Here is a 55,721-nt window from a genome sequence, read left to right as displayed (position 1 = left end):
AATCGGGTCGTATACTATATGGGGGTGAAGTGCCTGATTTCAAGGTCCTGGGATCAATGGCCCTTGTGATTGCAGATTCATCCCAGAAGCTCGTGATGAGAACAGGGCAGGGGGAATTTGAGTCCTCTGTTATAGAGTTTTCACGGGGTAAGATGATTATCATCAACGACAGGGTCCAGTTACTTGTCCTTGCTGGTGAAGATTCCAATCTCGGGAAGATACTTCTCTTTGCAAGAAGGGTCCTCAGGAACCTGCTTTCACATCCAGAGGTTCTCCAGTCCGGCCCAGAAATGGAAACCATGGTAACCGATTCCAGAAGTTCCTCAGATGATGTTCAGATAGAAGCTGGAGGTGAAAAATTAGGGGAAACTGCCGCTAAACCTGGAACAGGCACCTCCAAAGATGAAATAACTTCTATGGAAGCTCCCACCAAAACAAGGAAAGAAACTGTAATAAAATACTCAGAAACGACTCCAGAAACCATGGAAACAGATTCAGCTGAATCTAATAAAGTTTCAGCTCCATCAATACCGGAAGTCAAACCACCCCTGTCCTTCCCTGAACTTGAACCCGTTGAGGTCCCCGATGACCGTGAAGGCATGAAAGAAGCCGCCCTCCAGATATATGAACACATCCTCCTTGCCATGTCAATAGGGGCAAGCAAGATAATGGGTGTGGCACCGGCCGGTGGAATGCTCAGGAAATCCCTCCCCTACAGTGAGTGTCCGGTAATCCTCAGGGACGTTGGAATCAGGAGCAATGCATCCCTTGATTTTGAAAAACTTAGGGACAATGTTATGAAAGCAGACTACGATCTTGAAAATATAATAGAGGACCTCAGCAAGATAATATGGTCGATCACAGAAAATTATGGGCGTATAATGGGATATGATGCGTTCAGGGGTATGGTAAGACCCGAGTTCACTGAAATTGACCGTGCCTATTCAGGTGCCATGAAGGCCCTTGGGATAAGGGAAAGGATACACCCTGAACTTCAGAAGATTTGGGATGAATGATCTTCTCATCCCTTAACCTCATTTACTGGATCATCAGAACCGTAAAGGGTAGAAATATTTATAAAACATGACCCACCACTATATTAAATAGTCTTAATTCTTGATTTTACTTCACAATAACTTTTCAGTAGGGAATCTCATGTTAAATCAACTGCAAAGGGAGATCTTGGAGTTAAAGAAGGATAAGAATGCCATCATACTTGCACATAATTATCAGAGAAAGGAGATTCAGGAAATTGCAGATTTCATAGGTGACTCCCTGGAGCTCTGTATAAAGGCATCTGAACTTGATGATGTGGATCTGGTTGTTTTCTGCGGGGTTGACTTCATGGCAGAGACAGCCTACATTCTGAACCCCGATAAAAAGATACTAATACCCGACAGGGGTGCTGAGTGTCCGATGGCCCACATGCTCAGTGCCGATGATGTCAGGGCCGCCAGGAAGAGATACCCTGATGCGGCAGTTGTACTCTACGTTAATACCCTTGCAGAGGCAAAGGCTGAGGCGGACATCCTCTGCACCTCTGCTAATGCTGTTAAGGTTGTTGAGAGCCTTGATGAAGAATTGGTGCTCTTTGGACCCGACAGGAACCTTGCATGGTACGTCCAGCAGCACACCGACAAAAGGATAATCCCAATACCAGAAAACGGTTACTGTTATGTCCACAAGATGTTCACACCTGGAGACGTTATGGCAAGGAAGGAGGAGTACCCTGATGCCGAGGTCCTTATACACCCCGAGTGTGACCCTGAAGTCCAGGAGATGGCGGACCATATACTGAGTACCGGCGGGATACTTCGGAGGGTCCTTGAATCAGAGAGTGAAAGCTTCATAATAGGGACAGAGGTTGACATGACAACCCGCCTCGGCCTTGAATCAGACAAGGAGACAATACCCCTCCTCTCTGAGGCCATATGTGAGAACATGAAACTCCACACACTGGAGAAAGTTAAGAACTCCCTTATAAATGAGGAGTTCGCCGTCACAGTCCCTGATGATATTGCAGAAAGGGCCATCAGGGCTGTTAAGAGGATGATTGAGGTTTCCTGAAAACTTTTTTATGTTATTGCACGTGGATCAGACTGTAATCCATCACACCAAGACCCTGACCAGGGAAAAACTACACACGAATCAACCCGTAATCCATCACACCAAGACCCAGCCCCTCAGCATACCTCAGCTGAAGGGTTCCATCAACATCACCCCAGACACCCCTGAACTTGTCCTCACCCACACCATGGTTCTTCTCAAGGAGCGAGTTCCTGTGACCTGGCTGCTGATTCACCAGGTTATAGCTTGCCGTGTCAATGGCTACAGGGTCCCTTGATGCCAGTATACCGATATCCGGGACTATGCTCTGGTCGCTCCAGGGTACGCAGTCGCAGTCTGGTGTTATGTTCATGAGGAAGTTCATATAACATATCCTGTCCCCCTTAAGGGCTGCTGCACCCATGGCATACTCCATCATCCGTTCAATGAACTCTGGTATATCCTTTTCCCAGTCAAGGTCAAATACCTGGTTTTCACAGGTGTCAAGGCAGTTCATGCATGCTATGCACCTTTCATAGTCTATCCTGACGCCATCCTCAAGGCACACTGCATCCACCGGACACTCCATGATGCAGGCCCCGCAGGAGGTGCAGTCACCCCTAATGATGGGCTTTGCACATTCATGCTGTTCCATCTTCCCCTCAATGGTGGCGCAGCCCATTGCAAGGTTCTTCAGTGCCCCTCCAAAGCCACTCATCCCGTGACCCTTGAAGTGGGAGACCACCACCATCCCAGAAGCATCATGTATGTCACCTGCAATCTTAACCTCACTGAAGTGTTTTCCATCCACCCTGACTGTTCTCTGGTTTTTCCCGTGCAGTCCATCTGCTATTATGATCGGTGCACCGGAAACAGCATAATCAAAGCCGTTTAGTATCGCTGTTTCAAGGTGATGGACCGAGTTGTGTCTGGATCCATAGTAGAGAGTGTTGGTGTCGGTTAAAAAAACACTGGCCCCTGACTCCCTGATCTTCTCAACAATGTATCTTACAAGGACCGGGCTCACAAAGGAATCATTACCCCTTTCACCGAAGTGCACCTTAACCGCAACCACATCATCCTCTGAGAATACATCACCGAAGGCCGTATCAAAGAGTCTCTGTATCTTCATCCCCCTGTTCTCATCCCGTGACCTTGCCCTGAAATCAGAAAAATAAACATCTGCTGTCATCCAACCACCTTTAAATCTTCTTTTTTCATGGATTAATATGTTTTCTCTGAAATTATAAATATCGAAAGCAGCAAAGTTATTATGGTGATGTATCATGGACCCGGAAGAAATAATAGAACTTCTGAATAGGGACTTCAGGCACGAACTTGAAGCTACAATGCTCTACACCTACAATTCCTTTGTCATTGAGGACTGTGATATAAGCCGTCTCACAGAGGCCATCGCGGTTGATGAGATGAGGCACATGTGGTGGCTTGCGGATCTCATAACAAAGAGGGGTGGCAGACCCTCAATGGAGACTGGTGAGATAGAGTACATAGGTGAAGACATAAAGGCAGGCCTTGAAAAACAGATAGAGAAGGAAACTGAGGGGATTGAAGAATACGAGAGGCAGATAGCCATAATAGATGATGAAGAGGTTGTGGGTGTGCTGAAGCACATTGTTGATGAGGAGAAAAGGCACAGGAAGGAGTTCAGGGAAAGAATAGCAAAACTATGAAGTCCCTGCCATGGTGGCTTCAGCCAACACAAATCTATCCCTTTTTTTATACCTATTCCACCTTTATGTGCTTAAGGATCCTTGACTTTATCTCCTCACGTGTCTCATCAGAGACATTCCTGGGGGGCCTCGGCCTCATATACCCGAAGAATGGGTCGTCAAAGGTTTCACCGTTCACGACGACCTCCCTCCTGTAGCGGGGTATGAAGTGCCAGTGGAGGTGGGGTGGGGGTGTGTTCTCACGGTAGAAGGTGTTAAGGAGAACGCCCCAGTTGAACATTGTGGCCCCAAATTCCCTTCTGACTGCATATTCAAGTTCAGATATTATTTCAAGCATCTCATCCCATTCTGGTTTCCCCAGGTTTCCAAGGAACCTTTCATTTCTTTTAAGGGCAACCACGCATGTCCCGAGGTTGCTCTGGTTAGGTGCAAGGAATATTATCCAGTGCCTCCTCTGGTAGATGATGTCTCCGAATTCATATTCCTCAAAAACCATCCAGGACCCGCCCCCTGATGAAATCTGATAATTCAAGACGGATGGACTCTCCCAGCTCATCCACGGTTTCATCCTCCCATGGCTCCATGATCCTGAAGGAAGCTTTAACCGTTATCCTATCCTTGGAAAAGGAAAATGAGTAATCCTTAAACCGTTCTCTCAGTAAATTATAAATCTTCAGGGTTTCAGGGCCTGTTAGAAGGGTTAATACGATTTTACACCGGTCACCGGACCTCTCTGTTTTCATTGATTCAATCTTCATACCAACACAACCCGGGGGCTCCCTCCCAGTCACCGGTGATTCAATCCTCACACCATAAAACCATGCCGGCCTCCACCGGCACGCCTCAACCCCATATACCGGATTCAGTCCTCAAGGAGGCTTGAGAGGAAAACCGTCATCTCAATCTCCTCCCTGGCAATGAAATCATCCATACGGACCTTTGCCTCCTCAGAGCCGAAGGGGAAGTATTCCTTCTGGTAGAACACCGTTACCATGAGGTCGCCATCATCAATTTCAGTGTCCTCTTCAAGTCTTTCAATGAGTTTCTCCATGAGTTCATCGTCAAGCCCAGATACACGGTACCTCACGTAATTCATGCATGCACCTTCATCGAAGCCAAAATCCTCAACCTTAACCTTCAAAACCTAACACCACCTATGATTATATGAGACTCACCACTGCCCGGCATACTGGTTGCATCCGAACTGTCCAGTGAAACCTCCCATTAGGGAATCACGGGATCCTCAGAAAATTATTCGCTTCCTATAAATTCCCTTATAACCTCCCCGTACTTCCATATCTCATTTATTCCAAGATGGCCATATTCTGAATCGAATATAACCAGTTCTGAGTCGGGTATGAGTTCTGCCATTGGAACCGTTTCAAGTTCCGGTGGGAAGTACTGGTCCTGTCTGATCCCGAATATCAGGGTTTTCGCCCTTATCCTGTGGAGCTGTCCCGTAAGGTCATGGCCCATGGCGGCCCTGTTCCTCCATACAACATCATATGGGTCCATCTGCAGCCCTTCAAGGCCCATATCATCCATTGCATGATCTATCTCCCTGTTTTCAAGGCCCTGATAGTATTCCCTTGAGAGGCCATAGAGATACATGAACATGGATGCAAGTGAAAGGGCCCTCTCGGGTTTCTCACCCGCCATATACACTGGGTCCTCCTCAATGATGCGGTTCATGTAGCTGAAGACTGCGTAGTTGATCCCCCTCACCCTGTAAGATGTTACAAGGGGTATGAGGAACTCCATCTCATCGGGGTATGAAACGGCCCACTGGAGGGCCTGGAAACCACCCATCGATGTCCCTATGATCCCCTTAAGCCTTTTTATTCCAAATTTATCCCTTATGAACTTTCTCTGAAAATTCACCATGTCGAGGATGGTGTAATCAGGGAATTTATCCCCCAGTGAAGTTGTGGATGGGGATGCCGAACCCGGGGAGCCCAGGGAGCTCGCCGATATTATGAAATAATCTTCAAGGACGCCTCCATGTTCAATGAGTCCTTCAATCCTCCTTACAGATGCAAAGTCGCCGCTCCATCCATGAATGTAGATTAAAGCATTATTTATGGAGCCATCATCATCAAATGAGGGTTCTCCTATTGTTTTATATTCAAAAACAGCGTCAGTGATCCTTTTTCCTGATTCAAACCTGAATTCATCCATTGAGAAGTATGATGGCTGAGTTTCTTCCATTCTATCATCCATTGTTCAGTTTTTAAGAATATTATGATAACGTCATGGGCAGGGCCGCATGCGCTTTGAACGCAATGTAAAACTGTTTTAAGCATATTATGATAACGTCAGAGAGGGTGCACGGGGATGATGCAGGGCCCTGGGGCTCCATCATACAAGCTCCTCACCATCCCTGTATAATTTTATACACATAACAGGACAGTTACTGGCTGCTTTTTCACTGCAGAGGGGATCCTCCAGTTCCCTTATCTGAGTATCGGAGGCTTCAGCCCCGATGATTGATGAGATTCCATCATAACCGAACTCAAAGAGTTCAGGGCAGCTGTCAATACAGTTACCGCAGGATATACACATTGTCCTATCAAGTTCGAGCCTGTACATGCTGTCACCCCAAGCTTCAGTAATTGATTATATGGGGGAGCGGTAGTAAATACTTAATCTATAAGATGATTTATCATGTGAAAGGAGGATCTTATATTTTATCGAGAAATGAAGCCCTGGAGCTGCAGGATAAACTGGTGATAATCTACAAGGCTATGCAGCAGATGAAGTCCTTTGAAAAATTTTTTGGATCATATGAAGGTCAGAAGAATGAATTTATCCAGGAACTGATGAAGCATGAAGGGATAAATGACCTGCTGAGGGAATCCATCCTTGAACTCGAAAAGATCATAAGACTGGATGACCCTGCAGCCGAAGAGTACCGGAGCCTCTTTGATTACATTTTAAACCGGGAATCAGTTGAGTTCAAGTGCATGAGGTACGGGATAAAGGGCCCTGAGGATATAGGCCTCCGTGACATCGAAGCGGTGATCTCAAGGGTGAAGTAGGTGTTGCTGAGACCGCCGCACCGGTGGGGCCTATAAAAACATCCACCTGATGGAGTCCCTGAATCCCCTTATAACATCTCCTGCGGACCTCAGAAGGGGGCTTTTAATATCGGTGCAGTCCCTGAGGTTCTCCAGCCTCTTTATCCGGAAGTATATCGGAGGGTGAGGGTCCCAGGCGGTCCAGCCCCTTATTCTCTGGGAGCCCATCCTCTCCATCACAAGTTTCTGGTATCCTATCTTCCTGAGGGCCCCTGCAAGTACTTCAGGTCTGCCTATAACCATTGCCGAGAGCAGATCAGCCCTTGCCTCAAAGAACTTTGCCACGAAGAATATGAGGCCCATTGCAAAGATGATGTAGATGATGGGTGATATGATAACCAGTGGAAGAAGTACGGTGAGTCTCAGTATGAACTCAAGAGACACTATGCTAAAGAGTATGAGCGAGTCACGCCCCTTAAGGTGTCCCATTTCATGGCCGATGACTGCAAGTATTTCCTCATCATCCAGCTGGACTATAAGCCCAGTTGTTACAAGTACAAGGCCCCTACCAGGGCTTGGGCCCGTGGCTGCGGCGTTGGGTACCATGGTGTTAGATACAACTATCCTGGGTGTGGGTATCCTGAATTTTCTGGCTGCTTCATCAACAATACCGTAGAGGTTCACGGTCCTTGACCTCTCCTGGAGGGGGTTGCATCTGAAACCATGTTTTCCCAGCACATCCCTTGCAACATCACAGGTTGGTGGCTTCTTATATGCCAGTGACCTGCTGTAGATTTTCCTCTTTATCTGCACGATGGCATCCTCACCCATGGTCTTTATGAAGAATCTGAACTCATCCTCTGGTAGCTGGAACTGGATGACATGCACGTAGGGGTTTTCACGTGTAACCGTCCATTCACCCATCCTTGCATATAATTTATCTGATGAGAGTATGATCCCCAGCTGCAGGAGTAGTATGGCGATTACAGCGTATATCCCCAGCAGCAGGAAAAGGAATATGTTGATGCCGAAGAACATTATGTAAAGAAGGAGGAGGCTGCTCCCGAATATGCTCTTTGACGCCATCCTCCTGGTTGAGGGTGGCTTTTCAGGGATTATCTCCTCCCCCTCAACCCAGGCAAAGTATATGGTGTGCTGGCGCATGTTTTCCTCAAAGACCTGGATTGATGTGAATATATCCTCATATATCCCCTCTGCTTCAGCCTCAAGGTCCGGGGGGTACTCGAGTACAAGCCTGAAGTTTTCGCCCGGGATTATCTCACCCCGCACCCCTTTCCCCTTAATCAGGGCACTGAATACTATCCGGTCCCCGGATCTCCGGGTTTCCAGGAAATCCCCTGGAAGAAAATAGTACCTGTATATGAAATCAAGGAGGTCAGTGTAATATGCCGGGGAGAGCTCTGTCCCTATAACAAACTCCTTTATCATGATAACCCTATCTCCCGAGGAATGGAATGGCACAGTATCTCATAGGGTCTATGAGCATTCTGAATCCCTCCTATGAGACCATAATATAGGTTATCCCTTGAAGTACTAATAGTTTTAGAAGATCTAGAAGAAAATATAATCCCGAAGCCATAAACTTCTCCCTCCAAAAATCTAATAAAAGAAAGTCAAAATGAAAACCATAAAGACCCCCACCTAATAAAATAAAGTCAAAATGAAAAAAGAGAAGACGTAACCCCAGAAGAAGTGAATCCTATGAAGTGTCAGGTTTTTGAAAATCCATCCCCCAAGAAGGCCTACAGGGTTATTGAGGAAGGCATAAGGAAGAGGGTGCTTATCGTGATACTTGCATGCTGCAGTGCATCCTATGAGGGCCGTGCCAGGAGCCGGCTTGAACCTGGAGAGCGTTTGATCGTCATAAAACCGGATGGGACCTTCATGATACACCAGGACCGTAAGGTGGACCCGGTGAACTGGCAGCCCCCCAGATCAAGATGCAGGAGCTACATGAAGGGGGGGAAGCTATACCTTGAAAGTATAAGGAGGTCCCCTGAGGAGCGCCTTGAAGTCGAGATCCATGAAGCCCACCTGGTATCCTGCTACACTGCAAGGGACCGGCATGAACTTGAGGTGGCTGGACATGAAAGGGATATGGGTGATATGATAATGGAGCATCCCCACCTGATTGAGAAGGGTTTCAGGCCGGTTGCCAGGGAATACTCCACGGATGCCGGTTTTATAGATATCCTCGGGAAGGATGAGAATGGTTCCCTGGTCATAATTGAACTTAAAAGCAGGAAAGCCGGTGTGAGTGCGGTTAAACAGCTCAAAAGGTACCTTGATGAATTCCGGGATGACAGGAGGGGTGTCAGGGGCATGCTTGTAGCACCATCAATAACCCATGATGCTATGGAGATGCTGGAGGATGAGGGCCTGGAGTTCAGGTCCCTTGAACCCCTCAGGGAGCTCCGTTCAGCCAGGGGAGTCACCCTGGATAACTTCAGCTGATCCATCATATGCCTATAGTTTCTCTATGGCCTCTGCAAGCTGCCTGAGTGTCCTGACCTCCTTTATGGTTGCCCCGGCATCCCTGTAAAGGGATACGCAGCTATCAACAGCATCCCACTTTTTTGAGGGTTCAGGGTTGAGTATAAGCACCCTTCTGGCCCCTTCAGCCATCTCAGAAATTAACCCCTGGCTTTCAGGGACACCATTCCTTTTTGGGCCGGCCCAGTCACGGCAGTCAGAGAGTATCACTATATATGATCTCCCTGTGAAGCTGACGTTCTCAAGGAACTCCCTGAAGGCCGTGTACATGTTTGATGTGCCGTGGAGCATCAGGTTCCTGGCCCTTGATTCCCTGAGGTTCCTGAAGGCATCGTAAAGGTCTTCTTCGTCAAGGAGGTGGGTTGTCTCAACGATCTTGCTGTCAAAGTCAAAGAATCTTGACCTGTAGAAGGTTTTCTGTGCAGCATAGACTATGCAGAAGAACCAGTTACTTATCCAGTCGCATGAACCGCTAACATCACTGAGGAATATGTGCTGACTTTTCCTCTCCCTTGGCTCTGACCTTAGGAGCTCGATGAGGGTGCCTCCATGCTTCAGGTTCCTGCGTATGCTCCTCCTGATATCCGGCCGCGTCCTCTTTGACTGTCTGAGCCTCCTTGACCTTCGGTTTGCGATTTTAATCCCTAATCTGCGGCAGAGTTCAAATATTTCAGGGTCAAATGCGTCCAGGGTGGACATATCCCTGTCGATTATGTTCCTCTCATCACCCCTGAGGTCAATTATTTCCTCAATCTCGGGTTTAAGTTCATTAAAATCATCAAGGATTAGGGATTCCCCTTCCTTTCCATTGATATCGCCGTCGGGTGCCTGGATAATCTCAGTGGAATCCTCCCCTGATTCCAGGGGTTCATCCTTCCCTGCTGTCCCGAACACCTCCCCATATGCTTCCATGAATGCATCGGCGTGCCTCATATCCTTAACATAAACAGAGAAGAGGGCCTCCCTGAGTTCATCACGCCCCCGGAACATCCTGTATGCCATGAAAGCATCTTTAGTGCTTCTTATACTGACAGGGACGTTTTTATCCCTTAGTATATTTGAAAAACGGATTATTTCATTCATTTTTCTTTTATTCCTGATTTTAAGAGGTCCCTTACCTTATCTCCATCGGATCTGTTCTTCACGATCACACCAAGGGTTTCCTCAAGGGTCTCATCATCGATATGCTCCCTTCCGAGTGACATGAGGGTTTTAACCCAGTCAACAGTAGCCCTGATGGACGGCTTCTTTATGATGCTGAGCCTTCTAACCCTGTTTATAAAGTAAACTGCCTCCTCAAGTATTCCCATGGGCACTGATGGAACATGGGCCTTCACTATCTCCATCTCCCTCTCAGGGGACGGGTAGTCTATGTAGAGGTAGAGGCATCTGTCCCTTGTTTCATCAAGGAGGTTCCTCTGGGAGTTGGATGTTAAAAACACCATTATATCATTTTTAAGGTCAAAGGTTCCAAGGTCATTGACCGTTATCTGCTTTTCACCCAGTGCCTGGAGCAGGAAACTCTCAACCTCCTCATCGGCCTTGTCTATCTCATCTATCAGTATCAGTGAGGGTTTATCATTGATGAAAGCCGAGAGAAGTGGTCTCTTTATGAAGTACTCCTCACCAAAAACATCCTCCTCATAGCCACCCAGACGTGACTTCTCAAGGCTCAGGAGCTGTTTCTGATAGTTCCACTCCCCAACGATCTGCTCAAAGGTTATCCCCTCATAGCACTGTATCCTGAAAAAGTCCCTTCCAAGGGCCTCTGCCGTTTTTCTGGCAAGAAGTGTTTTACCTGTCCCTGGAGGACCCTCCACAAGTACCGGTTTTTTAAGTTCCAGTGAGAGGAATAGTGTTATAAGTATTTCCCTGTCAGGTATGTATCCTGAGTTTCTGAGGGCTGATTCAAGTTCTTTTATTCTTCCTGATGGATCCATTTTCATCACACATCTATCCTCAGACTAATTCTTTGTTTGAAGGTCTAATAAACATTGATGAAGAGTTTCCTTCAGGGTATGGTGAGAGGGGAAGCCCGGATTCTTCTCTCCTCTGGAACCTTCAGCGCCTGGAAAGAGTATCCTGATTCCACTAAAGCTGAGGAATAGGTTATTAAGACAGTATATCCTATAAGGATACATGCCCATAAGATGTGTATATGTGGCCTTGTCCTAGCACCTATGGGATTCTCATGAAGTGAATGTAAAACTTTCTTCAAATATGGAATCTCATTAAAAGTAAATATTCGTTCACAGAATTAAAGCAGTGATAGAATGGACATCCTGTCAATGGTATTTCTTGGAATTGGACTTGGAATGGATGTATTCAGTGTCTCGGTAAGCAGGGGAGTCATCACCCATGAATCAGGAGTCAACTATACCCTGATATCCGCACTATCCTTTGGCATATTCCAGGCCGGTATGCCTGTCCTTGGATGGTTATCAGGACTTGAAATCCAGGCCATTGTATCAGCATTCGCACCATGGATTGCGTTCCTTCTGCTCCTCATAATCGGTTTGAAGATGATATACGAAAGCTTCATGCTTGAGGAGGATGAATTCGAGTTCAATTACCGTGAACTCTTCATTCTGTCCATTGCAACAAGTATAGATGCCTTTGCTGTTGGTGTGAGCTTCGCGCTCCTCGACCTCTCCATATGGCTCCCTGTCCTGATAATAGGGGTCCTGAGCTTCATCATGTCCATTGGGGGGAGTTATCTGGGTGAGAGGATAGGGCATATCTTTGAGAACCGGACCGAGGCCCTTGGAGGCGTCATCCTCATAATCATAGGTTTGAAGATACTTCTTGAGAACACCGCGCTCTGATAATCATGAAAGCTACGGGGAGGTGTTTGATATTAAAATCGGGATCTGCCAGATGCTTGTAACTGAAGATAAGTATGGGAACATTGAAAGGGCATCTTCAATGGTGCGGGAAGCCGCCGGTATGGGGGCTGACCTTGTGGTGCTCCCTGAAATGTTCATATGCCCCTATGACACCATGAGGTTTGCCGTGTATGCTGAAGATGAAAATGGACCCGCCGTAGGTGCCATGGGGGTCCTTGCAGAGGAACTCGGTGTTTACATAGTGGCGGGTTCAATTCCTGAAAAGACACCCGAGGGAGTGTACAACACATCATTCATCATTGATGATGCTGGAAATATCGCCGGGAGGCACAGGAAGGTTCATCTCTTTGATATCGATGTTCCAGGAGAGATAACCTTCAGGGAGTCAGAGAGCCTCCTTGCCGGTGACGGTGCAACCGTGATAGACACCCCCCACGGTAGGGTGGGGGTCGGTATATGCTATGATATCCGTTTCCCGGAACTTTCAAGGATGATGGTCCTTGAAGGAGCAGAGATACTCATATTCCCCGGGGCCTTCAATATGACAACGGGCCCGGCCCACTGGGAACTCCTTATAAGGTCGAGGGCCCTTGACAACCAGTGCTACTGTGTTGGGGTCTCTCAGGCAAGGAACCCTGATGCATGTTATGTCGCCTATGGCCACTCAATGGTGGCCGACCCCTGGGGAGGTGTTGTCCTTGAGGCCGATGAAGGGGAGGGTGTTTTCACCCTTGACCTGGAAATGGAACTCATTGATAAAACAAGGAGGGAGCTTCCCATTCTAAGGAACCGCAGACCTGAAATCTACAGGGGTGATTCTGCTGCCAGGAAAACTGAATCTTAAATCGGCCGTTATCCTCTTTACAGGGTTAATCCTTGCCACAGTATCCTACTTTGTTGTTAATGTTAACATCTCAGGGTATTCCATCATATCGGTTCTTTTTATCATGGCCCTTGCAGTTCCATCCTTCCTTGCCATCATCAGGGGGATGGATGGTCGTGGCGTCATTCTGATACTTATACTCGGGGTTTATGCAATTGTACTTGAAACTATCGCCATAATAACGGGTTTTCCATACTCAGGGTTCCATTATACTGGCATTATAGGTTTAAAGTTATTGGGGTACACGCCCTTCACGGTCCCCTTTGCATGGCTTCCAATCTTCCTTGGCTGCGCATACCTTGCAAAGGAATCTGTTGATGGGCTCCCAGGATTCCTTCTTCTGACGGCCGTCCTTGCTGTTCTCTGTGACATGGTGATAGACCCCATGGCGGTGGCCCTCCGTTTCTGGGTCTGGGACAATCCCGGTATATTCTACGGGGTGCCCCTGCAGAACTTTGCAGGGTGGCTCCTGACCGGATTCCTGGCGGCTTTAATACTCCTGGCCGTGCTCAGGGATGGTTTCAGGGAAATGCCAGAGGGTTCTGTTTCAAGCCTCTACCTCATAATGTGTTTCTGGACAGCCGCATCCCTCTTCACCGGCCTTGAAGTCCCCTTCATAACCGGAACCGTCATCATCACCCTCATACTCTACAGGACGGGGCTCAGACTATGGTAGTCATATGGGGACCCTGCTGATGTTCCTGATACCCTATATCCAGTGGAAGACCCTATTATTTATAAGTGCCAGGAATAGGAGGCCTCCGAGTGAAGTGTTGATGTAGGGGAGGTACCAGTAAATCCTTTCAATCCTTATCCTCTCAGATAGAAGGACTGAAAGAGGGAACAGTGGATACAGGAATACCAGGAAACTTAAGGGATGGAAATCCGTGAGGTGTACCGTCAGAAGGGATAGTATAATCCAGAAGAATGCTGAGAGTCCAAGGGCCTTCCTCCTCCCTATGAAGACAGGTGTGGTTATGATGCCGGCTTCAGAATCATATTCTGTGTCAGGGACTGCAGAGAAGATGTGCATCGCAGCTATATGGCAGAACCCTGCAACTAACAGATTTAAATCGGGTAATGATCCTGTCACCAGGTTATAACCGAATATCCCTGGCATTATGTAGAGGTAATTGGATGAGAAGTCAAGGAAAGGCTTCTCCTTGAACCTCAGGGGCGGTGCACTGTAGAAGTAGGAGAGGAAAAGGAAGCCCAGGAATATCAGTGCCTCCTCGGGTGTCTGGGATAACATGAGAACCGCGCTGAGGACCGCCACGGCTGCCAGTGAGATGAGCAGTTTCCTTCTCTCAAAGGACTCGAGCATGTGCTCCATGGTTCCCTTCTTTGGATTCAGGCAGTCTGTCTCCTCATCCCAGCAGTCATTCACACCGTAGATGAAGATGTTCGCCGGCAGGAAGAAATAAATGAGGTATACATAGTAAGAGGGGGCCAGGAAATCCATGAACCCGTATGCACCCAGCGTGTACCCTATAACATATGTTCCACCGGTGTAAATCCAGAAACGCGGCCTTGATACTCTTAAGATGAATTTGAAGGTGTCAGTGACACCTCCATGCCCTTGAGACCCTTGGATGACCATTTGATCACTTCAGCCCCTGTGGGTCACGGGTATGATGCGGAACATGTTGGTGATCGCCCCCGAGACTATCCTTCCCTTTGATGGCTTGACCTTCCTTTCATAGACCGTTAGGGGTTCATTTCTATGACACGGGCCGTCCAGAGGTACATGTCCGCTGCGGTCTTTATCGGCAGAAGATAACGGTAGGGTATGTATGAATAGCCCTTCTCTGCGGTGCTCTGCCACTCCCTGTATATCCCTATCTGGGCCCTGAGGAATGATATGAAGTTATCCTTCTTTCCCATCACCTCCCCGTACTCCAGGCTTTCAAGGTCAAATCTTTCAAGTTCCTCCCTGGGGAAATAAAGTCTTCCAAGCTGGAGGTCCTCTGAAATATCCCTTATGAAGTTAACATACTGCATGGCCCTTCCAAGGTACCTTGCATAGGGATAGGAATCTTCATCCAGTCCCATTATCCGGGCCATAAAAAGCCCGACAACCTCGGATGATCCGAAGAGATACTCATCAAGGTCCTTCATTGTACCGTAGTCCGAAACGGTTATATCCATCTCCATGGACTTGAGGAATGCGTCTGTCCATTCCCTCCTGAATGATTTCCTTGCTGATAGCTCTGAAAATGAGTCAACAACTATGTCCCCTGTCCTCTCACCTGACATGGCCGTCCTGTATCGTTCAACAAAGGAATAGAACCCCTCGGTATCCTGGGGTATGGCATCAACGTAGTCATCAGCTTTCTTAAAAAACTGTAGAGGATGAAGACATCCCTTCTAACATCCCCCGGGAAGAAAAGGGTGCTGTAGAAGTATGTTTTACTTCCCCTCTTGAATATCGAATAAATCCTGTCATCAACCAATTTTCCATCACCTGCATCATGGCATGATTCTTTATTTGGCCTTAATATCCTCCAGTTCATCCTGGATCTCCCTGCACACTATCTGGGAGGATATGAGTGTCATCGGGACCCCTATACCTGGATGGGTGTACTGTCCTGTGTAGTAGAGGTTCTTAACCTTCCTGCTCTTATGTGAAGGCCTCCAGAGTGCTGTCTGTCTAAGTGTATGTGACAGGCCAAGGGCTGTGCCTCTGTATGCGTTGTAGCGCTCCCTGAAGTCATTTATGGCGAATATTCTCTTAACAACCACGTGTTCCCTTATATTTTCACCTATCTTCTCCTCAAGGTCGTCCATTATGTTACTGTAGAGCCTCTCCCTGAGTTCTGGTGTGTCCTCCATTCCAGGGGCAAGGGGGACCAGTATAAAGAGGGTGTCAGAGCCTTCAGGTGCTGCCGTTGTGTCGGTCCTTGAGGGTACATTGACATAGTATGATGGTTTCTCTGGCCAGGCAGCCTTTTCTGGATCAAAGACCTGCTGAAACTTCTCTGCCCAGTCCTTCTCAAGGAAGAGGTTATGGTGCTCCAGGCTGTCAAAGACACGATCAACACCGAGATAAGCCACAAAGGCGGATGGTGCGGGGACCCTTGATTTCCAGTAATCCTCATCATAGGTGCGGTGGGGTTTATCAAGGAGTTCAAGTTCACTGTGGGGGTAATCGGCGTTCACAACTACAGCATCTGCTTCATAGATGTTTTTATCGGTTATAACCGAGATTGCCCTTCCATCGGTGACCTCTATCCGTTTAACTTCCTCGTTGAAATGGAATCTGGCGCCATGTGCAAGGGCCAGTTCATATATGGAAGCCGCAACCCGTCTTATACCGCCTTCAGGGTAGAAGACCCCCATTGTCATGTCGATGTGTGACATTATATGGTACATGGATGGTGTGTTCTGGGGGGCGCTTCCAAGGAACCCTATGGAGTACTGGAGGATCTTACGGGCCTCCTCACTTTCAAAGCGGCGGCTGACGAAGTGTTCAAGGGACTCCAGTATGTTGAGCCTCAGGCCCTGCAGGAGAAGTTTTCCGTTGAGTAAATCAAGGATTGACCTGTAATCCCTGTACAGCATCTTCTTTACAACGGATTCATAGAGTTTCCCTGCTGATTCCAGGTAATCCCTGAGTTTTTCAGCCCCCCTCTCCTCAAAGCTATCGAAGAGCTCATAATTTTTTTCAATATCGGCTGATATGCTGACGGTCTTCTCATTATCAAAGAACACCTTATAGGAGGGATCCAGCCTTTTAAGTTCAAAGAAGTCCTCCGGCTTCTTTCCGAACTCCTCAAAGAAGCTCTGGAATATATCTGGCATGAGGTACCATGATGGACCCATATCAAATGTGAAGCCGCCTTCACTGTATACGCTTGCACGGCCCCCGGGACCCTCATTCTTTTCTATAACCGTGACACTGAAATCCTTCTTTGCAAGGAGGGCTGCTGCAGATAACCCTCCAAATCCGGATCCTACAATTATGGCTTCCATGATAACCCCCCATTCATAAGTCTACTGTTAATATATTATCCTTAAAAATTATGAACTTTTATACTTTATGGAAATGTTCGAAGCCGTCAATTTCCATGAGCTCTGCCGATCCCTATGAGGGATTATCATGAAAAAATCAGTTATTGAGGAAAATTAATTGAAAACAGTCCATTCAGGACTGTATCTTTTTAAGGGATTTATTGGCGGCCTTCTTAAAGTCATTATCCCCCTTTCTCCGGGCCTTTTTAATGGGTTCTATTGCCCTTTCATCCCCTAGATCGCCGAGGGAGCGGACAGCTGCCAGTTTAACGCCCCAGTCCTCATCCTCAAGGGCCCTTATAAGGGGTTCGACGGCCCTTTTATCTCCGAGTTCGCCGAGGGACCTTGCAGCGACCTTCCTCACACCCCAGTCCTCATCCTCAAGGGCCTCTATGAAGTGGTCGGTTACACGGGGGTCGCCTATCCTTTTAAGGGCGAATGTGGCGTATCTCCTCACATCACCTTCACGGGTGTCCATCACATCGATAAGTCTCTGCAGGGCTATCTCCCCAAATCCTCCGAGTCTTTCAGCCGCCCTGAACCTCACAGGATGGCTTTCATCATCAAGAAGGTCTACAAGTAGCTCCACTGATTCTTCAGAGGGTTTGAGTTCATCGATGAATCTGATCTTTTCCCCTGAATCCATTGAGTTCAGTTTCTCCTTCATCTTCTCATAATCCATTGGACCACCTGACTTCATCCGGTTAAATGGGTCGAACCGTTACCTGTGTTACCATCATGTGGTAATCTTTTATTCCACAAGGAATATAAAAATCATGTATGGGTCAGGTAGCCGAGGTAATAAAACTTGGAAGGTTTCCATTCCTTGGGGCCGGTTTAATCCTCTACGCGGCAGGAGGGCTCCTTGCAGGTGTCCAGACAGGTCAGTTTTCCATTGAAAGGTTTATTATGGGCTATGCAATTGTGATGCCCGCCCACCTCTCTGTATCCTACAGTAACGATTACTATGACTTTGAAAATGATAATCCAGATGCTGTTACATCCTACACAGGTGGTAGCGGTGTCCTGCAGAGGCACCCTGAGCTCAGGGGCTTTGCAAGGAATTTTGCAGTCACCCTCATAATGCTCTCAGTTTCCATATCGGTCCTCTACGCCTCAGTTTATGGTAATGCTATTGTAGTCCTCCTGGCGGTTCTTGGAAACCTCCTGGGATGGTTTTACAGTGCCCCGCCAATTAAACTTTCATACAGGGGGCTCGGGGAGATTGCGACCTCACTTACAGGATTCATATTCCCGGGTATGGGCTATGCTGTAATATCAGGGGGCCTGGATACTTCCCTCCTTCTCTTCTCCATATCATTGATGCTCCTTCAGATGGTGTTCATAGTAAACGTTGAGATCCCTGATCTACGGGAGGACCTTGAAGGTGGTAAAAGGACCCTTCCTGTGAGGATCGGTGTGGATGGTTCAAGGAGGATCATGGTGCTCTCTGCATCTGCAGCAACCCTTCTCTTCGGACTCCTTGAGTTTTCACCCAGATTCGCTGAGAGCATCAATTTTCTCATAATGGCACTCCTCTCACTTATGGTTACCGTCCCCTGCCTCCACGCCTTCCTTTCAGGGTCAGATACAAGGGATGATATTGTCAGGAAATCTGAAATCGTTATGAATTCACTTGTGGCCTTCGGAATCCTCAACACCCTCTATCTCATCTCCATAATGGCTGGTGTGATTCAATGAAGGGCTTCCCCCTCGATGACGGACTTGAAATATTTGACCTTTCACTCCTCATCGATGACACCATGGTCATCGCTGACCTTCACCTTGGCTATGAACAGTACCTTAACCAGCAGGGAGTCATGGTTCCCTCATTCCAGTTCAGGAAGATAATTGAACGGATAGACCTTATACAGGACATCTCAGGGGCCGCTGAGATTGTTATAAACGGTGACCTCAAGCATGAATTCGGTAAGCTCAGCCGGCAGGAAAACCGTGAAATAGCCAGGACCCTCGACCACCTCCAGGGAAACTTCAGGAAGATAACGCTCATAAAGGGGAACCATGACCCCCTGATACCCCACATACCCCACACCAGCAACATCAGGATCCTTGAAACCCTTGAAATTTCGGGTTTCCTTTTAACCCACGGCCATATAATACCCGAACCTGTAGGAGGGGATACCGTGATAATTGGACATGAGCATCCATGTGTGGGTCTCAGGAGCGGTGAGAGGATTGAGAAGATCAAGTGCTTCCTCAAGGGCCCCTTCAGGGACAAGGGGCTTGTTGTCATGCCATCATTCAATTTTGTGACCGAGGGCTCGGATATACTCCATGAAGCAATCCTTTCACCATTCCTGAGGGAAGCCGGTATCCAGGACTTTCTTGTGTACGGTGTGGAGGACTTTGAGGTCTTTGAGTTTGGAACCGTCAGAGATCTCATGGAGTTCACAGCATCCGAAAACAGGCCCTCTCTCTGATTGAAGGACTCCTGAAAACTTCATGCACATGAGAACATGGTGATCCCTTGATAGAGAAACAGAAGAAAAAATACAGTTCAGAGGAGATTCATTCCATACTGCACCCATGGGTGAGTGAATGGTTCAGGAGGAGCTTCAAAGACTTTACAGAGGCCCAGAAGTACGCTATAATGGACATACACAGGGGCAGGAATGTCCTTGTATCATCTCCGACGGGTTCAGGGAAGACACTGACCGCTTTCCTTTCAATAATCAGTGAGCTCACATCCCTTGCAGAATCAGGAGAACTTGAGGACAGCGTCTACTGCATATACATTTCACCCCTCAAGGCCCTTGACAATGATATTGAGAGGAACCTTGAGGAGCCCCTCAGGGCAATCAGGGAGATTGCAGAGGAGAATGGGAAAAGCCTTGATATCAGGAAGGCGGTGAGGACCGGGGATACCAGGCCCTATGAACGTTCAAGGATGCTTGCAAAGCCGCCCCACATCCTCATAACAACGCCGGAGACCCTCTCAATACTTCTCGTTGCTCCAAGATTCCGTGAAAAACTCTCAACTGTCCGTTATGTTATTGTGGATGAGATACATGCCCTTGCAGACAATAAGAGGGGTGTTCATCTATCACTTAGCCTTGAAAGGCTCCAGCACCTTGTGGGGGACTTCACCAGGATAGGTCTCTCCGCAACCGTCCATCCCCTTGAAAGGGTTGCAGGGTTCCTTGTGGGTTACAGCTATGGTAGGGAGAGGGACTGCCTCATAGTCGACGTTAACTACCTCAAGGAACTGGACATTGAACTCATATGCCCCGTTGATGACATGGTTGCAGCAGACCCTGAGGAGATAGGTAACGGCCTCTACGACATACTCCACGACCTCATAATGGAGCACAGGACAACCCTGATATTCACAAACACAAGGAGCGGTACCGAAAGCGTTGTCTATAACCTTAAGAGCCGCTTCCCCGACACCTACAATGATGAGAATGTCATGGCCCACCATTCATCCCTTTCAAGGGAACACCGTCTTGAAACCGAGGAGAAACTCAAGAAGGGCCAGTTAAGGGCGGTTGTGTCCTCAACATCCCTTGAACTCGGGATAGACATAGGATACATTGACCTTGTGGTGCTTCTGAGTTCACCCAAGTCTGTTTCAAGGGCCCTTCAGAGGATAGGCAGGAGCGGTCACCAGCTCCATGAAAAATCAAAGGGGCGTATAGTGGTTGTGGACAGGGACGATCTTGTTGAATGTTCACTCATACTCAAAAACGCCATTGAGGGGAAAATTGACTCCATAAGGATCCCTGAGAACTGCCTGGATGTCCTCTCCCAGCATATATACGGTATGGCCATTGAAAACCCCTGGGACATTGACCACGCCCTTGATGTTATAAGGAACAGTTACTGCTACCGCAACCTTGATAGGGATGACTATCTCTCTGTCCTGAGTTACCTTGCAGGGGAGTACGTTGAGCTTGAGGAACGCTACGTCTATGCCAAGATATGGATTGACCGTGAGAAGAACCAGTTCGGTAAACGCGGTAAGCTTGCAAGGATGCTCTACTCAACCAACATTGGAACCATACCTGACCGGAGCTCCGCTGTTGTCAAGTGCGGGGGAAGGGTTGTTGGGAGGATTGAAGAGGAGTTCATGGAGAAGCTCAGGAAGGGCGATACCTTCGTCCTTGGGGGTAAAATCTACAGGTTCAACTATGCAAGGGGTATGACCGTGAATGTAACCCCCGCGTCGGGTCCTCCAACGATACCATCCTGGTTCTCTGAGCAGCTACCCCTATCCTTTGACCTTGCGGTTGATATTCAGAGGTTCAGGGATATAATGGATGGTAAGTTCCAGTATGGCCACTCAAGGAGTGAGATAATCGAGTTTATAAGGGGTTACCTCCACGTGGATGAGACTGCCGCAGGGGCCATCTACCAGTACTTCCATGAGCAGTACCACTATGCCGGGATACCCAGCATCAGGAAGCTGCTCGTTGAATACTACACCGGCTTTGGTGGCAGGAAGTTCCTTGTATTCCACAGCCTCTTCGGCAGGAGGGTGAACGATGCACTCTCAAGGGCCGTCGCATACCTCATTGCGGAACGCTACCGGAGGGATGTTATGATATCCATATCAGACAATGGATTCTATCTCAGCTCCGAGGGTAAGATGGGTGGGCTTGAATCCTTCATGGACCTTGAACCTGAAAACCTTAGGGATGTCCTTAAAAAGGCCCTGGACAGGACAGAAACCCTTGCAAGCAGGTTCAGGCACTGCGCTGGCCGGGCCCTCATGATACTCCGGAGGTACAAGGGTGAGGAGAAATCCGTTGGAAGGCAGCAGGTGCGGGGGAAGATCCTTCTGAAATTCGTGAGTGAACTTGATGACAGGTTCCCCATACTTGAGGAGGCCCGGCGGGAGGTTATGGAGGATTATATGGACCTTGAGAATGCCATGAAGGTCCTTGAATGGATTAAAAATGGTGAAATGGAGATTAAACAGATAAACACAAGGATACCCTCTCCCTTTGCCTTCAATCTTGTTGCCCAGGGTTACCTTGATGTGCTCAAGTACGAGGACCGTATCGAATTCATAAGGAGAATGCATCAGGCCATAAGGGATGAGATAAAGAAGTAACCCCCTGATCCCTCGGATGAAAGGCCAGTGAGGGGCTCTGAAAGCATCATGAAACCCGATAACCATGAGGTTTATGGGAGTTCATGAGGAATCCCTCCAAAACCCCTCACATCAAATTCAGGGCCTCCTTATAATGAGCATTAGATTGCCGTTCCTTCTGAACTCGTAATCAACGGTGACTATCCTTGCTTCAACATCATCCCTCTCCCTGATGAACCTTTCAACGTATCCTGATAGTTCACCGTTCTCCTTTACAAGGGGGTATACCCTGACCTCCCCTGAGCTTACGCGTATCAGCTCATCAAGGGCCCTCCTGTGGAATCCCCAGTCAAGCCTGTGATCATATATGAAGAGCAGGTGTGATGATAGTACAAGGTCGAAGCTTTCATCATCAAAGGGCAGCTTCATTATATCACCCTGCACGTAGGCCTCGGGGTGTTTTTTATAGCTATCAGTAAAGCATCTGCAGGCCTCGAGGCGCTTCTCAAACATTTCATCGGGTGAACTGTAAAATTCCCAGTTAAAGTTATCCTTGACTCTTCTTAGGGCCTCTGTGAGAAACTCAAGGTGTTCCCGGCATTTTTCAGATAATGTTTCTGGTTTTTCTTTGTACATGATGTCACAGGCCGTCACATCAGCTCCCCCTGATATCATGAAGGGTGTGAATGAACTGCTTCCTGCGGGGCAGTCCAGTATCCTGAGGCTTCTTATATCCTCGGTGTCAAGGTCAAACATCTTCATGTACTCCCTCCATGTACGGCCTGTGAAGAGGGGTCCCTCCATAATCACCACCGAAAAGTTTATATGTGAGATCTCTGACATATAGTTTTGTGTGTCTCATACACACATCACCCCCCTATTGTTGCTTTCAACATCCCGAACTTAATTCTGTTGAAAGCAAGAAAATTATAAGCTTCCAGAGATTAAAAAAATTGAAAAAGCACCTCCCCGTTTTTTCACTCCTAACAACCCCCCTTTAAAATCTCTGGAAGCTACCCCCCATATAATGAAAGTTACAGCCACTACTTTTCAGAATATTGAGGGTTCCGCTTAATATTAAAGCTGGATTCATTAATTTTAATGAATATATCAAATCGCATCAAGAGTCCGCTACAGTTCGAAATATATGATCCCTGCTTTGCAAAAAAAATTGTACTGCCAGTCCTCAACTACAGTGATTCCGTGAAATATAAATGATCCCGGCTACAGATAAATCCCCATGAAAACACTTCTGGTATACTATTCAAGAACAGGCAACACAAGGGATGTTGCATCTAAAATTGCCGGTGAAATGGAGTGCGATGTTGAGGAGATACGTGATACACAGAAACGTTCAGGGATTATCGGGACTTTAAAATCACTTTATCAGGCCCTGAGGGAAACCGACACCGTACTGGAACCCTACAGCAGGGACCCTGCAGACTACGACCTTGTGATCATAGGGACACCTGTATGGGCAGGTAAACCCTCTGTCCCCGTGAGCACATACCTCAAGGAAAACCGTTCAAAGATAAAGAAGGCCGCATTCTTCTGCACCTACGGGGGTACCGGTGAAGAAGGGACCTTCAGGCGTATGGCCGAGATACTTGAAAGTGAACCCCTCCAGACCATGGCCATAACTGAAAAGGAAATGAAGGAAGGCACCTGCGACTGCAAGATAGAACCCTTTGTAAGAGAGCTGACATCATAGAGGCTCAGCCTGAATGTTCAGGCAGGCCACGGGACCCGGAAGAGTTTCACCATGGAGAATCAATATCCTTATAGTAGGGTTTTATATCAATAACCGGTGAACCATCAAGGGCATCAAGGCCCTGGACGGTTAGAACATCATCCACATCAAGCAGTTTCACAAGGCACAGTCCCAGGGGGTTTGGCCTTGAAGGAGCCCTTGTTGAGAAAACACCTCTTTTATTCCTTTTTCCGCGGGGAACAACCTTCAGGACGTCCCTCTCAGCAAGGTGCTGCCAGTAGATGACGAACACGTGCTCAAAAAGCTCAAGGCCCTCTGCAGCCTTCCTGTATTCAGGGAATATGTGTATCTCGCTCTTCTCATCGGAGAATCTCCCCTGGGGAGGTGCATCACCCCTCACCCTGAAGGGTGATCTTATCACCCCCACCGGCCTTATAACTATATCCATTTCAAGGCCCCCTCATCTCTGCTATAACCGTGCATGGGGCACTATCAACCGATTCAACCATCCAGGGGACAACAAGGACCCTTTCAATCTCCCCTGTAACTCCATCAAGTTTCATGTCCTCTATGATAAGAAGGGGATCCCCATAATCATCCCCCTCAACGAAGGCATTCAGATGGGCCATTTTCCCCTCATATGGCCTGGATGGGGTGGATATTGATATGCAGTCAATCCCTATGGCCCTTATCCCATGATAATCCCTTCTTATACCGTCAATGAGTTCCGGGCTTATCCATGGATTATCCTGGAGGTATGCCTCGGTGCCCCTCATCGATCCATAACCGGTCCTTATGAGGATTATATCGTGTTCATCCTCCAGTTCAATATCCCCGGGTCCTACCGGGCTTCCAGGCTCAGCAGCAACATCAAAAAGACCGGGGTTCTCAAATACCAGTTCATCAATCCCATAGTCGATGATTCTCCTTCCACCCTCAAGGTAGTGGGCCGGTGCATCAACATGGGTGCCTGCATGGTTCTCGGTGCAGATTATATGGGTCTCATATCCATCATAGGGTATCCTGTTCCTGATCCTGGTTTTAACATCCAGGAGCGCAGGGTGGACCGGAGAATCTGCTCCAAGGGGGTATGATAGGAGGGTGTACATCACCGATCCTCCATGGATCCTATATGCTCACAGCTCTCCATGACATTAACGATGCCCTCCTCTTTAAGGTAATAGCGGGCCATCTTCCCCACCCTCTCATAGTTCACGATGCCCGCCGACCTCAGGATTCTGAGCTGATGTGAAACTGCCGACTGGTTCATCCCCAGGAGGGATGCTATTTCACACACACAGAGGGGCTCGGCCGATAGGGCGTAGAGTATCCTAAGCCTGGTTGGTTCTGACAGTAACTTGAAAACATCCGAGGCCCTCCTCACCACACCATCTGATGGCATTCTCTCCCTGACCCTTCGAACCTTAACCTCATCTGCAGCCTCAACTTCACAGATATCCCCTTTCATGAAATATGTTTATAGTATAGGGTGTAGATAATTATACCGCCGGTTAGCCAGAAGTGAAGGGGATGTGTTAATGGCCGTGGACTGGATAAGGATAAAGGACCTTGGTGGTGGGGAGCACGCCTACAGGACAGGGGTCGGGGGAAACGCCCTGGATATACGTGTAAGTGAAAGAAAGATAACCGTGACCTTTCTTATTGATGAAAACCCTGTCCAGAGAGTATTCCTGAAATCAAACCTGATCTACTATGATTACACCTCAGAACACCTGAGAAAAAAATACGGCGGAGAATAGAGTATGAGAACCATGATTTTTGATATAGATAAAACACTGCTTACCGGATCCCACTGTCATTTTTATTCATTCAAACAGGCCTTCAGGGACCTCTTTGATGTTGAAATCGAAATCGACATTGGAAGCATCCAGGGGATGACCGACAGGGAGATAATATTCCGTACTGCCCGTAGATACGGCCTTGAGATTGATGATGGTGTCTTCTCGGAGATCGTTGATAGCATCTCATGCCATTACCTTGAAAACCTTGAAAGGGACCGTATAACGCCCCTGGAAGGTGCCGGAGTCGTCCTTGGAAAACTCCATGAGATGAATGTCCCCCTGGGGGTTGTTACAGGTAACATTGAACCCGTTGCATGGCTGAAGCTTCAGCAGGCAGGTTTCAGTGAATACTTCAGTTATGGTGGTTTCGGTAATGAGGGGTGCAGGAGGAGTTCAATTATAAGGGTGGCCCTTGAGAGGCTTGCTGCAAGGGAGGGACCCGTGAACCCCTCCGAAACCTTCATAGTCGGTGACACCCCCAGGGACATCGCAGGGGGTAGGGAGGCTGGACTCAGGACCATAGGGGTTGCCACAGGGGACTTCACGTGTGCTGAACTTAAATCAGCCGGCGCAGACCATGTGCTTGAGGGTCTGCATGACGTTGAAGGTTTCTTCGAGATAATATCAGCTTACGGTGCAGGTGTAAGCCTCTGAGGTGTTTCTATGAGGATAGCGTTAACCGGTGCGTCTGGAATGCTTGGAAGTGACCTCAGGGAGGTCCTTGAGAAGGATCATGAGGTTCTAACAACCGATGTGGATGTGAGGGACCTTGAGGGAGTTGTGGAGACCATCCATGACATGCAGCCGGACCTTGTGATACATTCAGCGGCATTCACCGATGTTGATGGTGCTGAATCAGACCGTGAAACAGCCTATCAGGTGAACGTCCTTGGAACCAGGAATATTGCCGTTGCATCCTCAAATACAGGGGCTTCCCTGGTTTACATATCAACGGACTATGTTTTTGATGGTGAAAAGGACTCAGGGTACCTTGAATTTGATGAACCAAACCCCCTGAACTTTTATGGGAGGACAAAGTACCTTGGGGAGCTTGCTGTAAGGGACCTCACCGACAGGTTCTATATAGTAAGGACATCCTGGCTGTTTGGCAGGAACGGGAGGAACTTCGTTAAGACCATGATAGAGCTTGCAGAGGCGGGTCATGAGATAAGCGTGGTGGATGATCAGTACGGTTCACCCACCTACACCCATGACCTTGCCTTGGCCATGGCTGAACTCATCGAAAGACCGGCCTATGGGATCTACCACATTACAAACTCGGAGAACTGTTCATGGTACGAATTTGCCCTTGAGATCTTTGAAGTCCTTGATATGGACGTGAAACTCAAGCCGATAGGAAGCGAGGATTTCCCGAGGCCCGCCAGAAGGCCCAGGTGTTCCATCCTTAAAAACCATAACTGGACCATGGAGGGCTTCAAACCCCTCCGCAGCTACAGGGAGGCCCTTAAGGATTACCTTAAAAGGGAATATGGTGTTTAACAGTTAAGTATGAGGTGAAGCTATGAAGGGAATAGTGCTTGCAGGAGGCTCGGGCACCCGCCTTTACCCGATAACAAGGGCTGTTTCAAAGCAGCTCCTCCCCGTATATGACAAACCCATGATCTACTACCCCATCTCTGTGCTGATGCTGGCAGGTATAAGGGACATACTGGTGATATCCACCCCCAGGGACCTGCCCCTCTACAGGGACCTCCTCGGTGATGGCAGCCAGTTCGGAGTTAAATTCAGCTACGCTGTACAGGAAAAGCCCAGGGGGATAGCGGACGCCTTCATCGTGGGGAAGGAGTTCATAGGAGACTCAAAGGTCGCCCTTGTCCTCGGTGACAACGTATTCTACGGGCACCGTTTCAGTGAAATACTCAGGAGGGCCGCCTCCCTCAGGGATGGTGCCGTTATATTCGGTTACTATGTTAAGGACCCCCGACCCTTCGGTGTTGTTGAATTTGACAGCGAGGGCAGGGTGATATCCCTTGAGGAGAAACCAGAGAAACCTAAATCCAATTATGTTGTGCCCGGCCTCTACTTCTATGACAACCGGGTGGTTGAGATCGCCGAGAAGATAAAACCGTCGGAGAGGGGGGAGCTTGAGATAACATCCATCAATGAGGAGTACCTCAGGATGAAAAAACTCAGGGTGGAACTCATGGGACGCGGGATGGCCTGGCTGGACACAGGGACCCATGACGGCCTCCTTGAAGCAAGCAGCTTCATAGAGACCATACAGAAAAGGCAGGGATTCTACATTGCATGCCTTGAGGAGATAGCCTATAACAATGGCTGGATCACAAGGAACAGGTCCTTGAAATGGCATCCCGGCTTGAGAAGACAGATTACGGTAAGTACTTGAGGGACCTTGCGGAGGGTAACTTCCATGGGTAAATTCAGGTTCATAAGGACGGAACTGGATGGTGCTGTTATAATAGAACCGGAGGTATACTCCGATGAGAGGGGCTACTTCATGGAGACCTTCAATGAATCAGATTTCATTGATGGCGGCCTTGATGTTAGATTCGTGCAGGACAATGAGTCAATGTCACGCAGGGGCGTCCTGAGGGGCCTTCACTTCCAGCTGAGAAAACCCCAGGGTAAGCTGGTCCGTGTGGTGAAGGGGGAGGTCTTTGATGTTGCGGTTGACCTCAGGAGGGATTCTGAAACCTACGGTGAATGGACCGGTGTCATACTATCAGATTCAAACAGGAGGGAGTTCTTCATCCCTGAAGGCTTTGCCCATGGATTCCTGGCCCTCAGTGATGAGTGCATACTCAACTATAAATGCACCCGTCTCTACCACCCTGAATATGACTCTGGCATCCCATGGAACGACCCGGATATCGGTATTGAATGGCCCCTCGACCTTGTGGATGAACTTATAATCTCAGATAAGGACCGGAAATGGAGGCCCCTACGGGAAAACCCTGTATACCTTTGAGGATACAGGGGGCCAGATCCATTAGAAGATAAAACACCCCATAACTGTGAGGAGATCCCATGGAGAGAATTCTGGTAACCGGTGGCGCCGGGTTCATTGGAAGTAACTTTATAAGGTACATGCTTGAAAGGCACAGCTACAGCATAATAAACCTTGATGCCCTTACCTACTGCGGTAACCTTGAAAACCTGAGGGATGTGGAGGACCATCCACGCTACACCTTCATAAGGGGAAGCATAACCGACAGGGAACTTGTTAACAGGATAATCCGGGATGTTGATGCTGTTATAAACTTTGCTGCAGAGTCCCATGTTGATAGAAGCATCCAGGACCCTGAAATATTCATAAAAACCAATGTCCTTGGAACCCAGACCCTCCTTGAAGCCTCGAGGAGGGAGGGGATTGAAAGGTTCATACAGATATCCACCGATGAGGTCTATGGTTCCGCTGAAACAGGGTACTTCACAGAGGAGACTCCCCTTGCACCCAACAGTCCCTACTCTGCCAGCAAGGCCGCTGCTGACCTCATGGTGAGGGCCTATCACAGGACCTACGGGCTTCCTGTTAACATTACAAGGTGCTCAAACAACTACGGACCCTACCAGTTCCCTGAGAAACTCATACCCCTCATGATAACCAATGCCCTTGAGGATCGGCCCCTCCCGGTTTATGGTGATGGGATGAATGTGAGGGACTGGTTGCACGTGGAGGACCACTGCAGTGCCATAGACCTTGTCCTGCATCATGGAAGGGATGGTGAAGTCTACAATATCGGTGGTAACAATGAGAGGAGGAATATTGATATTGTGAGGTTAATCCTCAGGGAACTGGGGAAAGATGAGTCCCTCATAAGATTCGTTGAGGACCGGCCCGGCCATGACAGGAGGTACGCCATTGATGCCACACGTATAAGGAATGAGCTTGGCTGGAAGCCCCGCTACTCCTTCAGGGAGGGTATAAGGGAGACCATCAACTGGTACATCCGTAACCGCAAATGGTGGGAGAACATAAAGAGCGGGGAATACCTCAGGTACTATGAGAGGATGTACGGTCACCGATTAGGCTCCTGATCTCGGCGAGGTTCCTCTCTATGAATTCCCTTGATGATGGATCTGAAAGTATCATTAGCTGCTTCTTACCTGTCCTTTCATGGGCCCTCCTCAGGACCTCCTGGATCTCATCCACGTCCATCTCAAGGACCGCCCTCACCCTCCTCCTGTCATGATCTGAAAGTTTACCGTACTCTGATACTATCCGTGAACTGAACCTTGAGGCGAGGTTTGTGCCGGACCTTGCCCATCTCCCGAGAAGGAAGGAGGGGATGCTCGTGAAGAGGGACAGGTATTCTATAACATCTTCATCGGTTATCTTCATGGTTTAAGTTATGGGTCGCCCCATTTAAATCAGTGCCCCATCCAGAGATGATACAATGGAGAAGATACTTAAACCATCACCACGATATTATTAAATGGATACATCACCGGCAGATGAAAAGCAATAGGATCCATTGATTCTTGCTCTCCATGTTAAACATGATAATGCATGGAAAAATGCACCGTCAGGCCCTTACCCGAAAAACTCGATCTCAAAATTGGATATTCCATGAACCCCGATGTTCCTCCATGTATTCCCGGTCATCATAGTGTGTTTTCAGTGTTAAATTGATGAAACTGCAGCACGCGTTAAATCCCATTGAATTCTGCAGCATGATGGGCGGTGATGATTTAATGGATGGTGGTGTTCTTATTGGATGTGGTTCTCATAAACCCCCTGGATAAAAATGCTGTGAAGAATAAGCTTGGCCTTGTCCTCCCACCCCTGAACCTCATGTACCTTGCAGCCGCCCTTGAAAGGGCCTCCTTCAGTGTTAAAATCATAGATGATGACCTCCAGGGGCTGGGTGCAGAGAAGGTTGCAGGTATCATCGAAAAACTTGACCCCCTCATTGTTGGGATAACAGCAACAACAGCAACCATAAAGACCTCACTTGAATACCTCGGGGCCGTTAAGAGGCTTCTTCCTGATGTGCTTACGGTCATAGGAGGACCACACCCCACCTTTCTCCCTGAAAGGACCCTCAGTGACTCGGATGCCCTTGATGTTGTTGTGATGGGTGAGGGGGAGGCCACGATTGTTGACCTTGCAGAGAAGTATGAGAGAAGGGGAGCCCCATCCCTCAGGGACGTTGCCGGTATAAGCTACAGGGAGGGTGGCTCCATAAGAACAAATAGGCCGAGGCCCCTCATAGAGGATCTTGATGATTTACCATTTCCTGCAAGGCACCTTGTACCCTTCCGTGATTATGAGACATCGGACCAGGAAGCCGGGGGTATGATAACCAGCAGGGGCTGTGTCTATCCCTGCAGGTACTGCTCATCCTCCCTCATAATGGGTAAGAAGTTCAGGTTCAGGAGCGCTGAGAATGTGGTGGATGAGGTGGAGGAGCTTGTGGACAGATACGGGCTCCATGATATCGCGTTCCTCGATGACACCTTCATGCTCCACAGGCCAAGGGCAGGGGAAATTTCACGGGAGATCAGAGAAAGGGGAATTGATGTGAGTTTCGTCACATCATCCCGGGTTGACATGGTCAGGAGGTCGCTTCTTGAGGATCTAAGGTCCGCAGGTATGAGCACCGTATATTATGGTGTTGAATCAGGCTGCCAGCGGATTCTTAACCTCATGGAAAAGGGCATAACCCTGAAGCAGGCTGAGGATGCTGTTAAGGCTGCTAAAGATGTGGGTGTTGATGTTGTAACCTCATTCATCCTCGGTTACCCCGGAGAGAAGCCCTCGGAGATGGACAGGACCATTGATTTTTCAATAAAACTCGACCCTGACTACAGCCAGTACTCAATCCTCACCCCCTTCCCAGGGACACCCATCTACCATGAACTCAGTAAGAGGAACCTCCTGGATGAGGACTGGGATAAGTACACGGTTATACAGCCAGTTATAAAGTACGAGAAACTTGGACTGAGCCGGGAGACTGTAATGAGGAAGCTGGTGAAGGCCTACATCAGGTTCTATTCAAGACCATCCTACCTCCTGAAACACGGTTACATGATAGGTGTTTTCCTTAAAACACTCTACAGGACTTACATAGAACCGAAAATACCCTTCAGGTCAAAAAAATAAATATGGGGTTTACTGGAAACCGAAGGGTAACATGTAGGGTATCATGCTGAATCCGCCGAGGCCCACCCTGTTTATTATATCAACCCTTGAATCTGCTGTCCGGTAGGAATCACCCTCCATCTCAAGGTGCCCTGTTCTGTTACTGATAACATTGAAGCCCCGGGGTTCAAAGGATATCCCACCATAATCAACATCTGCCATTATCCTGAGGTTTCTCAGTTTATTCATTGCTAACGTGGTTCCTCCGATGTTCACATCAGTGTATATTGATCCGTTACCCTGAATATCCGGCTGAGTCTCTGTTATGTAGAATCCCCCTGTATTTACGCTCATTGATATGTTTTTAAAGGCTGTTCTTCCGATTACAAGTGTTCCGCCGCCGGCATACTCGATCGTTGAGTTGAGGGTGTCTATCCTTGAATCATTTGAGAGTATGGCTGTGAATCCACCCACCTTACTCCTGATGGTGATGTTGTAGGTGTATTCGTTTGAAAGGAGGACCCTTGCAGCGCCACCATCCATTTTCACATTTATGTTCAGGTTTTCACCGTCCACTGTATGGTTAACTGATGGTGCCACTGAACCTTCATCCCTCTCTGTTTCAATGTTATAAACATTCCCGGAGTTTTTGGTGAATGCCAGGAGTACTCCTGTTGCGTTTGACTCTATATCCAGGTTAACATATTTAACATCAGACGCCCCCGTCTTTTCAAGTGTGAAATTCTCCTTAACAACCCTATCATCATCTGATGGCAGCAGAGGCGCTGCAAGGGCTGTGATGAACGCGGCCACCAGTACCAGGATGATTAGGGCGCTTAAAAGTTTATCTGAATCCATCAGAACACCCCTACGAGCATTATAAGAAGCACCATCACAGTGGCCGGGAGGCCGAATACTGAAAGGAATGCCCTCCCATAGCCTATTTCATGTTCAGCGTCCACTGCAGCGGCTGCAATCATAATGACCCATATGTACATTATCACCATCAGGAGGGTTGATGTGAAGACCGTCTGGAGGAGTGTGAGGGTCATGAAGGCGAATATCCCTATTATGAATGGAGCCGCCGAGAATCCCATCATTTTAAGGGTTCCGGTGAAGGTCCCCTTACCCTCGAAAACCGCTAAGGCCACGATATATGATATCACCGACCATAAGAGGAGTTTCAGGAATGAAACAACAAGAACTACCAGTGCAAAGATCACCGGCATTATCAGCCATCCCCCTGTTACAGAGGATAAGGCTCCTCCCAGGCTGAACCCAAGGAAAGCCGAGAGGAAGACGTAGAGATAGAGTCCCTGATTTTCAAGCCCCATATCCTTTGTCCTCTTAAGTGCTTCCTCCGGAGACTTTAAAAGAAGGAGGATGTCATCTGAAAGGTGCATAATTCCCTTTAACAACTTTAAACCCCCAATTAACTTTATGGTTACCGTCATGAGAACAATAATTTAAGGCATTTTGATTTTCTGCATCTTAATCCATTTGAGATCTTCTACGCACCCCAACGTAGAGCATCACCCCCCCTTAATTTATATATTAATTTGAAGTCAGGGCATAATAAAATTTTATCAGTGTAATTCGTAATATCTGTCTATTACGAAGTTTTTGAAGGTGGTCAGTCTGCAGGTTCTCATAGATTTACTGCAGAGATCCTCCACTTCCCTGATGAATGCAAAGTATTTCAAGATGAAAATAAATAGTCATCACAGGGGGTACCATGGACTCAGGTAAACTCTTGAAGTTCAAGGAAGCGGTCCTCATAATACTCATAGTCCTGGATATAGTCCTTTTAACTTACCTCTCAATCTATAAAGCCAGTCCCCCCGTTGTAACCGCCGTAAACCAGTTCGACCTGGTTCTATGCCTAATCCTCTTTACAGAATTCATGTTCAACCTCAGGGGCTCCGAGGATAGGTTGGGCTTCATAAGGAGAACTGGGTCGATATCATCGCATTCATCCCCATCGACTTCTTCAGGGCCTTCAGGTTTTTAAGGTTCATAAGGGTCATAAAGGTCCTAGCCCTCTTTAGAAAGTACCTTAAAAAGATCTTCTCATTCATGGTGGACACCCACGTCGATGAGGCCCTCGGCATACTCCTCTTTGCCATTGCCTCAGGAAGCCTCCTCTTCTACATCACCGAAGCCGGTGTGAACAGATCCCCCTCAGAGGCCCCCTTGATTCATTGTGGTACAGCATCACAGCCATACTCTCAGGTGAAGTTGTTATAACACCTGCAACACCCTACAGGAAGGCCATTACAAGCATGCTTATGCTGGTCGGGGTGACCTTCATAGGCTTCCTCACGGCGTCCCTTGCCTCCTGATTCGTTAAAAACCCTGAGGAGGAGAAGGAGATCCATGATAGCATTGAAAAAATTGAGAGAAACCTTGAAGAACTTAGAAGGGAAATAAATGAACTTAAGGATATGCTGAGGGAAAGGGACTGAACCCGAGCCCTGCTGTGAACTTAAGATAGGTCAAGAGGGGCTGAAGTTCACCGTTACTTTTATACATGATGCCATGGTAAGGATTAAATCATAAACCTAAACCGAGGATTTTAATGTCAAGGTCATCGTATATCATCATTGCAGCTGTCCTTCTGTTTGGTTCATACCTCTACGCTGTGACGGCACTGAGTCCTGTGGAACCCGTTGGACGCCTGGGCTTTGTTAAAGTGGCAAATCCTGACATGTACCCGGGGCATCCCCAGTCAAAGGTCCTGGCAGATTACGCTGCCCAGAGGGGATCAAAATGCGCCCTTGTGGTCCACTATGCAGGCGACTCAAACTACCGCCACTACAGGGAGGGCAACGTAACAATAATCGAACTCGCATATATCAGCCAGGAGTACCGTACCGATATAGACTGGACAGAGGTCCTTGAAGCATTCATATTCGGGGTGCCTGACGGCAAATACCGTTACAGGGCTGATGGATACGAATTCAGCAGCCTTGATGAGGCAATGGATTACGTTGAGCGTATAGCCAGGGAAAAGGGTCAGGAGGGCCCCATGCCCATGGTATTCCATGGCACGGTCAGGGATGGTAACGTATTCATAAACCCTGGCTGCGGTTTCCCCCTCTACGTCCAGATAGCCTGGAGACAGTACGGGAGGCTCGGAGCCTACTACTACATAATAAAGGGCCTCATACACCCATACCTCAACAACCCCTACGCTGCATATGAGCTGATGCATGCATCGGACCTTCAGAGGCTCTACAACAGAGGATACCTTGACTACACAATGAGGGGTTAGTAGCCAAGATCCTCAAGAAAGTCTTCCCTCACCCTGTAAAATCTCCTTAACTTTTCATCTGTAAGGTGCCTGTAGAGTACCCTGATTCTTGGATTTGCCTCAAGAAGCTTTCTTTTATCACTGAGGAATGTCCAGAACAGGGCGTCCCATACATCGCACCATTCGCCGCGGCTGTGGTTGCTCATCCTCAGCAGGTAGTTTGATGATGAGATGTAGGGTTTTGTTGCCATAAGACCACCGTCGGCGTACTGGCTCATGCCATAGACATTGGGCACCATGACCCAGTCATAGGCATCTACAAACATCTCCATGAACCAACTGTAGACCTCATCAGGGTCTATGCCAAGGAGGAGCATGAAGTTCCCTATAACCATGAGCCTCTCTATGTGGTGCGTGTACCCGTACTCCAGAACCCTCCCTACTGCAGTATCATAGGGTTCTATACCCGTACATCCCAGGTACAATTTACTGTTGAGTTTCCTCGTGTGTTTGAAGTAATTCCTGCTCCGCTCATAGGATCCTTTTTTGATGTAAACCGCCCTCACAAATTCCCTCCACCCCATGATCTGCCTCACGAAGCCCTCAACTGAATTCAGGGGGGCTCTGGAAGACAGGGCCGCATCCATAACCTCGGCCGGTGTGATGAGGCATGTGTTGAGTGATGATGAAAGCACCGAGTGGAAGAGGAATATCTCCTGACGGGATATGAAGTCCTGGTAACTCCCAAAGTTCTCCAGGCGGTTCTCAATGAAGTCCTTGAGGAATATTTCAGCCTCCCTGTGGGTGGTGGGGTAGTTGAAGTGCTCGGTGGACCCTGGGTTATCATGGAACCTCTCCTCAACGTAGGCCCTGGCCTCCCTGACATAGGGGTTCTCAGGAAGCCTTACAGGTTCTGGAACCTTCATTCCCTGTGGTAATCTGCGCCTGTTCTCGGTATCAAAGGTCCATTTACCCCCAACCGGCTTCGAATTCCTGGTGAGGATTGAAAGCCTCTTCCTCTCCCTTATATAGAATGATGTGAGGAAGAACCTGTCCCCCATGAAGTATTTATCCATAAGGTCCCTCTTCAGGAGGAAGGGACCTTCAAGTTCAACAAGTTCAACACTGAGTTCCCTGCAGAGACCCCTAAGTCTCCTGCTGAGTTCATGGTCAAGGAGTTCCAGGGTGTAGATCCTGTCATATTCCTCAAGGTGCTCCCTGAGGTATGACATCCCCGGGTCCGGGTTGTGTTCGATGTACTCTGTCTCCATGCCCCCTCCTTCAAGGCGGTCACGGTAGTACCTCATTGATGCCCGGAGCAGTACCAGTTTGTTCTTATGGAAATTCAGCCTGAATACCGGGTCACCGAAGAAGAGCTGTTCCTCCACAAGTATGAAGCGGGAGGTTTTTTCTGCTGCAGGGTGAAACTTCATAAGGTGATGGGGGAATACCAGGGCAGCGGATTTTTCATTCATGAATAGAGATATGTTGCTCAGTATCTATAAATTTAAAAAGGATTTTCATAGAGGGATCGGCTGTTCATTATCTACAGTATCTATAAATTTAAAAAGGATTTTCATAGAGGGATCGGCTGTTCATTATCTATAAATCTGCAAAGTTTTATTAGGATCATTCACCATAGATTACACAGGTGTTTATAATGGTTAAACCTGGAGCGGTTATTACCGGTTTCGTACTCTCGGTGGTGTTTCCTGTTATACTGAGTCCCTTCATTAACCAGGCCTCGGTGCTGGGTCTTTTCCTTGCAGGTTTCATTGTGGGCCTCATGGTTAAGGAGGGCGCCCTTGCAGGGTTCTGGAACGCCACCGTTGCAGGAGCATTGGGGGGTATAGTGCTGGCCATACTTCTTGTGATATTTGGCACGGTCCTGGGGGGTTTAGGAGGATTCCTGATAGGGGCCTTTGCAGGAACTGCCCTGGTGCTTGTACTTCTACTCGTATCCATGATATTCATGGGGATCGGTGGCGCCATCGGAGGATTCCTTGCAGGCGACTGAAAAAGGGAACATTCCACCTGTACAGGAATCGGCTTTTTCCCGGTCAAAACATTTAATCTGGAAAATAGAGTATTTTTAATAGAGAGGACCATGAACTGTTTTACCGGGGCATCATGGACCCTAAGATTTATTTTAACAGAAAACAGATATTCTGAATGTAAATATGATGGAGACTTTGAATGCTGATCGGAGTTATATCAGACACCCATATACCGGACAGGGCAGAGGGGATCCCTGAAATGGTTTTCAGGGTATTCAGTGAGGTGGAGCTGATCCTCCATGCAGGGGATCTTACATCAATGGAAGTCGTCCATGAACTTGAAACACTGGCACCTGTTGAGTGTGTCCAGGGGAACATGGACCGCTATCATCACACCGAAATCCCCAGGTCAAGGGTCCTTGAGATCGAATCCTTAAGGATTGGGCTGAACCATGGTGAGGTTTACCCCCGCGGGGACACCCAGCAGCTGAGGTACATTGGCCTTGAGCTTGACGCTGATGTCCTCATAACTGGACACACACATCAACCCTTCATAACGGAACTCAGGGACATCCTCCTCCTGAACCCTGGAAGCCCCACCGTCCCCAGGTTAACGGATCCAAGCGTCATGCTCCTCAGGGTAGAGGATGATAAACTGGATGCTGAGATTGTTAAGGTGGGGGCCCCTGTATGCAGATCACTGCAGTTTGGAGGTGCCGCCGATGGGTAAGAGGTGGCAGGCTGAAAGGAAGAGGGACCACTACTACAGGAGTGTCAAGATGGAGAACTACCGTTCAAGGGCATCCTACAAGCTCCTTCAGCTCAACAACCGTTACAGGCTCATAAAAAAGGGTGATGTGGTCCTTGACCTTGGAGCAGCTCCAGGGGGCTGGTCACAGGTCGCCCTTGATAAGGTTGGTGAGGATGGACTGGTGGTTGCCGTGGACCTTCAGAGGATAAAGGGGTTTCCGGCTGAAAACTTCAGGTCCATCAGGGGTGACTTCACCGACCCAGAGATAAAGGATCGGATAATCCATGAACTGGGCGGCAGGGCAGATGTGGTCATATCCGATGCCGCACCATCACTATCAGGTATAAAGGACATTGATCATCTGCGTTCAATGGAACTGGTTGAGAACGTCCTTGATATAGCCTACAGGGTGCTTGATAAGAAGGGAAACATCCTTATAAAGGCCTTTCAGGGTCCTGACCTCCCGGAGATCCTGTCCAGGCTCAGGAGGGACTTCTGGAAACTTAAAACCACAAAGCCGGCATCATCCAGGAAGGCCAGTGCTGAGATGTACATCGTTGGAAGGGACTTTAAGGGAAGAAGAAAATGGGAGAGGATCATCGTCTAGATCCAGAATAAAGATGGGAAAATCACAGCATAGATTCACTCAAATCCCGACAAATGGTAAAGAATGAAAAAACATACTCATTGAGATGAAAGGCTCTGGAATCTCAGAGCCTTCTCCTCAAATCATCCAGTGCCTGTGCAGCCACCTGAAGCTGGTACCTTGCAGTTTTTATCCTCTCATCAACCTCTTCCTTTGGTTTATCGGTTACAAGTGCACTGTTAACATCATCTATGGCGGATTTTGCCTTCACAAGTTCGATCTCTGCATTCAGGTATGTCTTTGTCAGGTTATCATTGTTCCTCCTGTAAACCTCCTTTTTAGCATCATCATACTGTACCTTGAGGGCGGAGTAATCACTCTGAAGCTTGGCAAGTTCATCATACTGGGATCCCCTGTCAACACTGCCTGATATGGCCTCTGAAATGGCATCAACACCAATGTAGGCGAATACCAGTACCGTACCTATGATAAGGAGTATTCCCAGGATGGATATTGTCATTGATGTTAATTTGAACATGTTTATCCTTGATCTCCTCATAATATCACCTGGACTCAACCTAGTCAGTAAACATTTACATCACTATGATCTCATCGGTGTCCATTTAAACTCAGGATCTTTTATTACTTAATGATTAATGATCCCTGCAATCCCTTATTTAACAATCACCAAATCAGAACCTTATCACTTAATGATTCCTGCAATACCCCCAAAGAAAATTCCTCATTAAAGTTTTATAATGGGGTCATAATATAGTTTTCATGATGAAAACCGTTGACAAGAGCAAAACAGCACTGACCAAATTCGAGGAATTCTTCTCAACAAAGTACAAGGATAAGGTCTTTGAGGCTATAGAGAAATATCCTACTGAAAGATCAATCCATGTTGATTATCTTGACCTTGAAATGTTCGATCCGGACCTTGCAGACCTTTTAATTGAAAAACCCGATGATGTGATAAGGGCAGCCCAGCAGGCCATAAGGAACATAGACCCCCTCAGAAAGAACGCTGAACTCAACATAAAATTCATGGGGATCAGCAACATAATCCCCCTGAGGGAGCTCCGCAGCAAGTTCATAGGTAAATTTGTGGCTGTGGATGGGATTGTGAGGAAAACCGATGAGATAAGGCCCAGGATAGTTAAGGCTGTCTTCGAGTGCCGTGGATGTATGAGGCTGCATGAGGTGACCCAGTCAACCAACATGTTAACGGAGCCCTCCATGTGTTCAGAGTGTGGTGGGCGGTCATTCCGGCTGCTCCAGGATGAGTCCGAGTTCCTTGACACCCAGACACTGAAACTCCAGGAGCCCCTGGAGAACCTTTCAGGTGGGGAGCAGCCCAGGCAGATAACGGTCGTCCTTGAGGATGACCTTGTGGACACCCTCACACCAGGTGATATAGTGAGGGTCACCGGGACCCTGAGAACCGTCAGGGATGAGAGGACCAAGAGGTTCAAGAACTTCATATACGGTAACTATGCAGAGTTCCTTGAACAGGAATTCGAGGAGCTCCAGATAACAGAGGAGGATGAGGAGAAGATAAAGGAACTTGCCAGTGACCCCAACATCTATGAGAAGATAATAAGATCCACGGCCCCATCAATCCACGGGTACCGTGAGGTCAAGGAGGCCATAGCCCTCCAGCTCTTCGGTGGCTCCGGTAAGGAGCTTGATGACAAGACCCGGCTTCGTGGAGACATACACATACTCATAGTAGGGGACCCTGGTATAGGTAAGTCCCAGATGCTCAAGTACGTCTCAAAGCTGGCCCCCAGAGGCATCTACACCAGCGGTAAGGGTACATCAGGGGTCGGTCTTACAGCCGCTGCCGTCAGGGATGAATTCGGGGGCTGGTCCCTTGAGGCAGGGGCCCTTGTCCTCGGGGATAAGGGTAACGTCTGTGTTGACGAACTGGACAAGATGCGTGAGGAGGACCGCTCTGCCATACACGAGGCCCTGGAGCAGCAGACCATCAGCATAGCAAAGGCAGGGATAATGGCCACCCTCAACTCAAGGTGCTCTGTCCTTGCAGCTGCAAACCCCAAGTTCGGACGCTTCGATAGTTACAAGTCAATAGCGGAGCAGATAGACCTCCCATCAACCATACTCTCACGTTTCGACCTCATATTTGTGGTTGAGGACAAGCCCGATGAGGACAAGGACCGTGCCCTTGCAAGGCACATACTCAAGACCCATAAGGAGGACCAGATGCCCTTCGAAATTGACCCTGAACTCCTGAGGAAGTACATCGCCTATGCAAGGAAGAACGTGCGGCCGGTGCTTACGGATGAAGCCATGCAGGTCCTTGAGGACTTCTATGTATCAATGAGGGCAAGCGCTGCAGATGAGGATTCCCCGGTACCCATAACCGCAAGGCAGCTGGAGGCCATAATACGTCTCTCTGAGGCCAGTGCAAAGATAAAGCTCAAGGAACACGTTGAGGCTGAAGACGCCAGGAAGGCCATCAAGTTATCCCAGGCCTGTCTGAAACAGGTGGGCTACGACCCTGAAACAGGAAAGATAGACATAGACAAGGTTGAGGGGAGAACACCGAAATCTGAGAGGGACAAGTTCCGCCTGATCATTGAACTCATAAGGGAATTTGAGGATGAATACGGTGGCAAGGCACCCACCAATATTCTTATATCTGAGATGATGGATAGATATAATGTGAGTGAGGAAAAGGTGGAGGAAGTCATAAGGATCCTCAAGGACAAGGGAGTTATATTTGAACCCAGCAGAGGATACCTTAAGATAGTTTAGCTTTTCCATATTAACACTTTTATCTGGAGGTATCAGTTATGAATGATTATGAGAAATTACTTGAAAGGGCCATAGACCAGTTACCCCCTGAAGTATTTGAGACAAAACGTTTCGAGGTCCCCCGGGCATACTCCGTGATACAGGGAAACAGGACCTTCATCCAGAACTTCAGGGAGGTTGCGGATGCCCTCAACAGGGACCCCCAGCACCTGCTCAAGTTCCTTCTAAGGGAACTGGGTACCGCAGGGAACCTTGAAGGCGGAAGGGCCATACTGCAGGGTAAGTTCACCCATTTTCTTATAAATGAAAGGATAGACGACTACGTGAAGAAATTCGTCATATGCCACGAGTGCAACAGACCGGACACTAGGATAATAAGGGAAGGACGAATATCCCTCCTTAAATGCGAGGCCTGCGGTGCAAAAGCCCCCCTCAAGAATGTCTGAAATCATTGAAGGGAGCATGGACAGGAAATGTTCTGTGTAAGGTGCGGTAGATCTGATTCTGAATTATTTAAGGGCCTCTGCAGGGACTGTTTCCTGGAGGAGTACAGTATCCTCAGCATACCCGAGAGGATAGACGTCAACATATGCAGCCACTGCCACTCCAAACTCGTAAGCGGCCGATGGCTGGATGAGGGTCTCCCTGAAGAGGAAATCATATACAGGGCCCTTGAGGACAACATATCCTGGGAGCCCCCTGTGGAGGACCCTGAGATTGAACTTGAAATAACCCAGAGGAGGGGCAGCATCTACCGGTGCCATGTGGAGGTTGACGCCGAGGTCCTTGGAAGGAAGATGCACCAGGAATACTGGACCGAGGTCAGGCTCATTAACACTGTATGCCCCTCCTGCAGCAAACAGAGCTCAGGATACTATGAAGCAGTGATACAGCTCAGGGCCGACAGTAGAAGGTTAAGTAAGTCCGAGGTAGAAACTGCCGACAGGATAGTCAAGAGGACGCTTTCAAGGCTATCAAAGAGGGACCGGCTCGCCTACCTACCCAGGAGGGTTGAGGTTAAGGAGGGTGTTGACTACTATATAGGATCCCACAGGTCTGCAAGGAAGGTTACAGGGGCCCTTAAAGAGGAGATGGGTGGGATATCCATGGAATCCCCCCGGCTTATGGGTCAGGATAAATCAACAGGCAGGGGCCTCTACAGGACCTGGATTTCACTCAGACTTGCAGAATTCAGGAAGGGGGACTTCATATCCCACCGGGGCCAGAAGGGTGCTGTGCTGGGCTTCAAGGCCAGTGGCGTGAACGTAAGGGACCTTGAGACAGGGGAGATCAGGACCATCCTCTGGGGTGAATACGATAACATAGAGGTTATAGCCCGTGCAGGGGATGTTAAAAGAACCACCGTGACTTCAAGGTCCCCCACCATGATCCAGGTCCTCCACCCTGAAACATTTGAACCGGTTGACCTTGAAGTGGACAGCCGCACCTCAAAACTGGAGATTGGAGAGGAAGTTCCGGTTATAGAAATCAAAAGAAGACTCTACATCATTGAGGATGATCTGCAGGAGTGATTTTATGGATACAGAATCACGTATAAATCTCATAACACGCGATGTTCTGGAGGTTGTGACCCCTGAGGAGCTCAGGGAGGTTATCAGAAAGGATGAACCCGTGGTCTACACAGGCTATGAACCATCAGGAAGGGTTCACCTTGGACACGCCATAACAGTAAGGAAACTCAGGGAACTCCAGGAGGTGGGCTTCAGGGTTAAGATACTCCTTGCAGATTACCATGCATACCTCAATGGAAAGGGGAGCCTGGAGTCAATAAGGGAAATGGCTGATTACAATCGTGAATGCTTCCTTGCCCTCGGGCTTTCCCCTGAAAGGACAGAGTTCATCCTGGGATCATCCTTCCAGACAGAACCAGAGTACACTGACCTTGTCTACAGGCTCGCCCTCATAACGACACTTGTAAGGGCAAGGAGGAGCATGGCCCAGATAACCCGAGAGGCCAGGGACCATAAGGTTGCCGAGGTCATCTACCCCCTGATGCAGGTGATTGACATGGCCTACCTTGATGTTGACGTTGCCCTTGGCGGTATGGAACAGCGGAAGATACACATGCTGGCAAGGGAGAACCTGCCAAGGCTCGGCTTTAACGCCCCTGTATGCATACACACACCACTGCTCCATGGCATGGATGGCTCCGAGAAGATGTCCTCAAGCAAGGGCAACTTCATTGCAGTGGATGACTCCCCTGATGAGATCAGGGAAAAGGTAAGGAAGGCCTACTGTCCAATGGGTGAGGCTGAGGGCAACCCTGTAGTGGAGATCCTCAGGTACTTCATCAGCCCCCTGCACCCAGAGATAACCATCAGGAGGCCTGAGAAGTTCGGGGGTGACCTTGAGGCTGGATACGATGAAATCATCAAACTCTACACCAGCGGTGAACTCCACCCCCTTGACCTCAAGAATGCAGTCTCAGAGTACCTAGTCGAGATCCTTAAACCTGTAAGGGAATATATGGAAGGTGTCTGAATGCTCTATGATATGAGACTACCACCAGGTATAACACACACCACAATGGCAGAAATAATAAGCAGCTATGAAGTTGAACTGATACAGACAGATGACGGCCCGGTCCTCAGGGGTGAACTTGAGGAACTTGAAAAGGCAAGGGACCATATACTGAGGTTCCTCAACGAAAGGATAAGGGAACTTGAAGGCTAGATCCCCCCGGTGCAGATGCCAAGGTGAGGGGCTATCACCCTCCTTATATCCCTCTGGATGATCCTGACACCCCTTGCAGCGTCAATAACATGGAAGCCCTTCTGATCTGCAAGTTCAAGGTACCTCTCCCTGACCTTCTCAAGGAAGGAGTGGTCCTCGAATTCATCGGTACCGCCACACCTCTCAATGGCGGTCCCTGCATCAATATCAAGAAGAATAACAATGTCGGGTTCGGGTGCGAACCTGTTTATCTCCCTGACCCAGTCCACGGGTCCCTGATAGACCAGGCTTGAATAGTAGCACCTGTCACTTACAATAACGCGGTCAGCCCATTCTTCCCTTATTTTACTGTCCAGAAGTAGCCTGTCGGCTGCAAAGAGAAGGGCGAAGATCCTCTGTTTATCCTCTGACCTCGCATCGGAATCCGTGAGCATCCTCCTTATAAGGGCACCTATCTCTGAATCTGTGGGCTCCCTCACCTCCTCAACACTGAAGCCATTATCCCTTAGCCATCCGGCGATAAGAGCCGCATGGGTTGTCTTCCCGGATCCGTCGATTCCCTCAAAGCATATGTACATGGACTTCAATTGGATTACCCCAGATAAATATACTTGCATATGACACATCTTTATATGATGTAATACACAGAAGTAATTTAAGATAAAAAGTTTGAGGTGGACCATGTCTAAGGCTAGGGTTATGGTGGTGGAAGATGAAAGCATAGTTGCGATTGACATAACCCAGAGACTTGAATCCCTGGGCTATGAGGTAACCGCCACCGCCTCCACCGGCGAAAAGGCTGTTGAAATGGCTAAAAAGACAAAGCCAGACATAATACTCATGGACATAGTTCTTAAAGGAGATATGGATGGTATAGAGGCTGCTGAAGAGATATCAAAACATCTTAAGGTCCTCATAGTTTACATAACCGCCTATTCTGATGAAGAGACCCTTAAAAGGGCCAAGGTAACTGGGCCCTTCGGTTACATAATAAAACCCTTCGAGGACCGCGAACTCCACAGCATCATTGAAGTGGCCCTCTACAAGCATGAACTTGAGAAGAAACTGACCGAGAGCAATGAACTCTTCAGGGCCATACTAACCTCACTTACAGACATACTCTTCACGGTTGACTCCTATGGAACCCTAACCATGGTATCCTCTGGGCCCCTTGAAAGGTATGGACTTTCAGAGGAGGATGTTACGGGTAAGAAGATCCATGAAGTATTCGATGACGATATAAACATGGAGATGGTCAGGAGGGCCCTTGAGGGGGAGTCTGTAAGCTACGAATGGACATGGTCAGCCCATGAAGAATTTCACTTCCAGACGACAATGTCACCGCTCCGCGACTTTGAAGAAAGGATAACCGGAGCTGTAGGGATACACAGGGATGTCACCGAGGCTGCTGCCGCCAGGAAGGCCCTTGAAATGGAGACCATGATAAACAGGAGCCTTGCAGAGTTATCCCGGAAGCTTCTCCAGCCCCTGACACTTGAAGAGATCTTAGAGAGTATCGCTGAAAACGCCATGAAACTGACAGGGAGCCGTTACTCCCTTGCAGGTTTCTTCGAATCCCCCGGCAGACTCAAAAATTACTCCCTCGGAGGGGATGTCCTGGAAGAGTGCCATGTTAAGGGTGAGGGTTCAGAGTACCTTAAGATGGGTGGCCTCTGGGACTGGGTCCTGGAAAACAGAAAGCCAATCATGACCAACAACCCGGGGGAGGACCCGAGGTCAGGGGGTGTCCCTGGGGGTCATGTTGAACTTTCAAACTTCCTTGCAGCACCATCCATCCTCAACGGTGAACTTGCTGGTATAGTTGCAGTTTCAGGGAAGGATGGTGACTACACAGAGAGGGACCTTGAAACCGTTGAACGCCTGGCAGACATATACGCCCTTGCAATACATAGAAAGCTGGAAGAGGATCGTGTGAAGGCCAGTGAAGAGAAAAACAGGGCCCTAGTTGAAAAGTTCCTCAAGATAGTTACAGAGGTCCTTGAGGAGCTGAAATAGGCTATTTTTTAAGATGGAGGATGGAATTTGGAAATCCCCGAGCTCCTTGCACCTGCAGGTTCCCCCAGGGCACTGAAGGTTGCGCTCAATGCAGGGGCTGACGCCGTCTACCTCTCAGGAAAGGACTTCGGTGCAAGGCACTATGCAGAAAACTTCAGCCGGGATGAACTTCAGGAGGCCATCAGGGAGGCCCACCTCCTGGACCGGAAGGTCTATGTCACCCTGAACACCCTCATAAAGAACTCTGAACTCCCTGAGGTGTCTGAATACCTCCAGGACCTCTACAGTATGGGGGCCGATGCCGTTATAATCCAGGACCCTGCACTCCTGGTTCTGAGGGATGAGCTCTCCATTGACATACCATTCCATGCATCAACCCAGATGACCATACACAGCAGGGCCGGTGTGGAGTGGGCTGAAAGGATGAAGATTGACCGGGTGATACTTGCAAGGGAGCTCTCATTTGATGAGGTCCAGGAAATTGTAAGGGCATCGGGTGTTGAGGTTGAAATATTCGTTCATGGAGCCATATGCTACAGTTACTCTGGACAGTGCCTTCTCTCATCCTTCATCGGCGGCAGGAGCGGGAACAGGGGGCGCTGCGCCCAGCCCTGCAGGAAAAGGTATGATCTCGTGCAGCTCCATCCATCAAAAAGAAGAATCTCCCTGGATGATGGATTCCTTCTCTCAACCGCGGACCTCTCAACCTACCGGCGGCTTGACAGAATAGTTGATACCGGTGTTGCGGGCCTCAAGATAGAAGGCAGGATGAGATCACCTGAATACGTGGCGGTGGTGGTTGACGTCTACCGGAGGGCCCTCGACGAAATAAAGGAGGGTGGATGGAAGCCTTCAAGTAAGGAAGCCGAGAGGCTGATGCTGACCTTCAACAGGAAACTCAGCAGGGGTTACCTCTTCGGGGATGATGTGATGGCCCGGGACTACCCCGGGGACAGGGGCCTCCCCATAGGATACGTCAGGGGGTATTCAGGACAGATGCTATCCATAGGGTTAACCTCCAGAACCATCCCTGAGCGGGGCGATGGACTATTCTTTGAGGCAATCGGTAAAGGCCTTTACCTCGGTGAACACAGCATCAGGAACAGGACACTCACCCTCAGGGCCGGGCCGGTTCCCTCAGGTAGCAGGGTTTACCTGACCCGGAGAAGATCCCTTAAGAGATTCGTCGAGGACCTGGAAAAAAGGCCTCCCCTGAAGGTGTGGGATGTTGAAATCTCCTTCACTGTAGATAGCGACGGTCATGTCCTGCTTACAGGGGAAGTATCCGTCCATGGTAAGGTCCTGAGGGAATCTGTTGAAACAGAATTTGAAAGGGCCATCAGAAGGCCCCTTGAACCCGAAACCATAAAGAAGCAGATACTTAAATCAGGTTACAGTCCCTTCAGGTTGATTCTCGCCGATTTCAGTTACCCTGGAGGCCTTTTCGCACCCCTGAGCGAACTTAACAGGATTCGGAGGGAGCTTCTCTCGGGACTTGAGGAGGGTATAATAGATGAGATGGGTTCCTATCCTGAAAGAAACCTGAAGCTCCCAAGAAAAGATAAACATGGCGGTAGAGTCTCAGGGGACCCCTGCATATCCGCCTGTGTTGAAAGCCATGAGGGTATGATATCTGCCCTCGAAGCCGGTGCGGGGAGGGTTTACCTTGAACCACAGGTCCATCTGAACTTCAGGGAATGCGACCCTGGAAAACTTGAGGGCGTCCTCCTGAAGGCTGAAAGGTCCGCCTCAGGGTATGATGCTGAATTTGTCTGGAAATGGCCCGATATAACCCATGAAAGGGTGCTTGAAAGGCTCCTTGAACTTGAAGAGGAACTGTCCCTTGATGTTATGGTTGGTGGTTATGGTGCTGCGGAGCTCCTTGAGGATATGGATGTCAGGGTCTATGGATCAGCATCCCTCAACATATACAACAGGCTCTCCGCTGATCTGATGCATGACATCTTCCATATGCTAACAGTGTCCCCTGAACTCTCCCATGAGGACCTCAGGGGCCTTGAATCAGATGAAATCCTGGTGCACGGAAATCTCACCGCAATGATAAGCAGGGACAACATCTGGAGGGTTCTTCTGGATGACTTCAGGTTCCCGGAGGGTTCCAGATGGGGCCTCAGGGATGGTAGGGGGAAAATTTTTCCTCTTAACCAGCTCCTGAACTGTGAAACGGTTGTTATGAACTCTGCAGAGACCTGCCTCATAGACTTCATGCCATCACTCATTGATGACGGCTTCAGGAACTTTTCTGCTGACTGCCGCGTCCAGACACCTGAGAGGACCTTTAAGATTGTTAAATCCTACGTTGAGGCTGCTGAATCCCCCGATAAAATACCATCCCTTAAGAGGAGTATCTCGGATGGGAGCTGCGGGGGGATAACGGCATCCCACTTCACCAAGGGGCTGAGGGAGTAACTTTTTTTAAATATCATGCAAAGGTTTCATGAACATGTACTAAGTGTTCAGAGCACCCTCTGGCTGCAGCTCCATACTGGTGCAGGATAAATAACTATCTGATGGCCCCATGAATACTTGCCAGATGGACTCTGGATTCATATATATACCCTCAGATCCATAGTGATCCTGATGAACCCAGAGGATTCTGTTGAGTCAGTGCTCATCGGGATAAACGGAATAGGGGAAAAGCTTGCCCGGAAAATAATAGGGGAGTTTGGGGGTGAAGAAGAACTCCTCAGGGCTGTTGAGAACCTGGAAATTGACAGGCTGGCTGCTGTTGAGGGTATAAGTCAGCGCAAGGCTGTTGAAATTACAAGGGCCCTACTGGGAAATCCTGTCAGGAGCTTCCTCAAGACCGAGAGGGCCTTTCAGATACACCAGGAGATAATTGAGAGGATAATGTCCTATGCACATACCGAATATGCTAAAAACCGCATCATGCTCCTCCAGCCCTCCCCTGACATTTCATCTGCAGTGGAACACCTTGAAATGGTGATGAAGTCAAAGGAAATGGTTAACAGGCTCCCTGTTGAAAGAATCAGGCGGCTTCTGAGGAACATCATGAGACCCGAAACACCGAAGGCTATTTTTAACCCTGCAAGGGCCATACTTGTTGAGAACAGGAGGGACTATGATCATATAACGGACCTTGGCCTTAACCGTTACCACCCCGTCATCATCAATCCAGATCCCGGTGAACTTGAAGAGTATGAACTCATAATCTATGTCTACTCAGAGGGGACCCTGGATATTGAGGACGCCTTCAACATCATAATGGTCAGCAGCGACTCGAGTGAACATGAAATCGTACCGGAATCTGTTTTAAACTACTTCAGAAGAAACCTGGATCTCCTGAGGAACGCCCTTGAGCTTAAAAGGATGCTTGGAATGGAGACCTGTCTTGAAGAGGTAATGGCCATAATGGATGATGTTGAGGGCCTGGCAGCAGGGGAAGTTGACATTGAAGATGCCGTTAACTCGGTTAAAGCATGGGCCGATTCAAGGCTCAGGGAGCTTATAAAGAATGTTGACCTGCATGGAGACGAGGTTTTAACCCTCCTTAACCAGGGGATGACCGGTAAACTTGAAAAAATATTTGATGAAGTCCTGGGTGAGGCCAGGGACAGGATAAGGAAACTGACTGGAGTGGACTTCGATCCATTCATACGATCATATCCCCTTAAGATTGATCAGAGGGAACTTGACAGGGTCATCAAACTTGAATCCTCATCAATGTACCTGAAGGAGTTTGAAAGAAAGGTTGAAGCTGCAGGGCGTCTTTCAGAGCTCAGGGATTCTGTTGAAGAGGAGATAAGGGATCTTATGGAATTCGATTATTCCTTCGCCCTTGGACTCTTTGCAGCAGAGTACGGGCTTAAAGAACCTAAATTCGGGGATGAGTTATGCTTTAAGGGGGGACTCCACCTTAAACTTGCAAGATCAGAGAATCCCCAGAGGGTTAATTACAGTATAAGGCAGCCAGAAAATGTGGTGCTCCTTACCGGCGCAAACAGCGGAGGGAAAACAACCCTCCTTGAAACCATAACCCAGATCACCCTCATGGCCCAGATGGGCTTGCCTGTATGTGCGGAGAAAGCCACTGTTAAACCGGTTGAGGAGGTCTATTTTCTCTCAAAGAAAAGGTCACTTGATGCGGGTGCCTTCGAGTCATTCATAAGGACCTTCACACCCGTGACAACAAGTAAGAGCTCCAAACTGATACTCCTGGATGAACTTGAAGCCATAACCGAACTTGAGGCTGCAGTTAAAATCATAGCAACCTTCATAGAGTTCCTTGTTGAATCAGATTCCCTTGCAGTTATAGTCACCCATATGGCCCGTGAAATAGTTAAATACGTTGATGTGAGGGTTGATGGCATCGAGGCTAAGGGTCTTGATGAGAACTACAACCTCATTGTTGATAGAACGCCCCGGATGAACTACCTTGCAAGGAGCACACCTGAACTGATAATAAAGATGATCCATGAGAAATCAGATGATGATCTTAAAGAGGTCTACAGTAGGATACTTGAGAAGTTCCAAAATGAATATTAACATTCAATTACAGATAATCAATCGATGATAACCTCCATCCAGGAGTACCTTGAAGCCCTCAAACATGAGGACACCCAACTCCACAGGACCTTTAAAGTTATTTATGAAGTTACCTCATCAGAGGGATCCCTTAAAATACCTGAAGAAATGCTGAATCTTTTTGATGCCTCCTTTCTTGAATCTGCCAGGGGACAGAGGGTCATCAGCATCTACAATAAGTGGACAGGGGAGGGTGCTCTCTTTAATTCCATGAGGCTCAGGAAACCCGTCCACCACCACACCAGAGATGATTATCACCTGGAAATGCTCATGGACACTTCAGGATGTGACTTCTGCAGCCCTGAAACCCGCACACCAGAAGACGTCTTTGGGAGGATCAGGGGAGAACACTCCATAACAGCCTCCAATATAGCCAAGTATGATGCATGGAGCGGTCTTCTTATTTTTAAAAACCATAATCCCCTTCAATTTAATCTTAATGAATTATCAGATTACCTTAAAACATCTTCAAAGTGGTTTAAAGAGGCTGAAGCGGTTTCTGGATTTAATTATCCCCTTATCATATGGAACTGCCTCCCGAGGGCTGGCGCCTCCCAGGTACACGGACACATGCAGCTCCTCCTTGGACAGAGGCCATATGCACGGATAGGGCTCCTTGACAGGGTAGCAGGGATTTACCGTGCAAAATATGGTTCCTCCTACCATGAAGACGTCTTCAGGGTCCATGAGGCCCTTGGCCTTGGCATTGAATACTGTGATAAAGGGGTCTATGCAAGCATCACACCCGTCAAGGAGAGGGAGATTAACCTGATTTTCAGGTCAGACTATTCTGATGACCTGACCCTCCAGAGGCTTCTATTTAAAATCTTAAGGTATCTGATAGACGTGAAGGATGTCTGCAGTTTCAATTTGATGCTCCACCCGGTAAACGGTGCCATGGAAATTCCGGGCATCATCAGAATCGTTGACAGGGGTCCGATCTCATCCATGTCCTCGGATATTGGGGGTATGGAGCTTTTTGGAAGTTCCGTTATAGGTGAAGACCCCTACAGGTTGATGGATGAGCTCAGGTGTGTCTTGGATGCCTGAATACCTCTTTGATTCACTCCACGACATGGAATATCTAAAGGAACCTGAAGCTGCCATAATAACAGATGTTGATGGTACGATAAGTGAGATAGCACCCACACCGGAATCCGCCAGTGTAGATGATGAGATGAGGAAGGTTCTAGTGGAACTTTCCAGAAGGCACAGGGTCCTTGCATTTATAAGTGGAAGGTCCGTGGCCGATGCCCTCAGGATGGTGGGGGTCCCCGATGCCATCTACGTTGGAAACCATGGACTTGAGTACATCATGGATGGTGAATACCACAGTTTCGGTGAAGCTGAAAGGTACACCCCTATAATAAAAAGGTGCTTGATGGAGCTCAGGGATGAGATCCCTGAAAAGGGTGTGATATTTGAAGATAAGGGGATATGTTCCGCTGTACATTACAGGCAGTGCCGTGACCCTGAGGCGGCACGTGAAATGATACTTGAAACCCTTAAAAATATCCCTGAATCACGGAGGATACGCGTAGACGTCGGGAGAATGATTGTGGAGCTTAAACCCCCCATTGAATATAACAAGGGTGTTATTGTAAGGGAGATCATTGAAAGATACGGTGTGTCCTCTGCAGTGTACCTTGGGGATGATGTGACAGACGCCAATGCATTCAGGGAGCTCAGGAGGATGGAAGCCTCGGGTGAGGTCAGAGCAGCAACCATCATCGTATTATCAAAGGAGATACCCGATGATATAAAGAGCACCGCAGAGTTCTTTGTCTGCAGCGTTGATGAGGTGCTCAAATTTTTTAAATGGTTGCTGGAATGATGGACAAATTACAGGAATTCAAATATTTTTCCAAAAAAACCTTATTAAATAGAAGCCACATACACCTAATGATGACATCTGTGGTTATCATGGCCGGGGGTGAAGGTACAAGGATAAGGCCACTCACCTTCTCAAGGCCAAAGCCCCTGGTTCCCATCGTGAACAGGCCGATACTGGATTATATCTTCCACAGAATAACCTGTTCTGATTATGAAAAGGTTATAATGACCCTCGGGTATCTTAAAAACCAGATAGAATCCTATGCAGAATCCAGATATCCCGATGTCGATTTCCGGTTCCATGTAGAGAAAAAACCGCTTGGCACTGCTGGTGGTGTTAAGGCAGCTTCAGGACATATTGATGAAACATTCATAGTCCTCAGCGGTGACGTGCTCTTTGACCTTGACCTTAAGTCCCTTCTGAATTTTCATCGAAGCAGAGACGCCCTTGTCACCATAGCCCTCACACCCGTTGAAGACCCATCACACTATGGTATAGCAATACTTGACAGTGAAATGAAAATAAAGAGGTTCCATGAAAAACCCCGCCCCCATGAAGCCTTCAGTAAAATAGCAAATGCTGGAATCTATGTTATGGAACCTGAAATTCTTGATAAAATACCCTCAGGACCGGTTGATTTTTCAAAGGATGTCTTTCCAGAGTTAATAGAGGAGGATATGGGGGTCTACGGGTTCGTCTTCGATGGTTACTGGAATGATGTTGGTAAACCCGACACCTTCCTGAGGGCTAACCATGACGTTCTGAAGGGTTACCTGAAGCCCGACCCACCAGGTGAACTCATAAATGAAAGGCCCGGTCAGTTCGGGAATATATGGGTTGGTGAAGATGTCCGGATCGGCAGAAGGGTCCGTATCACCGGGCCCGCCGTCATCGGTGACGGTGCGGAGATAGGTGAGGGTGCATTCATAGGCCGAAACACCGTTCTTGGATCAGGCGTCAGCGTTGGTAGAGGAAGCATCATAAAGGGTTCGGTTATATTTGATGGTGGATCAATTGGAAGATCCTCTCACCTTATAAACTGCATCCTTGATGATGGCTCCGTAATCTCAGAGGAGTGCGTTATTGACAGGTGCGCCATGGTGGGCAGGGATGTTGAGATTGGGCCGGGCACGGTTATCAGATCCCGGCGAAGAATACGTGATAGGATCAGGATCATCCCGGGTTCACTCGTTGATTCCGATTACCTTATGAGGGGTGGTTAGGATGGCTGTCTATGTGCAGGATATAAGGGGAACTGTTAACAGGGATATAGACTGTGCATTCGCCCTTAACCTCGGGATGCTCATAGGAGACTATCTGAGGCCTGGAAGTGTTCTTATTGGGCGTGACGCCTACACACCCTCCCAGATGATAAAAAGGGCTATTGGAACCGGTCTGATGGCTGCAGGTATTGATGTAACTGACTTTGGGGTGGTTACAGTTCCCGTGATGCATCATAATCTCCAGGACCTTGACGCCAACCTCATGATAAATGTGTCCCGGTCACCGCTCAGGGCGGATGAGATAAATATAAAGATCCTCAGCAATCATGAAATACCCCTTGAACAGCGCCCCACAGGCCATGTGCCATGGAATAAGCTCGGGAAACTGAGATACTTGGACAACTACGCTGAATCCTATATTGAATCCGCCCTTGGTCTGATATCCTCTGCTGTGAAGGATACAGGCTTCATGGTCGTACTTGGCTTTGATGAAGGATCCCCCCCGGGAATTGAAGGTGAGATCCTTAATCTGCTCGAATGTCAGACTGTTAATGTAAGCTTCAGAGGATCTCTTTTCGGTGAAAGCTTCCCCCTTATCAATTCTTCCACCATATCAATGATTTCAGATATCGTGAAGGCCAGCGGTGCCGATATGGGGGTGGTGCTGGATAATGATCGGGACAGCGTATTTTTCATTGATGAAAGGGGGAATCCTATCAGGGACCAGACAGTTCTCTCCATTTTTGCAAAGCATTACCTAAAGGACCATGATGGGCCAATAGTATCCTCTGTGGTCTCATCAAGATCCCTTGAAGGAGTTAGCGGCGGGAGGCTCATCAGAACATCAGTGGACAGGGTGCTGAAGGAGGTTTATGAGAGGAGGGCTGTCTTTGGGGGGGATGAACCAGGAATGTACATCTTCCCTGAATTCCAGTACTGCTTTGATGGTACATTCGCCATTTTAAAGATGCTTGAGATAATGGCAGAGGAAAAAATGACCCTCAGTCAGCTTAAATCAGATATAGATGAGTACAGCCGGGTTGAATTCAGCGTGGACTGTCCCAATGAACTCAAGGATGCTGTGATCCAGAGACTGGTGAAATACTTCAGGGATAAGGAACCTGAGTTATGTGACGGTATAAGGGTTGAAGAGCCATCCTGCTTTATGCTTATAAGGGCCTCAAGATTTGAGCCCGCCTTAAGGATTTACATTGAATCAGAATCCTCTGAAAAAACCCAGAATAAGGCCCTGGATATCATGAAGCTTATAGAAACCCTTATGGGTGATATGAATGACTAAAGTACTGCAGGAACACCTTATGAAGTTTCTGGAAGATAAAAACCTTATAATAGTATCCAACAGAGGTCCTGTGGAATTTTCCAGGGATAATGGTAAGATTTTTATGAAAAGGGGTGCTGGAGGCCTTGTTTCAACAATACTTCCCCTTGTTGAAAGGTTTGAGGGCGTCTGGGTCTCCAGTGCAATGACACTTGAGGATGCGGAAGTTGCACTGGGTTACCCTGAAAACAGGGTGCCCGTGCCTCTGGATGATCCTAAATTCAATGTTTCATTCGTGGTTGTGGATCGTGAAGTATACGAGGATTACTACAGTGTCATAAGCAACCCCCTCCTATGGTTCCTTCAGCATTACATGTGGAATACCCCCTATGGTCCTGATATTGATGAAAGGATATATGATGCATGGGATAAGGGTTATGTGCATGTTAACAGGGAATTTGCATCCAGAGTTATTCAGGAGGTGGATAAAAACGATAAAGAACCCCTTATAATGCTGCAGGATTATCATCTATATCTCTGCCCTGGTTTCATAAAAAAGGAGATGCCTGAGGTATTTTTAAGTCACTTCATACATATCCCCTGGCCACAGCGGGACTACTTTAAAATTCTGCCTGAAGGGATGAGGGATGCCATAATGGAGGGTCTCCTCTCAAACAGGATTCTTGGTTTTCACATAGACAGGTACTGTAATAATTTCCTTGAATGCTGTGAAGATTCCGGTTATGATGTTGATTATGAGGAGCGATCCGTTATCAGGGATGGTGAGAGGACCTTTGTGAAGAGTTATCCAATATCCATTGATCCTGAAAGTATATACCGGACAGCAAATTCTCATCTGGCCATGGAAAAGGAGGATCTTGTTAAGAGGCTGAAGGGTGATATGTTCCTAATTTACCGTACAGACAGGGCGGATTTGAGTAAAAATATAATAAGGGGTTTCAAAGCCTATGAACTCTTTCTGAGGGAACATCCTGAATTTCATGGTAGGGTGAAGTTCCTGGCAACCGGTAAGCCAACAAGGCAGCAGATAAGGGAATACAGAGAATACATGGATAAAATCAGTGAACCCGTAGATG

At 48.2% G+C, this 55,721-nt stretch carries 61 protein-coding genes and 1 pseudogene (2 of these 62 running past the window's edge); 38 read left to right on the top strand and 24 right to left on the bottom strand.

From position 1 onward, the window contains the following. Together FZP57_RS01690 and nadA are read left to right on the top strand one after the other, a co-directional pair. Positions 1-1,016, top strand: partial view of a roadblock/LC7 domain-containing protein gene (locus FZP57_RS01690; protein WP_191216367.1) — the 3' portion only. Its footprint begins 64 nt before the window's first position; the window shows 1,016 of its 1,080 coding nt (coding positions 65-1,080); the start codon falls outside the window, past its left edge; the stop codon is at positions 1,014-1,016. Between the two features lie 139 nt (positions 1,017-1,155). Then, on the top strand, positions 1,156-2,067 hold the full coding sequence (gene nadA, locus FZP57_RS01685; RefSeq protein ID WP_074358490.1) for a quinolinate synthase: 912 nt from the start codon (positions 1,156-1,158) through the stop codon (positions 2,065-2,067). A gap of 70 nt (positions 2,068-2,137) precedes the next feature. On the opposite strand, the gene FZP57_RS01680 is transcribed toward nadA, so the two are convergent. Next, complete coding sequence (locus FZP57_RS01680; protein ID WP_191216366.1) at positions 2,138-3,238, bottom strand: DUF362 domain-containing protein; 1,101 nt, start codon at positions 3,236-3,238, stop codon at positions 2,138-2,140. A 94-nt stretch (positions 3,239-3,332) separates the two neighbouring features. Between FZP57_RS01680 and FZP57_RS01675 the strand changes: the two genes are divergently transcribed. Continuing rightward, the gene (locus tag FZP57_RS01675) at positions 3,333-3,737 is read left to right on the top strand and encodes a ferritin-like domain-containing protein (protein ID WP_074358488.1); all 405 of its coding nucleotides are present in this window, start codon (positions 3,333-3,335) and stop codon (positions 3,735-3,737) included. Positions 3,738-3,789: 52 nt separating this feature from the next. On the opposite strand, the gene FZP57_RS01670 is transcribed toward FZP57_RS01675, so the two are convergent. The 5 genes from FZP57_RS01670 to FZP57_RS01650 form a co-directional block, all read right to left on the bottom strand. Continuing rightward, positions 3,790-4,233, bottom strand: coding sequence for an HIT family protein (locus FZP57_RS01670; protein ID WP_074358487.1), 444 nt, complete (start codon positions 4,231-4,233; stop codon positions 3,790-3,792). Further along, the gene (locus tag FZP57_RS01665; protein WP_191216365.1) at positions 4,223-4,495 is read right to left on the bottom strand and encodes a hypothetical protein; all 273 of its coding nucleotides are present in this window, start codon (positions 4,493-4,495) and stop codon (positions 4,223-4,225) included. Before FZP57_RS01665 ends, FZP57_RS01670 begins: the two co-directional genes overlap by 11 nt. Positions 4,496-4,599: 104 nt before the next feature. Continuing rightward, positions 4,600-4,878, bottom strand: coding sequence for a DUF5750 family protein (locus FZP57_RS01660; protein ID WP_074358485.1), 279 nt, complete (start codon positions 4,876-4,878; stop codon positions 4,600-4,602). A gap of 110 nt (positions 4,879-4,988) precedes the next feature. After that, the gene (locus FZP57_RS01655; RefSeq protein WP_084531126.1) at positions 4,989-5,945 is read right to left on the bottom strand and encodes an alpha/beta fold hydrolase; all 957 of its coding nucleotides are present in this window, start codon (positions 5,943-5,945) and stop codon (positions 4,989-4,991) included. Positions 5,946-6,095: 150 nt separating this feature from the next. Next, the gene (locus tag FZP57_RS01650) at positions 6,096-6,326 is read right to left on the bottom strand and encodes a ferredoxin (protein ID WP_074358483.1); all 231 of its coding nucleotides are present in this window, start codon (positions 6,324-6,326) and stop codon (positions 6,096-6,098) included. A 137-nt stretch (positions 6,327-6,463) separates the two neighbouring features. Here FZP57_RS01650 and FZP57_RS01645 point away from each other — a divergent pair, with 137 nt between their 5' ends. Further along, entirely contained in the window at positions 6,464-6,775 is a 312-nt protein-coding gene (locus FZP57_RS01645; RefSeq protein ID WP_238337952.1) for a hypothetical protein, read from the top strand. A gap of 30 nt (positions 6,776-6,805) precedes the next feature. Here the strand turns inward: FZP57_RS01645 and FZP57_RS01640 are convergent, their stop codons facing one another. Then, complete coding sequence (locus FZP57_RS01640) at positions 6,806-8,203, bottom strand: M48 family metallopeptidase (protein WP_074358482.1); 1,398 nt, start codon at positions 8,201-8,203, stop codon at positions 6,806-6,808. A gap of 273 nt (positions 8,204-8,476) precedes the next feature. On the opposite strand from FZP57_RS01640, the gene nucS reads away from it, so the two are divergent. Further along, positions 8,477-9,229: an endonuclease NucS gene (gene nucS / locus FZP57_RS01635; protein ID WP_074358481.1), complete on the top strand. Its 753-nt coding sequence runs from the start codon at positions 8,477-8,479 to the stop codon at positions 9,227-9,229. 12 nt (positions 9,230-9,241) lie between these two features. Here nucS and FZP57_RS01630 read toward each other — a convergent pair whose 3' ends face one another. Both FZP57_RS01630 and FZP57_RS01625 read right to left on the bottom strand, forming a co-directional pair. Next, a complete protein-coding gene (locus FZP57_RS01630; protein WP_238337951.1) occupies positions 9,242-10,270 on the bottom strand; it encodes a VWA domain-containing protein in 1,029 nt (342 codons plus the stop codon). Positions 10,271-10,347: 77 nt separating this feature from the next. Beyond that, positions 10,348-11,208 (bottom strand): AAA family ATPase, encoded by an 861-nt coding sequence (locus tag FZP57_RS01625; protein WP_370518340.1) that lies wholly within the window; start codon positions 11,206-11,208, stop codon positions 10,348-10,350. A gap of 333 nt (positions 11,209-11,541) precedes the next feature. Here FZP57_RS01625 and FZP57_RS01620 point away from each other — a divergent pair, with 333 nt between their 5' ends. The 3 genes from FZP57_RS01620 to cruF are packed head-to-tail and all read left to right on the top strand — an operon-like array spanning position 11,542 to position 13,673. Next, the gene (locus tag FZP57_RS01620; protein WP_191216364.1) at positions 11,542-12,093 is read left to right on the top strand and encodes a manganese efflux pump MntP family protein; all 552 of its coding nucleotides are present in this window, start codon (positions 11,542-11,544) and stop codon (positions 12,091-12,093) included. A 52-nt stretch (positions 12,094-12,145) separates the two neighbouring features. After that, positions 12,146-12,958, top strand: coding sequence for a carbon-nitrogen hydrolase family protein (locus FZP57_RS01615; protein ID WP_191216565.1), 813 nt, complete (start codon positions 12,146-12,148; stop codon positions 12,956-12,958). Further along, positions 12,927-13,673: a bisanhydrobacterioruberin hydratase CruF gene (cruF, locus tag FZP57_RS01610; RefSeq protein ID WP_238337949.1), complete on the top strand. Its 747-nt coding sequence runs from the start codon at positions 12,927-12,929 to the stop codon at positions 13,671-13,673. The genes FZP57_RS01615 and cruF overlap by 32 nt, the downstream gene beginning before the upstream one ends. 33 nt (positions 13,674-13,706) lie before the next feature. Here the strand turns inward: cruF and FZP57_RS01605 are convergent, their stop codons facing one another. The 5 genes from FZP57_RS01605 to FZP57_RS01590 all read right to left on the bottom strand — a co-directional run bounded on the left by FZP57_RS01605 (position 13,707) and on the right by FZP57_RS01590 (position 17,690). Then, the gene (locus FZP57_RS01605; protein WP_074358477.1) at positions 13,707-14,597 is read right to left on the bottom strand and encodes a prenyltransferase; all 891 of its coding nucleotides are present in this window, start codon (positions 14,595-14,597) and stop codon (positions 13,707-13,709) included. A gap of 107 nt (positions 14,598-14,704) precedes the next feature. Then, entirely contained in the window at positions 14,705-15,307 is a 603-nt protein-coding gene (locus FZP57_RS01600) for a squalene/phytoene synthase family protein (RefSeq protein ID WP_238338005.1), read from the bottom strand. Then, positions 15,226-15,510, bottom strand: a complete 285-nt coding sequence (locus FZP57_RS09275; RefSeq protein ID WP_238337948.1) for a hypothetical protein — start codon at positions 15,508-15,510, stop codon at positions 15,226-15,228. The genes FZP57_RS01600 and FZP57_RS09275 overlap by 82 nt, the downstream gene beginning before the upstream one ends. Next, positions 15,482-16,969: an NAD(P)/FAD-dependent oxidoreductase gene (locus tag FZP57_RS01595; protein WP_074358476.1), complete on the bottom strand. Its 1,488-nt coding sequence runs from the start codon at positions 16,967-16,969 to the stop codon at positions 15,482-15,484. Before FZP57_RS01595 ends, FZP57_RS09275 begins: the two co-directional genes overlap by 29 nt. 172 nt (positions 16,970-17,141) lie before the next feature. After that, on the bottom strand, positions 17,142-17,690 hold the full coding sequence (locus FZP57_RS01590) for a HEAT repeat domain-containing protein (RefSeq protein WP_074358475.1): 549 nt from the start codon (positions 17,688-17,690) through the stop codon (positions 17,142-17,144). Between the two features lie 98 nt (positions 17,691-17,788). On the opposite strand from FZP57_RS01590, the gene FZP57_RS01585 reads away from it, so the two are divergent. The 3 genes from FZP57_RS01585 to FZP57_RS01575 are packed head-to-tail and all read left to right on the top strand — an operon-like array spanning position 17,789 to position 22,085. Further along, positions 17,789-18,709: a prenyltransferase gene (locus FZP57_RS01585; RefSeq protein ID WP_074358474.1), complete on the top strand. Its 921-nt coding sequence runs from the start codon at positions 17,789-17,791 to the stop codon at positions 18,707-18,709. After that, positions 18,706-19,449, top strand: a complete 744-nt coding sequence (locus FZP57_RS01580) for a metallophosphoesterase (protein ID WP_074358473.1) — start codon at positions 18,706-18,708, stop codon at positions 19,447-19,449. The genes FZP57_RS01585 and FZP57_RS01580 overlap by 4 nt, the downstream gene beginning before the upstream one ends. Positions 19,450-19,496: 47 nt before the next feature. Further along, on the top strand, positions 19,497-22,085 hold the full coding sequence (locus FZP57_RS01575) for an ATP-dependent helicase (protein WP_074358472.1): 2,589 nt from the start codon (positions 19,497-19,499) through the stop codon (positions 22,083-22,085). 117 nt (positions 22,086-22,202) lie between these two features. Here the strand turns inward: FZP57_RS01575 and FZP57_RS01570 are convergent, their stop codons facing one another. Next, complete coding sequence (locus FZP57_RS01570) at positions 22,203-22,868, bottom strand: class I SAM-dependent methyltransferase (RefSeq protein ID WP_238337947.1); 666 nt, start codon at positions 22,866-22,868, stop codon at positions 22,203-22,205. A gap of 436 nt (positions 22,869-23,304) precedes the next feature. On the opposite strand from FZP57_RS01570, the gene FZP57_RS01565 reads away from it, so the two are divergent. Next, a complete protein-coding gene (locus FZP57_RS01565) occupies positions 23,305-23,775 on the top strand; it encodes a flavodoxin (RefSeq protein ID WP_074358470.1) in 471 nt (156 codons plus the stop codon). Positions 23,776-23,821: 46 nt separating this feature from the next. Here FZP57_RS01565 and tsaA read toward each other — a convergent pair whose 3' ends face one another. The 3 genes from tsaA to FZP57_RS01550 are packed head-to-tail and all read right to left on the bottom strand — an operon-like array spanning position 23,822 to position 25,243. After that, a complete protein-coding gene (gene tsaA, locus FZP57_RS01560; protein ID WP_074358469.1) occupies positions 23,822-24,223 on the bottom strand; it encodes a tRNA (N6-threonylcarbamoyladenosine(37)-N6)-methyltransferase TrmO in 402 nt (133 codons plus the stop codon). 1 nt (position 24,224) lies between these two features. Further along, positions 24,225-24,884 (bottom strand): cyclase family protein, encoded by a 660-nt coding sequence (locus FZP57_RS01555; protein ID WP_074358468.1) that lies wholly within the window; start codon positions 24,882-24,884, stop codon positions 24,225-24,227. Next, a complete protein-coding gene (locus FZP57_RS01550) occupies positions 24,884-25,243 on the bottom strand; it encodes a helix-turn-helix transcriptional regulator (RefSeq protein WP_074358467.1) in 360 nt (119 codons plus the stop codon). Before FZP57_RS01550 ends, FZP57_RS01555 begins: the two co-directional genes overlap by 1 nt. Before the next feature lie 70 nt (positions 25,244-25,313). Between FZP57_RS01550 and FZP57_RS01545 the strand changes: the two genes are divergently transcribed. The 6 genes and pseudogenes from FZP57_RS01545 to rfbB all read left to right on the top strand — a co-directional run bounded on the left by FZP57_RS01545 (position 25,314) and on the right by rfbB (position 29,597). Beyond that, positions 25,314-25,535, top strand: a complete 222-nt coding sequence (locus FZP57_RS01545) for a hypothetical protein (protein WP_074358466.1) — start codon at positions 25,314-25,316, stop codon at positions 25,533-25,535. Positions 25,536-25,538: 3 nt separating this feature from the next. Beyond that, positions 25,539-26,231 (top strand): HAD family hydrolase, encoded by a 693-nt coding sequence (locus FZP57_RS01540; protein WP_074358465.1) that lies wholly within the window; start codon positions 25,539-25,541, stop codon positions 26,229-26,231. Positions 26,232-26,240: 9 nt separating this feature from the next. Continuing rightward, positions 26,241-27,077 (top strand): dTDP-4-dehydrorhamnose reductase, encoded by an 837-nt coding sequence (rfbD, locus tag FZP57_RS01535; protein ID WP_074358464.1) that lies wholly within the window; start codon positions 26,241-26,243, stop codon positions 27,075-27,077. A 22-nt stretch (positions 27,078-27,099) separates the two neighbouring features. Next, positions 27,100-27,977: pseudogene (gene rfbA, locus FZP57_RS01530) on the top strand (glucose-1-phosphate thymidylyltransferase RfbA). Beyond that, positions 27,970-28,527, top strand: a complete 558-nt coding sequence (gene rfbC / locus FZP57_RS01525; protein ID WP_074358462.1) for a dTDP-4-dehydrorhamnose 3,5-epimerase — start codon at positions 27,970-27,972, stop codon at positions 28,525-28,527. Before rfbA ends, rfbC begins: the two are co-directional and overlap by 8 nt. Before the next feature lie 59 nt (positions 28,528-28,586). Continuing rightward, a complete protein-coding gene (gene rfbB, locus FZP57_RS01520; RefSeq protein ID WP_074358461.1) occupies positions 28,587-29,597 on the top strand; it encodes a dTDP-glucose 4,6-dehydratase in 1,011 nt (336 codons plus the stop codon). Here rfbB and FZP57_RS01515 read toward each other — a convergent pair. Continuing rightward, positions 29,554-29,901, bottom strand: coding sequence for a hypothetical protein (locus FZP57_RS01515; RefSeq protein ID WP_074358460.1), 348 nt, complete (start codon positions 29,899-29,901; stop codon positions 29,554-29,556). The genes rfbB and FZP57_RS01515 overlap by 44 nt on opposite strands. A 378-nt stretch (positions 29,902-30,279) precedes the next feature. Between FZP57_RS01515 and FZP57_RS01510 the strand changes: the two genes are divergently transcribed. Beyond that, positions 30,280-31,665: a B12-binding domain-containing radical SAM protein gene (locus FZP57_RS01510; protein WP_238338004.1), complete on the top strand. Its 1,386-nt coding sequence runs from the start codon at positions 30,280-30,282 to the stop codon at positions 31,663-31,665. A 9-nt stretch (positions 31,666-31,674) separates the two neighbouring features. Here FZP57_RS01510 and FZP57_RS01505 read toward each other — a convergent pair whose 3' ends face one another. Together FZP57_RS01505 and FZP57_RS01500 are read right to left on the bottom strand one after the other, a co-directional pair. Next, a complete protein-coding gene (locus FZP57_RS01505) occupies positions 31,675-32,502 on the bottom strand; it encodes a hypothetical protein (RefSeq protein WP_191216363.1) in 828 nt (275 codons plus the stop codon). Further along, a complete protein-coding gene (locus FZP57_RS01500) occupies positions 32,502-33,062 on the bottom strand; it encodes a YIP1 family protein (RefSeq protein WP_238337945.1) in 561 nt (186 codons plus the stop codon). The genes FZP57_RS01505 and FZP57_RS01500 overlap by 1 nt, the downstream gene beginning before the upstream one ends. Positions 33,063-33,397: 335 nt before the next feature. Here FZP57_RS01500 and FZP57_RS01495 point away from each other — a divergent pair, with 335 nt between their 5' ends. From FZP57_RS01495 to FZP57_RS01485, 3 genes are all read left to right on the top strand, one after another. Next, positions 33,398-33,655, top strand: a complete 258-nt coding sequence (locus tag FZP57_RS01495; RefSeq protein ID WP_191216362.1) for a hypothetical protein — start codon at positions 33,398-33,400, stop codon at positions 33,653-33,655. A gap of 190 nt (positions 33,656-33,845) precedes the next feature. Then, positions 33,846-33,986 carry a hypothetical protein gene (locus tag FZP57_RS01490; protein ID WP_191216361.1) on the top strand — a complete coding sequence of 47 codons (141 nt, stop codon included), beginning with the start codon at positions 33,846-33,848 and terminating at the stop codon, positions 33,984-33,986. Positions 33,987-34,222: 236 nt separating this feature from the next. Continuing rightward, positions 34,223-34,918, top strand: a complete 696-nt coding sequence (locus FZP57_RS01485) for a hypothetical protein (RefSeq protein WP_074358455.1) — start codon at positions 34,223-34,225, stop codon at positions 34,916-34,918. Here FZP57_RS01485 and FZP57_RS01480 read toward each other — a convergent pair. Continuing rightward, positions 34,915-36,372 carry a cryptochrome/photolyase family protein gene (locus FZP57_RS01480; RefSeq protein WP_191216360.1) on the bottom strand — a complete coding sequence of 486 codons (1,458 nt, stop codon included), beginning with the start codon at positions 36,370-36,372 and terminating at the stop codon, positions 34,915-34,917. The genes FZP57_RS01485 and FZP57_RS01480 overlap by 4 nt on opposite strands. A gap of 185 nt (positions 36,373-36,557) precedes the next feature. On the opposite strand from FZP57_RS01480, the gene FZP57_RS01475 reads away from it, so the two are divergent. From FZP57_RS01475 to FZP57_RS01465, 3 genes are all read left to right on the top strand, one after another. After that, positions 36,558-36,914 (top strand): DUF5518 domain-containing protein, encoded by a 357-nt coding sequence (locus tag FZP57_RS01475; RefSeq protein WP_074358453.1) that lies wholly within the window; start codon positions 36,558-36,560, stop codon positions 36,912-36,914. 179 nt (positions 36,915-37,093) lie between these two features. Further along, positions 37,094-37,624 carry a metallophosphoesterase gene (locus FZP57_RS01470; protein WP_074358452.1) on the top strand — a complete coding sequence of 177 codons (531 nt, stop codon included), beginning with the start codon at positions 37,094-37,096 and terminating at the stop codon, positions 37,622-37,624. Next, on the top strand, positions 37,617-38,252 hold the full coding sequence (locus FZP57_RS01465) for an RlmE family RNA methyltransferase (RefSeq protein WP_191216359.1): 636 nt from the start codon (positions 37,617-37,619) through the stop codon (positions 38,250-38,252). The genes FZP57_RS01470 and FZP57_RS01465 overlap by 8 nt, the downstream gene beginning before the upstream one ends. A 103-nt stretch (positions 38,253-38,355) precedes the next feature. On the opposite strand, the gene FZP57_RS01460 is transcribed toward FZP57_RS01465, so the two are convergent. Next, positions 38,356-38,790: a hypothetical protein gene (locus tag FZP57_RS01460; RefSeq protein ID WP_074358450.1), complete on the bottom strand. Its 435-nt coding sequence runs from the start codon at positions 38,788-38,790 to the stop codon at positions 38,356-38,358. A gap of 224 nt (positions 38,791-39,014) precedes the next feature. Here FZP57_RS01460 and mcm point away from each other — a divergent pair, with 224 nt between their 5' ends. From mcm to FZP57_RS01435, 5 genes are read left to right on the top strand one after another with little or no spacing between them, the layout of a single operon-like run. Then, positions 39,015-41,012: a minichromosome maintenance protein MCM gene (gene mcm, locus FZP57_RS01455; protein WP_074359697.1), complete on the top strand. Its 1,998-nt coding sequence runs from the start codon at positions 39,015-39,017 to the stop codon at positions 41,010-41,012. 38 nt (positions 41,013-41,050) lie between these two features. Then, entirely contained in the window at positions 41,051-41,458 is a 408-nt protein-coding gene (locus FZP57_RS01450; RefSeq protein ID WP_074358449.1) for a translation initiation factor IF-2 subunit beta, read from the top strand. A 27-nt stretch (positions 41,459-41,485) separates the two neighbouring features. After that, positions 41,486-42,544: a 60S ribosomal export protein NMD3 gene (locus FZP57_RS01445; RefSeq protein WP_074358448.1), complete on the top strand. Its 1,059-nt coding sequence runs from the start codon at positions 41,486-41,488 to the stop codon at positions 42,542-42,544. 4 nt (positions 42,545-42,548) lie between these two features. Then, entirely contained in the window at positions 42,549-43,514 is a 966-nt protein-coding gene (locus FZP57_RS01440) for a tyrosine--tRNA ligase (protein WP_191216358.1), read from the top strand. After that, positions 43,515-43,706, top strand: coding sequence for a hypothetical protein (locus tag FZP57_RS01435; RefSeq protein ID WP_074358446.1), 192 nt, complete (start codon positions 43,515-43,517; stop codon positions 43,704-43,706). It begins immediately after the preceding gene. On the opposite strand, the gene tmk is transcribed toward FZP57_RS01435, so the two are convergent. Next, a complete protein-coding gene (gene tmk, locus FZP57_RS01430) occupies positions 43,703-44,284 on the bottom strand; it encodes a dTMP kinase (RefSeq protein ID WP_074358445.1) in 582 nt (193 codons plus the stop codon). The genes FZP57_RS01435 and tmk overlap by 4 nt on opposite strands. 103 nt (positions 44,285-44,387) lie before the next feature. On the opposite strand from tmk, the gene FZP57_RS01425 reads away from it, so the two are divergent. The 8 genes from FZP57_RS01425 to FZP57_RS01390 all read left to right on the top strand — a co-directional run. Next, complete coding sequence (locus tag FZP57_RS01425; protein WP_191216357.1) at positions 44,388-45,722, top strand: response regulator; 1,335 nt, start codon at positions 44,388-44,390, stop codon at positions 45,720-45,722. Between the two features lie 27 nt (positions 45,723-45,749). Continuing rightward, the gene (locus FZP57_RS01420; protein ID WP_191216356.1) at positions 45,750-48,152 is read left to right on the top strand and encodes a U32 family peptidase; all 2,403 of its coding nucleotides are present in this window, start codon (positions 45,750-45,752) and stop codon (positions 48,150-48,152) included. Positions 48,153-48,323: 171 nt separating this feature from the next. After that, positions 48,324-50,249: a helix-hairpin-helix domain-containing protein gene (locus tag FZP57_RS01415; RefSeq protein WP_145924505.1), complete on the top strand. Its 1,926-nt coding sequence runs from the start codon at positions 48,324-48,326 to the stop codon at positions 50,247-50,249. A 24-nt stretch (positions 50,250-50,273) separates the two neighbouring features. Then, complete coding sequence (locus FZP57_RS01410) at positions 50,274-51,338, top strand: hypothetical protein (protein ID WP_074358442.1); 1,065 nt, start codon at positions 50,274-50,276, stop codon at positions 51,336-51,338. Then, entirely contained in the window at positions 51,331-52,122 is a 792-nt protein-coding gene (gene otsB / locus FZP57_RS01405) for a trehalose-phosphatase (protein ID WP_074358441.1), read from the top strand. Before FZP57_RS01410 ends, otsB begins: the two co-directional genes overlap by 8 nt. A gap of 89 nt (positions 52,123-52,211) precedes the next feature. After that, the gene (locus tag FZP57_RS01400) at positions 52,212-53,345 is read left to right on the top strand and encodes an NDP-sugar synthase (RefSeq protein ID WP_238338003.1); all 1,134 of its coding nucleotides are present in this window, start codon (positions 52,212-52,214) and stop codon (positions 53,343-53,345) included. Between the two features lies 1 nt (position 53,346). Then, positions 53,347-54,645, top strand: a complete 1,299-nt coding sequence (locus tag FZP57_RS01395) for a phosphomannomutase (RefSeq protein WP_238337944.1) — start codon at positions 53,347-53,349, stop codon at positions 54,643-54,645. Continuing rightward, positions 54,638-55,721 carry the 5' portion of a trehalose-6-phosphate synthase gene (locus FZP57_RS01390; RefSeq protein WP_191216353.1) on the top strand. The gene runs 404 nt beyond the window's last position, so the window shows 1,084 of its 1,488 coding nt (coding positions 1-1,084); the start codon lies at positions 54,638-54,640; its stop codon lies beyond the right edge, outside the window. The genes FZP57_RS01395 and FZP57_RS01390 overlap by 8 nt, the downstream gene beginning before the upstream one ends.

The sequence above is a fragment of the Methanothermobacter sp. THM-1 genome, assembly GCF_009914355.1.
GTDB classification, from domain to species: Archaea; Methanobacteriota; Methanobacteria; order Methanobacteriales; family Methanothermobacteraceae; genus Methanothermobacter; species Methanothermobacter wolfei.
The sequence above is the reverse complement of the archived record's forward strand: the minus strand, read 5'-3'. Positions and strand labels throughout refer to the sequence as shown.

What these genes read in the sequence shown, in the direction of transcription:
- nadA (WP_074358490.1), top strand. Translation starts at nt 1,156, where the DNA reads ATGTTAAATCAACTGCAAAGGGAGATCTTGGAGTTAAAGAAGGATAAG.
- FZP57_RS01680 (WP_191216366.1), bottom strand. Translation starts at nt 3,238, where the DNA reads ATGACAGCAGATGTTTATTTTTCTGATTTCAGGGCAAGGTCACGGGAT.
- FZP57_RS01675 (WP_074358488.1), top strand. Translation starts at nt 3,333, where the DNA reads ATGGACCCGGAAGAAATAATAGAACTTCTGAATAGGGACTTCAGGCAC.
- FZP57_RS01670 (WP_074358487.1), bottom strand. Translation starts at nt 4,233, where the DNA reads ATGGTTTTTGAGGAATATGAATTCGGAGACATCATCTACCAGAGGAGG.
- FZP57_RS01665 (WP_191216365.1), bottom strand. Translation starts at nt 4,495, where the DNA reads ATGAAGATTGAATCAATGAAAACAGAGAGGTCCGGTGACCGGTGTAAA.
- FZP57_RS01655 (WP_084531126.1), bottom strand. Translation starts at nt 5,945, where the DNA reads ATGGAAGAAACTCAGCCATCATACTTCTCAATGGATGAATTCAGGTTT.
- FZP57_RS01650 (WP_074358483.1), bottom strand. Translation starts at nt 6,326, where the DNA reads ATGTACAGGCTCGAACTTGATAGGACAATGTGTATATCCTGCGGTAAC.
- FZP57_RS01640 (WP_074358482.1), bottom strand. Translation starts at nt 8,203, where the DNA reads ATGATAAAGGAGTTTGTTATAGGGACAGAGCTCTCCCCGGCATATTAC.
- nucS (WP_074358481.1), top strand. Translation starts at nt 8,477, where the DNA reads ATGAAGTGTCAGGTTTTTGAAAATCCATCCCCCAAGAAGGCCTACAGG.
- FZP57_RS01630 (WP_238337951.1), bottom strand. Translation starts at nt 10,270, where the DNA reads ATGGCATACAGGATGTTCCGGGGGCGTGATGAACTCAGGGAGGCCCTC.
- FZP57_RS01625 (WP_370518340.1), bottom strand. Translation starts at nt 11,208, where the DNA reads ATGGATCCATCAGGAAGAATAAAAGAACTTGAATCAGCCCTCAGAAAC.
- FZP57_RS01620 (WP_191216364.1), top strand. Translation starts at nt 11,542, where the DNA reads ATGGACATCCTGTCAATGGTATTTCTTGGAATTGGACTTGGAATGGAT.
- FZP57_RS01615 (WP_191216565.1), top strand. Translation starts at nt 12,146, where the DNA reads ATGCTTGTAACTGAAGATAAGTATGGGAACATTGAAAGGGCATCTTCA.
- FZP57_RS01605 (WP_074358477.1), bottom strand. Translation starts at nt 14,597, where the DNA reads ATGGTCATCCAAGGGTCTCAAGGGCATGGAGGTGTCACTGACACCTTC.
- FZP57_RS09275 (WP_238337948.1), bottom strand. Translation starts at nt 15,510, where the DNA reads ATGAACTGGAGGATATTAAGGCCAAATAAAGAATCATGCCATGATGCA.
- FZP57_RS01595 (WP_074358476.1), bottom strand. Translation starts at nt 16,969, where the DNA reads ATGGAAGCCATAATTGTAGGATCCGGATTTGGAGGGTTATCTGCAGCA.
- FZP57_RS01590 (WP_074358475.1), bottom strand. Translation starts at nt 17,690, where the DNA reads ATGGATTATGAGAAGATGAAGGAGAAACTGAACTCAATGGATTCAGGG.
- FZP57_RS01585 (WP_074358474.1), top strand. Translation starts at nt 17,789, where the DNA reads ATGGGTCAGGTAGCCGAGGTAATAAAACTTGGAAGGTTTCCATTCCTT.
- FZP57_RS01580 (WP_074358473.1), top strand. Translation starts at nt 18,706, where the DNA reads ATGAAGGGCTTCCCCCTCGATGACGGACTTGAAATATTTGACCTTTCA.
- FZP57_RS01570 (WP_238337947.1), bottom strand. Translation starts at nt 22,868, where the DNA reads ATGGAGGGACCCCTCTTCACAGGCCGTACATGGAGGGAGTACATGAAG.
- FZP57_RS01565 (WP_074358470.1), top strand. Translation starts at nt 23,305, where the DNA reads ATGAAAACACTTCTGGTATACTATTCAAGAACAGGCAACACAAGGGAT.
- tsaA (WP_074358469.1), bottom strand. Translation starts at nt 24,223, where the DNA reads ATGGATATAGTTATAAGGCCGGTGGGGGTGATAAGATCACCCTTCAGG.
- FZP57_RS01555 (WP_074358468.1), bottom strand. Translation starts at nt 24,884, where the DNA reads ATGTACACCCTCCTATCATACCCCCTTGGAGCAGATTCTCCGGTCCAC.
- FZP57_RS01550 (WP_074358467.1), bottom strand. Translation starts at nt 25,243, where the DNA reads ATGAAAGGGGATATCTGTGAAGTTGAGGCTGCAGATGAGGTTAAGGTT.
- FZP57_RS01545 (WP_074358466.1), top strand. Translation starts at nt 25,314, where the DNA reads ATGGCCGTGGACTGGATAAGGATAAAGGACCTTGGTGGTGGGGAGCAC.
- FZP57_RS01540 (WP_074358465.1), top strand. Translation starts at nt 25,539, where the DNA reads ATGAGAACCATGATTTTTGATATAGATAAAACACTGCTTACCGGATCC.
- rfbD (WP_074358464.1), top strand. Translation starts at nt 26,241, where the DNA reads ATGAGGATAGCGTTAACCGGTGCGTCTGGAATGCTTGGAAGTGACCTC.
- rfbC (WP_074358462.1), top strand. Translation starts at nt 27,970, where the DNA reads ATGGGTAAATTCAGGTTCATAAGGACGGAACTGGATGGTGCTGTTATA.
- rfbB (WP_074358461.1), top strand. Translation starts at nt 28,587, where the DNA reads ATGGAGAGAATTCTGGTAACCGGTGGCGCCGGGTTCATTGGAAGTAAC.
- FZP57_RS01515 (WP_074358460.1), bottom strand. Translation starts at nt 29,901, where the DNA reads ATGAAGATAACCGATGAAGATGTTATAGAATACCTGTCCCTCTTCACG.
- FZP57_RS01505 (WP_191216363.1), bottom strand. Translation starts at nt 32,502, where the DNA reads ATGGATTCAGATAAACTTTTAAGCGCCCTAATCATCCTGGTACTGGTG.
- FZP57_RS01485 (WP_074358455.1), top strand. Translation starts at nt 34,223, where the DNA reads ATGTCAAGGTCATCGTATATCATCATTGCAGCTGTCCTTCTGTTTGGT.
- FZP57_RS01480 (WP_191216360.1), bottom strand. Translation starts at nt 36,372, where the DNA reads ATGAATGAAAAATCCGCTGCCCTGGTATTCCCCCATCACCTTATGAAG.
- FZP57_RS01475 (WP_074358453.1), top strand. Translation starts at nt 36,558, where the DNA reads ATGGTTAAACCTGGAGCGGTTATTACCGGTTTCGTACTCTCGGTGGTG.
- FZP57_RS01470 (WP_074358452.1), top strand. Translation starts at nt 37,094, where the DNA reads ATGCTGATCGGAGTTATATCAGACACCCATATACCGGACAGGGCAGAG.
- FZP57_RS01465 (WP_191216359.1), top strand. Translation starts at nt 37,617, where the DNA reads ATGGGTAAGAGGTGGCAGGCTGAAAGGAAGAGGGACCACTACTACAGG.
- FZP57_RS01460 (WP_074358450.1), bottom strand. Translation starts at nt 38,790, where the DNA reads ATGAGGAGATCAAGGATAAACATGTTCAAATTAACATCAATGACAATA.
- mcm (WP_074359697.1), top strand. Translation starts at nt 39,015, where the DNA reads ATGAAAACCGTTGACAAGAGCAAAACAGCACTGACCAAATTCGAGGAA.
- FZP57_RS01450 (WP_074358449.1), top strand. Translation starts at nt 41,051, where the DNA reads ATGAATGATTATGAGAAATTACTTGAAAGGGCCATAGACCAGTTACCC.
- FZP57_RS01445 (WP_074358448.1), top strand. Translation starts at nt 41,486, where the DNA reads ATGTTCTGTGTAAGGTGCGGTAGATCTGATTCTGAATTATTTAAGGGC.
- FZP57_RS01440 (WP_191216358.1), top strand. Translation starts at nt 42,549, where the DNA reads ATGGATACAGAATCACGTATAAATCTCATAACACGCGATGTTCTGGAG.
- FZP57_RS01435 (WP_074358446.1), top strand. Translation starts at nt 43,515, where the DNA reads ATGCTCTATGATATGAGACTACCACCAGGTATAACACACACCACAATG.
- tmk (WP_074358445.1), bottom strand. Translation starts at nt 44,284, where the DNA reads ATGTACATATGCTTTGAGGGAATCGACGGATCCGGGAAGACAACCCAT.
- FZP57_RS01425 (WP_191216357.1), top strand. Translation starts at nt 44,388, where the DNA reads ATGTCTAAGGCTAGGGTTATGGTGGTGGAAGATGAAAGCATAGTTGCG.
- FZP57_RS01415 (WP_145924505.1), top strand. Translation starts at nt 48,324, where the DNA reads ATGAACCCAGAGGATTCTGTTGAGTCAGTGCTCATCGGGATAAACGGA.
- FZP57_RS01410 (WP_074358442.1), top strand. Translation starts at nt 50,274, where the DNA reads ATGATAACCTCCATCCAGGAGTACCTTGAAGCCCTCAAACATGAGGAC.
- otsB (WP_074358441.1), top strand. Translation starts at nt 51,331, where the DNA reads ATGCCTGAATACCTCTTTGATTCACTCCACGACATGGAATATCTAAAG.
- FZP57_RS01400 (WP_238338003.1), top strand. Translation starts at nt 52,212, where the DNA reads ATGGCCGGGGGTGAAGGTACAAGGATAAGGCCACTCACCTTCTCAAGG.
- FZP57_RS01395 (WP_238337944.1), top strand. Translation starts at nt 53,347, where the DNA reads ATGGCTGTCTATGTGCAGGATATAAGGGGAACTGTTAACAGGGATATA.